The organism is Lactiplantibacillus plajomi (assembly GCF_005405405.1).
GTDB classification, from domain to species: Bacteria; Bacillota; Bacilli; order Lactobacillales; family Lactobacillaceae; genus Lactiplantibacillus; species Lactiplantibacillus plajomi.
Genome location: NZ_BJDZ01000021.1, coordinates 1 through 49,447 on the forward strand (window position 1 = coordinate 1; position 49,447 = coordinate 49,447).

Below are 49,447 nucleotides of genomic sequence, written 5' to 3' on the forward strand. Positions count from 1 at the left end.
CAGTTTTAAAAATCAAAAGCGTAAGCAAATAGGACGAGAAACCAAAATTCGGTTTCTCGTCCTATTTGCTTATACAGAGGCTAGTTATGTCACAGCCCCTTTTTCGTTTGGTTATTGACCTTAGTACTGGGTGCCACCGGTAGTAGTGGTTCCCTGGGTCGTGGTATTGTCAGTGGTAGTTCCCTGAGTCGTAGTGCCAGTGGTTTCCTGGGTAGTGTCGCCCTGAGTAGTGGTACCGGTCGTTCCCTGGGTCGTATCACCCTGCGTGGTTGTACTGGTCGTTCCGTTAGTTGTACCAGTTGTGTCCTGCGTTGTCTGGGTCGTTGTCGAGGAGGCCGAGCTGGTGTCCGAACTACTGCTGTTGCCAGAAGTAATGGAAACCGTTTCGGCAAAGTCGGCTTCAGATAAATTGTCCGTTGACAACTGGAGCTGCGCACGAAGAATCTTCGATAACTTATAGCGGTTCTTAGCGGGGGCGACTTGATAGGAAAGCCCGTCAATCATGGCGTCGTCACCCTTCAGCGTGTAAGTCTTAGCGTGGTGGGTCGCGTTCTTGTACTTAGTATCCAGTGCGACCATGTCGTCCCAAGTTAAGTCGGTCCGCATGTTCTTGGATAGTTGCTTCGTGATTTTTTGAATATTGGCTAGTGAGCCGAGGGAATTAGCCTGACTGACCATCGCCATGATCACTTGGCGTTGCCGCTTTTGCCGACCGTAATCCCCGTTAGGATCATCGTAGCGCATCCGCGAATAATCTAACGCGGCCGCACCGTTCAACTTGATTTTTTTACCCTTCTTGACGTTAGCGTGACCGTACTTAAAGGTCATCTTCGGGGTAACGGTGACGCCGCCCATCGCGTTGATAATTTGTTTGAGCCCACCCATGTTGATTAGGGCGTAGAAGTCGACCGGAACGTTCAATAGCTTTTCCACCGATTTAACGGCGGTGCTAGCGCCACCAATCGTGTAGGCCGCGTTGATTTTTTGCGACTGACCGTTGATCATGACCTGGGTATCACGCGGGATACTGGTCAGCGTCATGCTTTCCTTTTTCGGGTTGATCGTCGCGACGATCATCGTATCGGTACGGGCGGAGAAGGTTTTTCCCCGACCTAGAGCACCGGTATCGGTCCCGAGTAGTAAAATCGTGAACGGTTTGTTTTTCTTCAAAATGGCGTCGACGTTACGGGACTTCGCCGTACCGGTCGCCTGGTAGGCCCCGCTCATGGTGTTCTTAGCGGCATTCCAAGTCTTTGTGCCCCAGTAAACTCCGAAAACGAGTAGGACGCCGAGTGCTAGAAGTAGGCCGACTAACCAGGGCCGTCGTTTACGCGGTTTGAGGTGGGGATTTGGTTGGTGTCGCTGGCGGTAACGGCGCTCGCGCGGCCCCATTTCATGATTGTTATTATTTTCTGACATATCGATTCCTCGTTATTTCGTATTTGAATTAATTCTATTCTATGACGAAAAGCAAACATTTCGTTCTAAAACGGGCTGACTTAATAAGATTTTAAAAATCCCAAGCGGTCAGTCGCGTTTGTAAACTTACACAATTATAGAACACTATAATTAAAATAATTGCGGACGTCAAACGTTTCCATACGGAGATTGGGTGTAAGCCGGCAAAAAACAGTGGTATACTTGAAGAATTCTCATTGAATTATTATTTTTGGCAGAAAGGAGCGCTATTAGTGCAAGTCTTAACGACGTTTACCCACAGTATTCAAGGAGTCATGACGATTATCGTAATGATTGCGGTTGGGTACTTATTAGCGCGTTGGGGATGGTTTAGCGAAGACGCCACCAAGATGATTGCGCGCTTAGTCACGCAAATTGCGTTACCGGCCTACATGATTGCAACGATCACCCAGCGGTTTACCGCCCACAAATTGTTGGCCACCTTACCGGGACTGCGCTTTCCCGTTTTAAACATGGCCATCTTATTTGGGCTGTCCTTCGGGGTGATGCGTGCGCTGAATATCAAGAAGGGCCACCGCGGGCTATTTTCGTCGATGTTTTTAAATTCGAACACCGTCTTTATTGGACTGCCCGTTAACCAGGCGTTATTCGGGAACAGTGCCTTACCCTACGTGTTAGTTTATTACATGGCCAACACCACGATTTTTTGGACGCTTGGGGTTTACCTGATTCAGCGGGACGGTGAGGGCAGTGCTTCGTTCAACTTGAAGCAAACGCTCCAGAAGATTTTTTCACCGCCACTGTTGGGCTTTATGATTGGGGTTCTGCTCGTTCTCTGGGATATCAAGTTACCGAAGTTTTTAATGTCTGACTTTACATACATTGGCGGACTGACGGTACCGTTGTCGATGATTTTCATCGGGATTTCAATGGCGAAGGCCGGCTTGAGCAGCATGCGCTTTGACCGCGATAGTATCGGGATTTTACTCGGACGCTTCATCTTTGCCCCGGTCCTGATGACGTTGATGCTGATGCCGATGTCGATTCCGCTGGAAATGAAACAAGTCTTTATTTTACAATCCGCCATGCCGGTCATGACCAACGCCCCGGTCGTCTCGAAACTATACGGAGCGGATGCCGACTATGCCGCGGTCATGGTCACCGAAACGACCCTCTTAAGTTTGATCGTTATCCCGATTTTAATGGTCGTTGTTCAGTCCAATATTATTAACTAGTTTGAAAAGCCCTTGAAAAGGGTGCTATACTGGACAGCGTGTTTCATTAATTATTTTATAAGAGGGAAGCGAACGTTTCGTGAAGAAAGCATATCTTTACGTGGCAATTTCCACGTTGATGTTTAGTTCCATGGAAATTGCCTTAAAGATGGCCGGTAGCGCCTTTAATCCCATTCAACTGAACTTGATTCGATTTTTCATCGGGGCGGTAATCCTATTACCGTTCGCTTTGAACGCGCTCAAAAAGTCTGGTCGTAAACTAGTTGCCGCGGACTGGCGGCTGTTTGCCCTGACCGGATTAATCTGTGTCATTATTAGTATGTCATTATATCAATTGGCAATTACGGTGGATAAAGCCTCCACGGTTGCCGTGCTCTTTAGTTGTAACCCGGTGTTTGCATTGATCTTTTCATACCTGATCCTGCACGAACGCCTGGGTCGCGCCAACCTGATCTCCGTGGTGATCTCGGTGATCGGGCTGCTGATCATTGTCAACCCGGCGCACCTGACCAATGGCCTGGGGCTGATCTTAGCCATTAGTTCGGCGGTGACGTTTGGACTTTACAGTATCGTTTCGCGGTACGGGTCGGTTAAGCGGGGACTGAACGGGTTAACGATGACCTGTTTCACGTTCTTTGCCGGCTCATTTGAATTATTAGCCATTGCCTGGCTCAGCAAAATTCCGGCAGTGGCGCATGGTTTGACTAGCATCGGTATGCGCCAATTCGCCGCGATTCCGATTTTGACCAACGTTAACCTGACCTATTTTTGGTTATTGTTCTTTATCGGTGTCTGCGTAACGGGTGGCGGCTTTGCCTTCTACTTCTTGGCAATGGAAAAAGCCGACGTCTCAACGGCTTCACTGGTATTCTTTATTAAACCGGGGCTGGCACCGATCTTAGCTGCCCTGATTATTCACGAACGTATTTTACCAACGACCATTATCGGGATCGTCGTGATTCTGATTGGGTCGGTCGTGACCTTCGTGGGCAACCGGTTCCGCGAACGCGACAGCGCGATGGGAACAAAAGAACAAGTGGATACGGCGGCCGATTCAACGACCGTGGCGCAGTCGTCACGCACCGTTTCCGATGAGCAAGGCTAATTACAGTCATTTTTTCAGCAACCGGATACTCCGGATCAGGCTGAACGTAAAGGGTTTGATCCTCAATAAGCGGGTCAAACCCTTTTGATTAGTCCGGACTTTGAAATTTGACTTAAATCGATTATGATTAAAGGTAATTTAAATGGCAGGTGGAGAGAATGACAGAACTGGTATTGGTACGACACGGTGAAAGTACGGCAAATCGCGATAACACGTATACGGGTTGGAGCGATGTGCCGCTAACGGCCGTTGGTATTCAACAGGCGCACCACGCGGGGCAACGGTTGCGCGCGACCGGTATTCAATTTAGTGCCGTCCACACATCGGTGTTAAAGCGGGCCATTGTTACGGCGAACATTATGATGGCTGAGATTGATCAACTATGGTTACCGGAATATAAAACTTGGCGTTTGAATGAACGGCATTACGGTGCGCTACGGGGGCAAAATAAAGATGCTACCCGGCGCGAATACGGTAAGGCGCAAGTCAAAAAATGGCGCCGAAGTTTTTACACGGTACCGCCGTTACTCACGCCCGCCGAGCTGGATCACGACCGCCGTTACATGAAGTACGGGCCGAACATTGAACCGCGCGGCGAAAGCCTTAAAATGGCGTATGACCGGATCATGCCGTACTGGGTCGAAACGATTGCCCCGGCCCTGTTAGCCGGACATAATCAGTTGGTCGTCGCCCACGGGAGTACGTTACGGGCGATGATCAAGTATTTAGAACGCATCAGTGATACTGGCATCGACGGTGTCGAGGTGGCTAACGGCGTCCCGATTTGTTACCACTTGGATGAGCAGTTGCGGGTCGTTGGCAAGGAAGAATTTTAAGCGCGCCGTCGGTATCATGGGGGCGTTAGAACCTAAAAATCAGTGGTGATTACGGATGACGATTTATCCTGGTGACCTCGTCTTTATCGGCGTGGCCCTCGTGATGGTGGTGGTGGTTTGGATGGCAACCGCGTACTTAGTTTAGACGGAGATAACAGAAAAGGACTGACCTTAACCATGACGGTGAAGGTCAGTCCCTTTTTTAATGACTTACTTAAGCTAAGGCACCCATTGGATCCCAAGGTGCTAAGACGGTTGGTTCTTCGGCTTGCGCCTTTTTGAGCTCGTCCGGTAAGAATTGCTTGTTAACGACAACTTGGTAACAGTATTCGTCCATCCAAGCATCACTCATGACGAAGAAGCCCTTCGTACCGACTTTGTCACCCCAGCTATTTTCGACTTTCCACTTAGTTGGTTTGCCGTTGACCAGGTCGACCCCGGTCAGAACCATGGCGTGGGTCATCAGACTTTGACCATAATCGAGGCGTTCGGCTTTCGACATTGAAAGGTCCACGTCAAAGAGTTCGTCCTGGTTATAAACGTCGGTAGCCATGACCCCTTTTTGACGGTCGGAAGACTTACCTACGTCACAACCGAACCAGACACTCTGGCCCGCTTGGAGTTGCTTGATAGCCAGTTGTTTGAAGTCGGCCATTGTGACGTTCAAATGCTTAACTTGACGACCGCCGAGCACGTTACCGAGCATTTCAATCGTGTAAGTGTGGTTGTACGGCTTGTCGTCGGTAGGTGCGTTGATGATTGAAACGTAGTCGTCTAGGTTCCAGCCAACGTACTTTTCAAAGAAACTTTGGGGCGTTAATCCTTGATCGATGTGGTAATTTTTATCATCGTCGCGGTATTCCCAATCGAACTTAGTGACTGGTTCGCCGAACGCGTAAGCTAACATCCGGTAAACTTCGTTCAACATTTTTTCTTTACGGACGGCAATCGCATCGGTACTAGTCCCCGCAGCGACTAATTCCCGTAATTCCACGGCATCTTTTCTGAGCTTTAAGTTCAAGGTCGCGTTGATTTCAGCGGACTTAGAACTGTTATAAGTTTCGGGCATGACGCTCTTCGGCACGATCCCGTATTTTTGAATCAGGGCCACTAACATGTCCCATTGACCACCGTCTTGTTGCGGAGTGGTCATTAACCAAGCTACTTTTCGACTACTGGTTGGTTGATCAGCAGTTGCTAAGACGTTTTCGTAGAAGTAGTTGGCCTTTTCGAACTTATCCCAGAAGAAGGTGTAGTTTTGTGACAGTTCGAAGTGCTTTAAGTTGAACTTAGCGGCTAAACTGTGCCGCATGGTGTTGAGGGCCGCAAACATCCAGCAACGACCACTTTGTTTTTGGTTCGCCACGTCACCGGTGTCCAAATCGATGGAGAAGACCGGGGTCGTTTGGCTCATGGCTTGGATATCTTGGCTGCTGGCTAAGATACCGTTCTTGGTAACGCTGCGTTCGATGACTTTCGCATCGGCGCGTTGATCTAAATCGGCTTGAAAATTAGCGATTTGATCCATACTAATTGCTTTACTCAAAAAATCACGCTCCTTTAATCTTATTTTAATTGTAGCGGTTTATCGCGGGGGCGACAAGCCATTCGTTTAAGTTAACGTTATGGACGAGTTTCGATGACTTCGGGACCGTCGGCGTGGCCAACGATGACCGTGTTGACCATGTCGAGGAACAGCCCGTGTTCAACAACCCCGACCATGTGAATCAAGTCTTCGGCGAGTGCGTGTGGGTCGGTGATTGGGTCAACGTGCAAATCAATTAAGATGTTATTAGAGTCGGTCCGTACGAAGTCACCGTTAACTTTGCGAAATTCCGGATTGTAGCCACGGGCTTGCATCTTTTCGAAAACGTGCTGACTACCGTAAGGAATGACTTCAACGGGCAAACCAAAGGCGCCGAGTTGCTTAACCATTTTGCTCTCATCAACGATCCACATCACCTTGTCGGAGTTGATGGCAACGATCTTTTCAAAGAGCAGGGCTGCCCCGCCCCCCTTAACGCCTTGGTAGTCGGCTGAAATTTCGTCGGCGCCGTCGATAGTTAAGTCCAAGTGATCGACTTCATCGACCGACTTCATTGGGATACCGAGGCTTTTAGCCTGGGCGGCGGTCCGGTCGGAAGTTGAAACGCCAACGATGTTCAAGTGTTCATTCTTGACCCGTTCGCCCAGGGCATCGACCATGAATTTAACGGTCGAACCGGTCCCCAGGCCGACTTGCATGCCGTCCTTGATATATTCCACGGCCTTTTGACCGACAAGTTGCTTTAATTGATCCTGCGCATTCATTAGATGATTTCTCCTTAGTATTAAGACTGAGTGGCTAAGACGTCCCCGGCTTCGGGATGACGGTCAAAGTAGGCTTTGGCGTACGTGCAGAGCGGCTGAATTTGCTTGTCTTCCGCCCGCGCGGCGTCGATCACCGCTTGGGTCAGCTGGCCGGCTAGGCCCTGGTGACCAAAGTCATCGCGGACAAAGGTGTGTTCGATCACCCAAGTTTGGCCATCATTAATGGCCGGGAAGGTAATTTCACCAGCAAGTTTTCCCTGCTCATCGTTAAAGAAAAAACGGTTTGGTTCACGTGTGAATTCCATTGATGTCACCACCTTGTAAAGGGTTTTATAACTAAAGCTAATTAAACCGGTAAATGCCCGTTTTGTCAACGATGCCGCGGTCAAAAGTATGGTAAAATTGGTCGTAATAATCAGCAAGAAAGTGGGAATAAAAATGGCACGAGGATTTGAAATTGTTAGCGAATACGCTGACCAGGGGTTGCACTTACCGTACCGGACGACTAAGCAGGCGGCCGGCTATGATTTTGAGGCCGCAACCGACTTTACGTTACCATCAATTTGGAAGGGCAATTTTTTGAAAGTGTTGTGGCAACTACACCACGGCCAGTCAAGTTCGGAGACTGATTTGGACGCGGCGGCCAAGGTCTTGAAACCGTGGTTGGTGCCGACTGGTATTAAAGCTTATATGAACGATGGCGAATACTTATTGATGGCGAACCGTTCCAGTAACCCGTTAAAACGCAATTTGATCTTACCAAACGGGATCGGTGTGATCGACGCGGATTATTATAATAACGACAAAAACGAGGGGGCTATTTACGCCCAGCTGATCAACATGGGGATTCGCGACGTGCACATCAAGAAGGGCGAACGGATTGCCCAGGGGATTTTTAGCACTTACTTGACGGCCACCGACGAAGCGACCGTCACCACGACCCGGACCGGCGGCTTTGGCTCGACCAATCGATAAAAAAACGTTAAGCCAGTGTGATTTCACGGCTTTACGCGTTAATAATGGTAAAATAGGTTATGTATATGAAATGGTTAACAAGCACCACTAACTGGTGCGGATGGGAGGCTTAACTGAGTGGCAAAAGTAAAAACGCAATTTGTTTGTTCCAACTGTGGGTACTCAACGCCGCGCTACCTGGGGCGTTGTCCTAATTGCGGTGAGTGGAATACGCTCACCGAAGAACACTTTGATAAGAAACCCGACCGTAAGTCACGGGTCAGCTTTGCGGGTAAGTCCGCGAAACCCCAGCGATTAAAAGAGGTCTCCCTGACGAAGACACCGCGGGTCAAGACGAAGCTCCGTGAATTTAACCGTGTGCTAGGCGGCGGGGTCGTTCCCGGCTCGCTGGTCTTGATCGGTGGTGACCCCGGGATCGGGAAGTCAACTTTGTTGCTACAAGTTTCCGGACAACTCGCGGAAACCGGCGGCTCAGTCCTGTACGTGACCGGGGAGGAAAGCGCCTCGCAGGTTAAGATGCGGGCGGACCGCTTGGCCGTGGATAGTGAGGACTTTTACCTCTATCCTGAAACCGACATGACTAATATTCGGTCGACTATTGAAACAATGAAACCGCAGTTCGTCGTGATTGATTCGGTCCAAACGATGCAGGAGCCGGACGTTGAATCGGCCATTGGTTCGGTCTCACAAATTCGTGAAATCACGGCCGAATTACTTCAAATCGCCAAGACTAACGGCATCACGATCTTTATCGTCGGTCACGTCACCAAGGGCGGGGCGATTGCCGGTCCGAAGATTTTGGAGCACATGGTTGATACGGTGTTGTATTTTGAAGGCGACTTGCACCACACTTACCGGATTTTGCGGGCCGTTAAGAACCGCTTTGGCTCGACGAACGAACTGGGCATCTTTGAGATGCGCACGGGGGGGCTGTACGAAGTGGCTAACCCGTCGGAAATTTTTTTGGAAGAACGTTTAAAGGACGCGACCGGTTCGGCCATCGTGGTATCGATGGAAGGCACCCGGCCAATCCTGGTCGAAGTGCAGGCGTTGGTGACACCGACCGTCTTCGGTAACGCCAAGCGTACGGCGAGCGGCTTGGACCATAACCGGGTCTCCTTACTAATGGCCGTACTTGAAAAGCGGGCCAGCCTGATGTTACAAAATCAGGATGCCTACTTGAAAGCGGCCGGCGGGGTCAAGTTGAACGAACCGGCGATTGACTTGGCGATTGCGGTCAGCGTGGCGTCCAGCTATCGCGACCAACAGACCCGACCAACCGATTGTTTCGTTGGCGAAGTTGGTTTGACGGGCGAAATTCGGCGGGTCAATCGGATTGAGCAACGGATCGGTGAAGCGGCCAAGCTCGGCTTCAAGCGGATTTTTATTCCCAAGAATAATTTACAAGGCTGGGATATTCCGGATGGTATCGACGTTATCGGCGTAGCGACCTTAAAGGAAGCCTTGCAACTAGCCTTACAGCAACCAAATTAACTTTAGAAAGGGGTTGGCGCTATGAAAAAGTTAACGGTGCGACTCGTGTTTATCGTGGTCGGTGGGACGCTCGGTTTGACCTACTTGCCATTTTTATGGAACGCGCTGTGGTCGCAACCAAACGTTTTATTGAATAACTTACTGACGAACTTCCTATTAGGAGCGCTGGTACTCCTAATTATTTCGCTCTTCTTGGCGAACGCCACGGTTCGGTTAGTTGACCGGGTCGAGAAAAATTTATCCAAGCAAAATCCGATGACGCTGCTATTTGGGAGCATCGGTTTTATCATTGGGTTACTGATCGCGGTTCTGATTTCGCAATTATTCAATCGTAGTCCATTATTCTTAATGAACACGGTCGTCCCAATTATTTTGATGTTGTTCTTCGGCTATATCGGTGCCCGCGTCGGTACGACCCGAATCGACGAATGGCGGAAAGTCTTTAACTTCCGCCGTCGTGAGAAGGAAGCTGGTCCGGAAATCACGGACGCCCAACCGGATAAGAACTACCATCATTACAAGATTTTGGATACGAACATCTTAATCGACGGTCGGATTTATGACCTGGTCAAAACCGGTTTCTTGGAAGGTACCCTGCTCGTGCCGAACTTTGTTCTGTACGAATTGCAATACATTGCCGATTCGGCTGATAGTATCAAGCGGGTACGCGGCCGGCGCGGACTCGATATTTTGAACAAGCTACAAGACGAAAAAATCATCCCGGTTGAAATGTACGAGGGCGACTTTGAAGACATTCCGGAAGTCGACAGCAAGTTGATCCAATTGGCTAAGAAGGTCAACGGGGTGATCGTCACCAACGACTATAACTTGAATAAGGTGATTGAGTTCCAAAACGTGCAGGTCTTAAACATCAACCAGTTGGCGAAGTCGTTGAAGCCACGGGTCATTCCGGGTGAAGAAATGAGCGTCGTGGTCGTTAAGAACGGGAGTGAGCGTCAGCAGGGGGTTGGTTACCTGGATGACGGTACGATGGTCGTCGTCGAAGACGGAAAGTTCTACATTAACGAGAAGGTTGACGTAATCGTCACCAGTGCCTTGCAAACGGATGCCGGTCGGATGATTTTTGCCCGCCTAGCACACGCCAACCGGGGCTTGCCGGATGATACTGCGCCGGCCAAGGATGGTAAGCGCAAGGACAACCACAAGGATAACCACCAAGAGAACCGGAATAACCGCGGAAATGGGAACAACCATCGCGGTGGTAATAGCCATAACAAACGCCACTAGGATTTGTGCCGGCTTTCCTTGATAATTCAAGGCGAGCGCTTAAATTTTAAGGCTAAACATGGTAAACTGAATAAGCAAGTAGGCCGTGGGGACCGCGATTTTTGGTTGCGGGTCCGGCGGTCTAGTATCGTCACGTGAAGTGATAAAAAAACGAAAGAGGCGTTAATCACATTGGCAAAGAGCAAGATTCGTGTGCGTTACGCACCAAGTCCAACTGGCCATTTACACATTGGTAATGCCCGGACAGCATTATTTAACTATTTGTTTGCCCGGCATAATAAAGGGAAGTTTATTCTTCGAATCGAAGACACCGACTTAAAGCGCAACGTCGCTGACGGTGAAAAGAGTCAAATGGATAACCTGAAATGGTTAGGCATGGATTGGGATGAAGGTCCGGATATCGGTGGCGACTACGGTCCTTACCGGCAATCTGAACGGAAAGCCATCTATGACCCGCTGATTCAACAACTGATCGATGAAGGCAAGGCCTACGAGTCTTACATGACGGAAGACGAATTGAAGGCCCAGCGTGAAGCCCAAAAAGCCAACAAGGAAATGCCACATTACGTTTACGAATTTGCTGGTATGAGTGAAGAAGAAAAACAGGCGAAGATCGACGCTGCTAAGGCGGCCGGTATCCAACCCGTTATTCGTTTCCGCGTGCCTCAAGGTCAAACCTATGCTTGGGACGACATGGTTAAGGGCAAGGTTTCCTTTGAATCCAAGACGGTCGGCGGCGACTTCGTGATCAAGAAGCGTGACGGCATGCCGACTTATAACTTTGCCGTTGTCGTTGATGACCACATGATGCAAATTAGCCACGTTTTCCGTGGTGACGACCACGTGGCCAACACGCCTAAGCAATTAATGATTTACGAAGCGTTCGGCTGGCAACCACCGAAGTTCGGTCATATGAGTTTGATCATCAACACCGCTACGGGTAAGAAGTTAAGTAAGCGGGACGAAACGGTCTTACAATTTATCGAACAATACCGCGAACTGGGTTACTTACCAGAAGCGATGCTGAACTTTATCGTGCTACTGGGCTGGTCCCCGGTTGGTGAAAGCGAATTATTCACGCAACGCGAGTTTATCAAGATGTACGATGAAAAGCGGTTGAGCAAGTCGCCCGCAGCCTTTGACGGTAAGAAACTCGAATGGGTCAACAACCAGTACATCAAGAAGGCTGATGAAAACGAAGTCTTTGCGATGTCGATTCGTCAATTGATCAAGGCTGGTCGCTTACCTAAGCGTCCGGACATGAATCAGATCGAATGGACCCGGACCCTGGTATCACTTTACAAGAACCAAATGAGTTATACCGGTCAAATCGTTGACCTAGCCGACTTGTTCTTTAACGGTCCGGCCGACATTGACGACGAAGCCAAGGCTGAATTGGACAACGATACGGCGCCAGTTGTGTTGAAGGAATTCCGTCAACGCATTGAAGACATCGACGTCTTCGAAGCAACGGCCATTCAAAAGACCATCAAGTCGATTCAAAAGGATACGAAGATCAAGGGTCGTAAGCTGTACATGCCGATCCGGATCGCCGTTTCCCACGAAATGCACGGGCCGGAATTGCCAGAAACGATCGAATTACTAGGTCGTGAAACGACGATGAAGCACCTCGATGCGATGATCGCCGAAATTAGCAAGTAACTGTTTGATAATAAGAGTAAGTTCAAGCACGACTTCAGGGAGCGGTACCAACTGAAACGCCGTGTCGGCTTGGATTGAAAGTGCGATTATCACAAAAGCAGTCGGGTGGCCGTTATCCCATCATGAGGTCGGTTCAGCCGATAAAGCAAGAGTGGAAGCACGCGATCAACGTCTTTTGCACCACGGTATTACGTGGTGCGAAGGCGTTTTTTGTTATCCCGGCCGCCATAACCATGCCGCTAGGGTGAGAACATGTTAAACTAACAACAACGTACTTTGTTTCAGAAAGGAGTGTCACTGTATGCTAACTGTCTTTAATACATTGACCCGTCAAAAAGAACCGTTTAAACCGCTGACGCCGGGCGTCGTTAAGATGTACGTCTGTGGGCCGACCGTTTATAACTACATTCACATTGGTAACGCCCGCTCGGCGATTGCCTTCGATACGATTCGGCGCTACTTCGAGTACTTAGGTTACCAAGTGGACTACGTGTCTAACTTTACCGACGTCGATGACAAGTTGATCAAGCGGGCCGCCGAAGATCACACCACGGTGCCCAAAGTAGCCGACCGTTTCATCAAGGCGTTCATGGCGGATACGGCGGCGGTCAACATTGAACCCGCCACGGCGCACCCGCGCGCGTCCGAAAACATCCCCGAAATTATCGATTTCGTGAAAACGCTGATCGACAAGGGGTACGCTTACGAAGCTGCCGGGGACGTCTACTACCGCACCCGTAAATTTAAGAATTATGGTCAGTTATCCGATCAACGGATCGACGACCTCGAAGTTGGTGCGAGTCAGCACATTACTGACGAGGAAACTAAGCGTAAGGAAGACCCGATCGACTTTGCCCTGTGGAAAGCGGCCAAGCCCGGTGAAATTTCCTGGCCTTCACCGTGGGGAGCGGGCCGTCCGGGCTGGCACATCGAGTGCTCGGTCATGTCAACCAAGTATTTAGGCGACACCTTTGATATTCACGGCGGGGGTCAGGATTTGGAATTCCCGCACCACGAAAATGAAATTGCGCAGAGTGAAGCTAAAACCGGCAAAAAGTTTGCTAACTACTGGTTGCATAACGGTTTCGTGACGGTTGGTGACGACAACGAAAAGATGAGTAAGTCGCTCGGTAACTTCGTGACGGTTCATGATATTATTAAGCAAATCGATCCGCAGGTCCTGCGGTTCTTCATGGCCACGACCCAGTACCGGCGGCCAATTCAGTATACCCAGGGCAACCTGGACGAAGCCGCCAATAACTTGGAAAAGTTGCAAAACGCTTACCGCAACCTGGCGTTCCGCTTAGCGGATGCCCAGCCGGGTAGTGACGCACAAGTAGCGACGGAACTACAACGGTTACGGGATAACTTCGTGACGGCGATGAACGATGATTTTAACGTTCAGAACGGGATCGCGGCCGTGTACGAATTAGCTAAGTTAGCGAACGTCTACGCCGCTAACGACCACGTCCAGCAAGTCACCGTTACCCAGTTAAAAGCCACCTTGGCCGAGTTAGCCAGCGTCTTCGGCGTACGCTTAACTAGTGACGATGCGGATACGTTGGCTGACGCGGATATTCAAGCGTTGATCGACGACCGCGAAGCTGCCCGCAAAGCCAAGGACTTCGCCAAGGCTGACCAGATTCGCGATGATTTAAAGGCCCAGGGGATCATTTTAGAGGACACGCCCCAAGGGGTTCGGTTCAGAAAGGAATAATATGCAAGTTGATTACCAGCAATTAAACGGCATTGCGTTAGCCTACTTAGGCGACGCGGTTTACGAGCCGTTTATTCGCCAACACATGATTGAATTAGGTTATACGAAAGCGACTAAGTTACACCACCACGCGACCCACTACGTTTCGGCAAAGGCCCAGGCGGCGCTGATCGAGCGGATGCAGGCCGAAGACGTCTTGACGCCGAATGAATTAGACGTGTTTAAACGCGGGCGCAATGCTAAGAGCCACACGTCTGCTAAGCATACCGACGTGCTGACTTACCGGATTTCGACCGGCTTTGAAGCGGTGTTCGGCTACTTACAATTAACTAACCAGACCGACCGGATTGCGCAGTTGGCCCAGTGGTGTATTCAGGAAGTTGATGAAGGGAGGGTTTCAAGTGTCAAATGATGAACGGAACCAAGCGAGTGAAACTAACGATTTTGTAATTGGTCGCCACCCAGCGATGGCTGCCATTAAGAGTGATCAGCAGATCAACAAGGTGTTTATTCAGAGTGGCTTAAAGGCCGACGTTTTAAACGACATTGCTAAAATCGCAAAGAAACGCAACTTAATCGTTCAGTACGTGCCGAAGCAAAAGCTAGACCGGTTGACCGATAACGCGAACCATCAGGGGGTCGCCGTCGGGGTGGCCGCCTTTGAATACGCGTCGATCGACGACCTGTTTGCCGTTGCAAAGGCCAAGGACGAAGCACCGTTTTTCCTAATTCTCGATAACATCGAGGACCCCCACAACTTGGGGTCGATCATGCGGACGGCTGACGCGGCCGGGGTCCACGGGATCATTATTCCAAAGCGCCGGGCGGTGGGCCTAACGAGTACGGTTGCCAAGACCTCGACGGGCGCCATTGAACACGTCAAAGTGGCCCGGGTCACGAACCTGGTGCAGACGGTCAAGCAGTTACAGGAAGCCGGCTTGTGGATTTTCGGGACCGATATGAACGGCACCGATTACCGCGGCTGGGACGCTTCCGGTGCGGTTGGTTTGATCATTGGTAACGAGGGTAAGGGGATTTCGCCACTCCTGAAGAAAAACGTGGATGAGATGTTAACGATTCCGATGATCGGCCACGTTCAGAGTTTGAATGCGAGTGTCGCGGCCAGCCTATTGATCTATCAAGGCTTTACGTCGCGCCACCCACTTGGAAAATAGCGATGAAACAACAACTATTAATTGTAGATGCATATAATATGATTGGTAATTGGCCGGAATTAGCCCGCTTAAAACAAGCCGGGCGGTTGCCGGAAGCTCGCGATGAACTGATCAACGTGCTGACCGAGTATAAAAAAATTACGGGTCTCAATATTAGTCTGATTTTTGATGCGATGTACGTGCCCGGTAATTCGAAAAGTTACCGGCAGGCCGACCTGGAAATCGTCTGGACCAGTAAGGACCAGACCGCGGACAGCTACATTGAGAAGTACGCGTCGGAAAAGCAATCGCGGGTCGTTCAGGTGACGGTTGCCACTAGCGACCAGGCGGAACAGTGGGTGATTTTCTCGGAAGGCGCCCTGCGCGTTCCGGCCCTGGAACTGCGGAAGTGGGTCCACACGGCTTTGAAGGAAGTCCGCCACACGGCTCGCCGTACCCAGGATTTAGGGGCGGTCCGTAAGTCTCCCTGGAACGACCAGCAATTGTCGGAGCTTAACCAGTTGCGCGAGCACCTGGAACGTGATCACGTGAAGCACCGCCATAAATAGAATTATGCAGTTCCAGTTATCCGTCATAATAATATGACGGCATAAGGTAAATAGTGGCAGCAATTCAGCCCGTTAATCAGAACGGTTGTTCGCTTGAATCGGCCGCGGCCCCCCTGTATATTTGGTTTACAGATTCATGGGGGTGCGGTTTCTGGAAATTACAGAAACGAGGAAAGCCATTTGAACGAACAGCAATTAATTGCGTTAGCAGCACAGGGTGACGATTACAGTATTCTTAAGTTAGCTGATCAATATTTGCCAGTGGTTTTAAAGTTAAGGCGCCAGTATTTTATTCGTAATTTTGATGAGGATGATTGGTTACAGGAAGCCCGGATTGCAATTCACCGGGCGGCCAAGCAGTACGATCCGCAGCAACCGTGTAGCTTTGGTGCGTTTTACCGCCTATTACTCAGCAACCAGGTGATTGACCTGATTCGTAAGACGCGGGCGAAGAAGCGCCAACCGGAGCAGGAGTTACTTTCGTTGGATGCTAGTGAAATGGCGGGGCTTAGTGAAGTTTTAGTCACGACGGTTTCGGCCGCCGACGTCGTGTTTGTTCACGAACGGTTAAACGAATTCAGGACGGTGTGTTCCCACTTTGAAGGGCAGGTTTTTTCGGCCCTGTTAGGTGGCATGACGCCCCAAAGCATTGCGCAGATGTTGCAAGTCGAGTTAGCACCGGTGACCAACGCCACGGATCGCTGCCGGCGCAAGTTACGCCGGTTGTTGACGAGCCCCGGTTGAAATTGACATTCGAAAAATTCCATGCTACTGTTAAACCTGATTATTATGGAGGTTTTTGACATGGCTCAAAAAAAAGTGGCATTGGCTTGTACCGTTTGCGGCTCCCGTAACTATACGATCGATGCCAATCCAAACCGGACAGACCGTTTAGAAGTTAAAAAATTTTGTAAATATTGTGGTAAACACACACTTCATCGCGAAACGCGGTAGGGGGGCAAAATATGCGCTTGTTTAGATTTTTTGGTGACGTTGGTCGTGAAATGAAGAAGGTTACTTGGCCGACTTGGCGGGAAAATCGTCGTGATTCTTGGACGGTTATTTCAACCTCGCTATTCTTCGTTGCGTTCTTCGCGCTGTTTGATTGGTTGATTCAATTGTTATTACAAACACTGACTTCATTACATTAATGGTTTTTTAGCCGTTAATTTGGTATAATGTGTTTATTGAGAGAAAACTTCGTGTAGACGAGGTTTTTTTATTTTACCCATATTAAGTTTAAAGGAGTTAAACATGGTCGAATCTGTAGAAAAAAAGTGGTATGTCTTACATACCTACGCTGGTTATGAAAATAAGGTTAGTTCCAACTTGGAATCCCGGGTCCAATCGATGGGCATGGAAGACAACATTTTCCGCGTGGTCGTTCCTGAAGAAGAATCCCACGAAGTTAAGAACGGGAAAGACAAAGTTGAAATGAAGAAGGTTTTCCCCGGCTACGTCCTCGTTGAAATGGTGATGACCGATCAAGCTTGGTACATCGTACGGAATACGCCCGGCGTTACCGGTTTCTTGGGTTCCCATGGTCAAGGGAGTAAGCCAACCCCGTTGTTACCAGAAGAAGCGGAACAAATCCTGCACCAATTAAGGATGAGTGCTCGCCATACCGAACTGAACGTCGAAGTTGGCGAACAAGTAACCATCATCGACGGTGCTTTCTCCGGCTTGTCAGGTGAAATTACCGATATCGATAACGAAAAGATGAAGTTGAAGGTCAACATTAACATGTTCGGCCGCGAAACCAGTACGGAATTAGATTTCGACCAGGTTGACGAAATTAAGTAGCTCAATTTGAAGTAAGCTGGTGACGCAATTTGGCAGAACTGATTCTAATCATTATTAGCTTAGTCATTTTGGGGCTGGTCGGCCGCCTTGCGGGCAAGTACGTCCAGTACGGTCGTCCGCAGCACTTGGCACACCAAGTCAAAGCGAACGGGGCGGATGACAGTGCGGTGACCCTGTTCATTCCGGGGTACGCCGGCAACCGCTTTTCGTTTGGCGGCATGTTGCACCGGTTCGTGACGGACGGGGTGGCCAATAAGTCGTTGGTGGTGGTTGTGGATCGCCACAACCACCCGCACGTCACCGGTGAGCTGGATGCGTACCGTCCGATGGTGCAATTGATTTTTGCGCGTCCGCGCGCCTCGGTTCGGCAACAAGCGGCCGGCGTCCTTGCAGTGGTCAAGTACTTGATTGCCCACGAACACGTCCAGACCATTAACTTGGTGGCCCACTCGATGGGGGGCGTGGTGTTATTCCAGTATTTAACGACCGCGGCTAAGCTGGTCAATTTACCGGAAGTCCGCAAGGTCGTGACGATTGGGGCACCGTTTAATGATAGTCAGGTCGGGCAGGATACGTACCCGATCGAAAACCACCCGTTGACGAAAACCGGTCCGGCTAAGACCACCCCGGTTTATAATTATTTTTTGCGGACGCTTCAGCGGTTGCCCAACACGATTTCGTATTTAAACATTGCGGGCAACATTGGCGATTCACCTCAGAGTGACGGTAGCGTCGCCCTAAGTAGTGCGTTGTCGTTACGGTTCTTACTACACGCCACCATTAATCGTTACCAAGAGGTGGTGGTACACGGTAGGAACGCCCGCCATTCGCGGTTGCACGAGAACGATGAGGTCGACCGCCAAATTAGGCAGTTTCTTTACTCGGATTCAAAAAAGTAGTTGCTGTCAAAAATCAGATATGCTACAATGACGTTTGTGCGTCACGTATGCACGTTCACGTGGGAGGAGCAAAAACTCAGCTCCATTTACCACATCACGGACTAAGGAGGAATGTCTCGTGGCTAAAAAAGTAGCTAACGTTGTTAAATTACAAATTCCTGCGGGCAAAGCAACACCTGCTCCGCCAGTTGGCCCAGCTTTAGGTCAAGCAGGGATCAATATCATGGGATTCACAAAGGACTTCAATGCTCGTACTGCTGATCAAGCAGGTATGATCATCCCCGTTGTGATCACGGTGTACGAAGATCGTTCATTCGACTTCATCACCAAGACCCCACCTGCTGCCGTTCTTTTGAAGAAAGCTGCTGGTGTTGAAAGTGGTTCCGGCGAACCTAACACGAAGAAGGTTGCAACTGTAACCAAGGATCAAGTTAAGCAAATCGCCGAAACTAAAATGCAAGATCTAAACGCAGCTGACGTAGAAGCAGCTATGCGCATGATCGAAGGTACTGCTCGTAGTATGGGATTCACTGTCGAAGGCTAATTCACTACTAATCGAGTACGTCGGACACTTCATCAAAATGAATGTGTCAAGTGGGAGGAAATCTCCGTTTGAACCACATTTGCAAGGAGGAAAACACTTAGATGGCAAAGAAAAGTAAACAATACCAAGAAGCCGCTAAGCTCGTTGATCGTGACAAAGCTTACGATGTAACGGAAGCGGTAGACTTGGTTAAAAAGATGGATTTCGCAAAATTTGACGCAACCGTTGAAGTTGCATTCAAATTAAACGTTGATACAAAGCAAGCCGACCAACAACTTCGTGGCGCGGTTGTCCTTCCTAACGGGACCGGTAAAGATCAAACGGTTATCGTTTTTGCTAAGGGTGACAAGGCGAAGGAAGCGCAAGAAGCCGGTGCCGACTTTGTTGGCGAAGCTGACCTTGTTGAAAAAATTCAAGATGGTTGGTTGGACTTCGACGTTGCAATCGCAACCCCAGACATGATGGCCCAAGTTGGTCGTTTAGGTCGGGTACTTGGTCCTAAGGGCTTAATGCCTAACCCTAAGACTGGTACGGTTACGATGGACGTTGCTAAAGCCGTTAGCGACTCAAAAGCTGGTAAGGTGACTTACCGGACTGACCGTGACGGTAACGTGCACGTTCCAGTCGGCAAAGTTTCATTTGATACGGACAAGTTAGTTGGTAACTTCAAGACTATTCAAGATACCATCGTTAAGTCTCGTCCGGCATCAGTTCGTGGGACTTTCATCCAAAACTTGGTTGTAACGTCAACCTTTACCCCAGCGGTACGTGTTGATTTATCATCATTTTAAGGATAATTTTTTAAAACAATTGACCCCGTAGGTAATCTGTGATAGATTACTAGAGGTTAAGTTATATCTCTACCTAAGACTCAGGCGGCCAGTTTGGCCTTAATTAATTACCTGCCGAGGACATTGTTTTTTCTCTATGTCTTGGTGGACATAGGGATTTTTTTATAAATCCCTGAACCAAAATTCTGGGAGGTGAATCTGTTGAGTAAAGAAACGATTGCTGTTAAAGCAAAAGAAGTCGAAGAAGTTGCAGAACAATTAAAGAACTCCGTTTCAGCGATTGTCGTTGATTATCGTGGTTTGACAGTTGAAGAAGTGACTGACTTACGTAAGCAATTACGTGATGCTGGTGTTAAGATGCGCGTTATCAAGAACAAGATCATGGTACGTGCAGCTGAAAAAGCTGGTTACGACGACTTAAAGCCTGTTTTTGCCGGTCCTACTGCCGTTGCCTTCTCTGAAGAAGACCCAGTTGCTCCTGCTAAGATCTTGGCTAACTTCGCGAAGACCGCCGATGCCCTTGAACTTAAGGGTGGGATGATCGAAGGTAAAGTTGCTAGTCTTGAAACTGTTCAAGAATACGCTACGATGCCATCACGTGAAGAATTGTTGGCTACGATTGCTAACTTGTTACAAGCACCTGTTCGTAACGTTGCATACGCTGTTAAGGCGGTTGCTGAAAAAGGCGACGAAGACGCAGCTTAGGCTGTCGGTGTAAAAAATAAACTAATATAATTTCATATAAAATGGAGGAACAAAAAATGGCTTTTGATAAAGATGCTATTATCGACTCATTAAAAGAAGCTTCAATTTCAGATTTAAACGACTTAGTTAAGGCTATCGAAGACGAATTCGATGTCTCAGCTTCAGCTCCAGTTGCTGTTGCCGGTGCTGCTGGTGGCGACGCTGCCGCTGCTAAGGATTCATACGATGTTGAATTAACTGAATCCGGTGACCAAAAGGTTAAGGCTATCAAGGCCGTTCGTGACATCACTGGTCTTGGCTTGAAAGACGCTAAGGGTCTTGTTGACAACGTACCTTCAGTTGTTAAGGAAGGCGTTTCAGAAGACGAAGCCAACGATATCAAGGCTAAGCTTGAAGAAGTTGGTGGTGTCGTTACCCTTAAGTAATTTTATTACTTATCGGAACGTCACAAAAAAACGCACTCACTACGGTGGGTGCGTTTTTTTGCGTTCAATGATTAGTGTTGGACCCGACTGGTTCCGGATTGGTAGTTCAACCGCATGCCGGCCTGGACGTTAAAAATGTAAACGTTGAAGCTGACCGCGTTGTCACCGATTGACTGCGCCCGCATTTGGACTCCGCGAGCGAGCAGTTCGTTGCCCTTGAAAATTGGGGTGACCTGGTAACGAACGTAGTGGCGACTGCTTTCCTTGAGGTAGTCGGCAACTTGGTTTTCGTAAGTGACCATTTCGGGATCGTTGAGTGAGCGGGTCCCGGTCATTAGGTTTTTGAGGTTATTATTCTGGCCGGTTAGTTGAAAACCGATTAGGTGGCTCCGGTTATAGAGCCAACCCGAGGCAATTCGCTTGTTGTGCCAACCGGTAGGCTCAACGTTTAGTGGTTCGCGTTCGTCGGTTGGCATGAGGGACTTGTTGAGGAGGGCGTTAGCGGCGGTAGCACGGTTTAAGCCGTCCAAGTTGCCGTACGTTTGCCAGGCCCCACGCTGCGTACTCAGTTCGGCTTTACTAAAAGCGGGCCGGTTTTGATTAATCGTAATCGTCTGTTGGCCACCATAAGCTTTATTGGCTAACGCAGCGTTACTTGGATTCTGACCGCTAGCCACGGTCGCGGCCTTAGTGGTTTTAGTGGCGCCAGCCTTTTGATTACTGGTCCGCTGGGTTTCGACCCGCTGCTGGCGTTTCGATAAGCTGGTTGCGTCGGCTTTTAGTTGCTTGCTGGAACTGGCGTTGGCGGAAATTAAGGCGGTCAGCTTTTGGTCGTTACTTTCGGTCAACCGGTGGACCTTGGTCTTGGTGACGGTTTTGGTAGCTGGTTTGCTAGTTTCCGTTTCCTGACTGCAAGCACTTAGAAAACTGCCCGTAATTAGTAGTAGCACGGTTAGGGTTGCTAGTGAGTGCCAGTGGTGCTGACGACCGTGCCAGATTAGACTGATAAGTAAGGTGATGATTAGCCCCATTAAGATGATGTTCATTCTGATTGTTCCCCCTGATTAGCGTAGTGAGTGGCGGTAACCCGCAGCCTGAGCTTCGGCTTCCGTACTAAATTGAATGACGTTTTTACCCGACATCCGGTAGTTACGGTCGCTTGGCAAGTGGTAGATCTTGGAACGGGTATTGCCGATGATCTTGCCAGTTTGCGCCGTATTAGTGTTGCCAGAAAAGTGGTTGGCAGAAGATTTCGCCGTGCTGGCCTGACTGGCCGCCGTGCGACTTGATTGGGCTGCCGATTGGGAAGCGGCCTTTGCTGCTTGGGACGCTGATTTCGCGGCTGCCTTGGATTGCGAGACTGCCAGCGCCTTTGCGGACGACTGTGAGGCTGCTAAGGCCTCTGATTGCGAACTGGCCTGTTTAGCCGCCGTGGCGATGGTCGCTTTGGTTTTGCTGAGTTGCTTAGCCGACGCCGCGTTGGCGCGACTAACCGCACGGGCGGACGCCCACGCGGCTTTGTTGGCCTTAGTGCGCTTGGTGACGACGTGGGTCTTGACTTTAGGCGTTGCCGCTTCGTTGGTCGGTGCGGCGCAGCCCGCAAGTAAGAAAACGTTAAGTATGAGTGCGATAAGCTTGGTTCCCCGGGACATATTAATATCCTCCTTTATATTTATAATAAAATTATACAAGTTCGGGGATGGTTGGTAAATTTATTTTTACAATTAATTTAATATTCAGTCAGCGCGGATGACGGATACGGAGGAACACTTTATTAAAGCTTCTAATTTATTAAGCTCGGCCTAGCGAAGTGATTATGGTTCGGTTAAAAGCCCCGTGAATAGTTGTATAAATCCCCTAAGATTGCGATAATGGGAACAATTAAACTAATGGGGGAATTTTTGTGAAGGCAACGTTACAGAGAATGGGTGCGGTACTGGGCAAACGCATGGGACTGATTAAGGCGCTGTTTGTGTTTTCCGTCCTGTTATTTGTGATTACCGAAGTTGGTAAAATTGCCAAAGAAGTGAGTGGGGAACAACTCGCAACGGCGTTAGCTTCACAGAGTTGGTGGCACGTGACGATCCTCGTCATTATCGGGATCATTGCGGTCACACCGATGCTGACTTACGACGTGATGATCACGAAGTTTTTACCGGGCCATTACTCGCTGGGCTACATTCTAAAAGCCGGCTGGATCACCAACACGTTTACGAACATTGGTGGCTTTGGCGGTGTTTTAGGCGCTTCCTTGCGGGCGAACTTCTATAATAAATCGGCAACTAAGAAACAAATTTTGTTTGCCATTTCTAAAATCGCACTGTTCTTAGTCTCGGGACTATCGTTGTACTGTATGATCTCGTTAGTCCTAGTTTACGTTTTCGGCATCGGGGGCGTGTACGGCAGTTATTGGATCTGGCTCGTCGGTGGCGCGGCCTACTTCCCAGCCATTTTTATCTTTACGCGGCTCAACGATTCTGAATTTTTCGACGGGCTGACACTGGCTAACGTGGTGCGCTTATTAAGCGGATCGTTTGGCGAGTGGACCGGCTGCGTGCTGTTCTTCTTATTAATTGGGAACTTTATGGGGTTACCGATTGACTTTGCGGCGGTCGTCCCGTTGTTTGTGATTGCCTCGGTCGTTGGTGAAATTTCGATGGTCCCGGGTGGTATCGGGTCGTTTGACGTCTTTATGATTTTTGGCCTTAGTGCGGTAGGCGTGTCGCGCCCGGACGCGGTTGCCTGGCTACTATTCTACCGGCTGTTTTACTACATTATTCCGTTTGCAATTGGGCTGGTGCTCTTTGTTCACGATACCGGCCACCGTTTCAACGCGCACCTAGAAGGTCTGCCGAAGACGATCGTTCAACGGTTTGCACAGCTAGCGATGACCGGCTTTCTCTACATTTCGGGAATCTTGATGTTACTGATGTCGACCGTCCCGAACTTTGCGTATAATAACCGATTATTCTTGCAAGTCTACCCGTACACCTTTTTCTTCATTAACCAAGCGGGGAGTATCGTGATGGCCTTTCTGCTGATCGGGGTCGCGTTGGGAACGGCTGGTCGGGTTAAGAAGGCGTTCTGGCCAACGGTGGTCGTGTTGTTGATTGCCATTTTGAATACCATTCGGTGGTTAGTGGTTTATAACGCCATTTCTACCAAGTTTATCGTTTTCCTCGTCGTGATTTTATTGTTGGTCGGCTTGTCGAAGAAGGCCTATTACCGTGAACACATGGCTTTTTCGTGGGGCCAAATGCTGTGGGTCGGTAGTGCGTATGTAGTCACCTTTATTTTATACACGGTCGTGGGGGTCTATAACGCACCGCAAATTCATCACCGCCATTCGGTACCCACGGCGCTATTCTTCCCGTCACAAAAGTTGTGGCTATTCGGCGTCGTTGGCCTGGTGTTAGCGGCCCTGATCCTATTTTGGATTTACCGTTACTTTGCGGGGGGCCACAATGCCCGCATCGGCCAAGCGATGGATCCGCAGCGGGTTAAAAACGTCATCACGACGTATGGCGGTAACGAAATTTCACACCTCGCTTATTTGAACGATAAGTTGGCGTACTACTACCAGGTCGACGGCCAGGACCAACTGATTTTCTTATACCAACGCAAGGCCGATAAACTGATTATTATGGGCGAACCGTTTGGGAATCAAGCTGTTTTACAGGCCGGTTTGGAACAACTAATGGATGATGCGGACAGCGACGGCTGCTCACTCGTCTTTTATGAAATTAGCGAGTCGTTAACGATGCGGTTACACGAAATGGGCTTTGACTTCATTAAGACTGGTGAGGAAGGTCACGTGAAACTGGCCGACTTTAGTCTGGCGGGGAAACGACTGCGCGGGGAACGGGCGCTGATGAACAAGTTTAAGCGTGACCAGTACCGTTTTGCCGTGTTACAACCCCCGTTTGCAGCTGACGTGATGGCACAGCTGAAGACCGTTTCCGATAGCTGGTTAGCGGGTGAGACGGAAAAGGGCTTTTCACTGGGCTTCTTCGATGAAGCCTACCTGAATCAGGCACCAATCGCCGTCGTTTATAGTCCGGACGACGAAATCGTGGCGTTTGCCAACGTTATGCCCCAGGGTAACGACCAGAGTACTTCGATCGACTTAATGCGCTCTAGCCACGCGGCACCGTCCGGGATCATGGACACGGTTTTCGTGCACCTCTTTGAACAGGCCCGTGACGACGGCTACGTCGATTTCAATATGGGCATGGCGCCGCTGTCCGGGGTAGGTGTGTCCCGCTACAGCTTTATTGAAGAAAAGGTTGCCCACCTGATTTACGAGTATGGCTACCAACTGTACGGGTTCCAGGGGTTGCGTTCCTATAAGGAGAAGTACGTCACCGAATGGCAACCGAAGTACATTGCTTACCGGAAACGGAGTTCGTTGATTTTTACGATTTTACAATTACTACAAGTTGTGAATACGCGCCGGGGAACCAAGCACCGTGAGCGGTGGTCGTTCCTCGTTCCGAAACGCTTACAGGCGAAGTAAACCCACAAATTAACTGGTGACTAGGATTGACTAGTGACCAGTTTTTTTGTTTTTAGCGCATTGGGAAAGTTACGGTTAACGTTGGCACTGCTTGGGTGATCGGCTAAGGTTGTGATTCAGCGGTCAACTTTCAACTGATTTTACGTGGCCTAAGCCCCGAGTTGACAGCTAGTGTGGCGGCGTGTAACAGGCGCGTTGCTCGACAAAGCGGGTGTTTAACGGCATGCTAATCGTAGTGAAAGGAGCTGAAGTATGATGGATTTAGGGAGCCAATTAAAACGGCAGCGCGAGCAGCAGCACTTAACCCAGCAAGGTCTGGCTGACCAGTTGCACGTGACCCGCCAGACGGTTTCACGCTGGGAAAATGGCAATACTTATCCTAACTTAGACACGCTGGTTGAATTAAGTGAATGCTTAGCCATTTCTTTAGATAAATTATTAAAATCGGACCAACCGAAGACGGTCCCGGTCGTCCAGAAAATCAGTCGCGACGTTCGGTTAAAGCGCCGTTACCGGCGTTGGTTAATCGGTATCGGTGTGGGGGTGGCCGTGATTTTAGCCCTGCTGGCGACGTTTAGCTGGGGGCACCGCCAACAGGTCGCGATAATTGACCGGGTGAACCCGTTTTTACGAACCCAGCAAGGATACACCGTGTTGCCCGCCCACCAGACTAAGCTGACGGTTGACACCTTCGTTGCCGATGATCCGTTTGGTAGCGGCAGTTGGTTGCACGTGACGACCGGTCAACACGGGTCGACGAATCGCTGGGCACTGGTGCGGCATCGGGGTGCCTACGTCAGTGGGGTGCGGCTGGTTACGCAGCACCAGATTCCGTTGCCGATGCGCGAACAGGCGGGACGGGTGTATTTGAAATATAGCCCGCGGGCGGATGGTCCGCGGAGTAGCTGGCGGTTTTGGAATTAAGCTGGACGTAGCAAAAATAAGCGGCTGTGATTTTTATCACGGCCGCTTGGCGTTTCTGAACAATAATCGTCAAAACGTGCGCCCAAAGTCGGCTGACTTTGGGCGCACGTACTTATTTTAGTTGGTATACTTTGGTGGCAACACGTGTTTAAAGTTTTCAAAACCGGTAAAGATTTCGTCAATGCTGTGACCATCGATGAAGAGGTCCAAGTTTTCCCGCGGCGCGAAACCACAGGCGGTACTTTTCTTGATCATGGCGACCATGTCGTCGTAAAAGCCGTCGATATTATAGAGGGCGATCGGCTTTTGGTGAATGTCCATCTGACTCCAGGACAGCATCTGTAAGAATTCTTCGAAGGTCCCGAAACCGCCGGGTAACACGACGAAGGCGTCGGCTAAGTGGAGCATTTTTTCCTTGCGCTCGTTCATCGTTTTGGTTTCAACGAAAGTCGTGACGGTTTTGAGTGCCAGCCCGCGTTCCACTAAGAAACGGGGGATAATCCCGATCACCCGGCCGTGGTGGGCCATCGTACTTGTCGCGATTTTGCCCATTAAACCGTGGTCACCCCCACCGTAGACTAACTGGTAGTCGTGTTCGGCCAAGTATTGTCCCAGCGCTTCGGTCGCGGTCGCAAACTTTGGATCGAGTCCCGAATTCGAACCACAAAAGACACAAACGTTATGAATTGCCATAATAAGTTCCTCCTAAATAAAAGTGCGCCTCATCATCAATGAGCCGCACGGTAATGCTAATGACCTAGTCGCGGTCGCGATCGTCATCGGGTTCGCCGATGTTGTAATCGGAATCCTGCATCGCTTCGACTTGACCTAACCGGTAGCCGTTCCCAACTTGTGAGAAGAAGTCGTGGTTGGAAGTCCCAGTAGAAATCCCGTTCATGACGACCGGGTTCACGTCTTCCGCGGTGTCTGGGAAGAGCGCGTCTTGTCCCAAGTTCATCAAGGCCTTGTTCGCGTTATAACGACTGAAAGTCAGTACTTCGTCGGACCAGCCAACTTGGTCGTAAACCAGGTGGACGTAGTTTTCTTCGTTTTCGTAAAGCTTGTAGAGGAAGTCGAACATCCAGTCCTTGAATTCAGCTTGTTGCTTCTCGGAACGTTGCTTGAACCCTAATTGGAACTTGTAACCAATGTAAGTGCCGTGGACACTTTCGTCCCGCAAAATCAATTTGATGATTTCGGCAACGTTTGGTAACTGGTTATGTCCCAAGTAATAAAGTGGGGTGTAAAAACCAGAGTAGAACAAGAAGGTTTCAAGGAAGACGTTGGCCACCTTTTGCTTTAACGGGTCCTCGTCAATGTTGTCGTAGATTTTGTAGATCCACTGCGCCTTGGCTTGCAAGTATTCTTCACTGTCGCTCCAGTCGAAGATTTCGTTGATTTCGTCGGGCGTGTTCAGCGTTTCAAAAATCGTGGAGTAGCTCTTTGCGTGGACCGACTCCATGAATTGGATGTTGTTTAATACGGCCGTTTCGTGCGACGTTAAGACGTGCCGCCGCAGGGCTTGTAAGCCGTCCTGCGATTGAAGCGTGTCCAGTAACGTTAAGCCACCGAAAACGTGGCCGACGACCCAGCGGTGATCGTCATCTAAGTTACGCCAGTCCGCCATGTCGTTTGAAACGGGAATCCGGGTATCTAACCAGAATTGTTCGGTTAACTTTTCCCAAGTGCTCTTATCAATTGCGTCTGAAACTTGATCCCAGTTGATGGCCTTATAGTTGCCATTACTGAGTAATTTTTGGTAATATGCCAAGTCTGTTGCCATTCGTTAATGTCCTCCTGCTTTCGGTTCCCGTCAGTTCTAAATTACGCAGCTTTCACATTCGTTAACGCCAACTTCGCCATCGTCATCCGTAAAGGTCCGGATGTAGTAAATCGACTTGATACCTTTACGGTACGCGTAGTTACGAAGAATATTTAAGTCCCGCGTGGTCATCTTATTAGTGCGACCGTCTTTCCATTCGTATAAGCCGGCTGGAATCGTTGAACGCATGAAGAGCGTTAAACTCATGCCTTGATCGACGTGTTGTTGTGCGGCCGCGTAAACGTCGATCACTTTCCGCATGTCGGTATCGTAAGCTGACTTATAATACTCAATTGTATCATTAGATAGGTAAGGAGCGGGATAATAGATCTTACCGATTTTCTTTTCCTGACGTTCTTCGACCCGGTTGATGATGGGGTGCAGGCTGGCCGTCGTGTCGTTGATGTAAGAAATCGAGCCGTTCGGTGCGACCGCCATCCGGTTTTGGTGGTAAAGGCCGTCCTTCATTACGGCCGCTTTCAACGCTTCCCAGTCGGCCTTAGTTGGGATAAAGATGCCCTTGAAGAGCGCAGCCGTCTTTTCGTACTTCGGTTGCCAGTCTTGGTGGGTGTACTTATCAAAGTAGGAGCCGTCCGCGTACTTGGACTTTTCGAAGTTGACGAAGGTCGTTTGCCGTTCGCGGGCGATTTCGTTGGAAGCTTTCAACGTCCAGTAGTTCAGCAGTAGGAAGTAGATGTTGGTGAAATCAACGGCTTCCTTACTCCCATAAGCCATGTGGTTTTTCGCAAAGAAGGCGTGCAGCCCCATGGCACCCAGGCCAATCGTGTGGGCTTGTTGATTACCCTTTTGAATAGAAGGGACCACGTCAACGTTGGAATGGTCGGTCACAAAGGTCAGTGCCCGTACCATGCTTTCAACCGAGTGACCGAAGTCCGGTGACTGCATCAAATTAACGATGTTGGTCGAACCCAGGTTACAGCTAATGTCGGTACCCATTTTTTCGTACTGTTGCTGGTCGTTGATCAGTGACGGCGTTTGAACCTGCATCACTTCGGAACACAGGTTACTCATGACGATCTTACCGTCAATCGGGTTGTCCCGGTTGGCCGTGTCCACGTTGACCACGTAAGGGTAGCCGGATTCCTGCTGTAATTTACTAATTTCGTTTTCCAGGTCGCGGGCCTTGATCTTGGTCTTACGGATGTTCGGGTTGTTGACCATGTTGTCATATTCCTTGGTAATGTCCACGTAGGAGAACGGCACGCCGTACTCGCGTTCAACGCCGTACGGGCTGAAGAGGTACATATCAGCGTCGGCCTTGATCAAGTCGTAGAACTTATCAGGAACGGTCACCCCTAGAGACAAGGTCTTTAAGCGAATCTTTTCATCAGCGTTTTCCTTCTTGGCGGAAAGAAAGGCGATGATGTCCGGATGGAAGACGCTCAGGTAAACCACGCCGGCCCCCTGGCGCTGACCTAACTGGTTGGAGTAGGAGAAACTGTCTTCCAATAATTTCATCACCGGTACGACCCCACTGGCCGCGCCGTCGATGTGTTTGATTGGGTCGCCGGCCCCACGTAAGTTGCTGAGGTTAATGCCGACCCCGCCACCGATTCGGGAGAGTTGCAAAGCGGAGTTGATCGTCCGCCCAATCGAGTTCATATCGTCGGTCGATTGGATCAGGAAACAGGAAATCAGTTCACCACGGCGAGCCCGACCGGCGTTTAAGAAACTAGGCGTTGCGGGTTGGTAACGTTGGTGGATAATTTCGTCAGCTAAGGACATGGCCAACTTTTCGTCACCGTCCGCAAAGTAGAGCGCGTTCATGGCCACGCGGTCGATAAAGTTTTCCAAGTAGTAATCGCCATCATCGGTTTTGAGGGCGTACTGGGCGTAAAATTTGTAGGCGGCCATGAAGGTCTTAAAATGAAAGTTTTGACTTTTTAAGTAGTCGTATAATTTCTCAATGAAACTGAAGTCGTACTTATTGATGGCGTCCATTTCCAAGTAGTCGTGGCGTTCTAAGTAATCAAAGCGGTCCTTGAGACTGTCAAAGGACTTGGTGTTAGGCTTGACGTTTTGGTCAAGGAACGCGGCCAGGGCTTCCTGATCCTTGTTTAACGGAATCTGGTTATTGACCGGAATATTGATTTCGTTATTCAAATCATAATAGGTAACGTCTTTTAAATCTTTTAAGCTCATGAGTAACCTCTTTCTATAACAGTGTGAGTTGCGGTGGCTAACGTAGACGACCCACAATCAGTAAAAATATTGATTGTGGGTCGTTATGAAGAACTCAATTTAGGCAACTATGTAACCACGCAAAAAAGCGCAGTGAACTAGACAGCTAATTGCTTTAACGCATCGGGACGGAAACCGGTGATGCTGTCTTCGCCAGTGATTTCAACAACGGGAACCGCGTGAAAACCCTGGTTTTTTAAGTAGTCAACGTATTCTGGATTAGTGTTGATGTTCTTTTCTTCGAACGCCACGTTGTGCGCCGTTAAGAACTTTTTAGTCATTTTGCATTGCATGCAGTTGTTTTTAGTAAATACCGTTACTTTTTTCATGTTAATCACCCTTAATTCGTTTTCTCGATAAACACAGTATACAACATGTGGGGGAAAAAACAATCAAAAAACACAACATCTAGGGGCCTAAAATAGACCTAAACTACTAGATGTTGTGTTAATGCCGGTGTTTAACCATTGTAAAAAATTTTTTTAATTAGTTGTGGTTCGTTCCACGAATCAGTTATCATAGACGTAGACCAAAAATCGAGGAAAACATTTATGACTAACTATTATTATACACACAATCCGGACGTTGTGCATGACGAAAAACAATGGAATTTTGAAATCTTTGCTCACCAGTTCCGTTTTACGACTGATAACGGCGTGTTCTCTAAGCGGACCGTGGATTACGGGTCCCGAACACTGCTGGCGGCCTTTGATTCCGCGGGATTGCCGGCGGGACCGATTTTAGACTTGGGAACCGGCTACGGCCCGATCGGCTTGGCGTTGGCCTATCAATTACCAAAACGACAAGTCGACATGGTCGACGTTAACGAACTGGCGTTGAGCTTGGCGCGGAAAAATGCTGCCCTCAATCAAATTGAGAACGTGCGCATCTTTACGTCCGACGGTTACGACGCGGTGACCGCGACTAACTACGCTGCGATTGTCACTAACCCACCAGTACGTGCTGGAAAGCGCGTGGTCGATGCGATGCTGAGCGGTGCGGAAGCGCACCTGATGGTTGGGGGTACCCTGACGGTGGTCTTGCAAAAAAAGCAGGGCGCACCGTCGGCTAAGAAGTTAATGCAAGCGACCTTCGGTAATTGTGAGATCATAAAGAAGGATAAGGGCTACTATATTTTACAAAGTACCAAGGAGGGATAGTTTGACTGAGAAAACGGCGGAAGACTGGATGAAAGAGGCGCTCCACGAAGCACGGATGGCTTACCTGATCGGCGAGGTGCCAATCGGGGCGGTGATTGTGCATGACGGTGAGATCATCGGTCGGGGGCACAACTTGCGCGAACACGGTCAGGATGCGACCCTGCACGCGGAAATGATGGCGATTCAGGAGGCTTGCGAGGCCCTGCATAGTTGGCGGTTGGAAGGTTGTCAGCTCTACGTCACGCTGGAACCGTGCTTAATGTGTAGCGGGGCGATTATTAACGCCCGGATTCCGGAAGTCTTTTACGGTGCCCGTGATCCCAAGGCCGGCGCGGTTCGAAGCCTATACGAAGTGTTGGAAGATTCACGGCTGAATCACCGGGTCACGGTTCACGAGCGGGTCCTGGCCCGCCCGGCGGGTGAAATGCTGGAAAATTTCTTTCGGGATATTCGTAAACGCCAAAAAGCGGCGAAACGGGCCCGTAAGCAGGCGGCCGAAAAAAATTAAACCGGTGGCTGGTAATTAATTCCTAAATCGTGTATTATAGTACTTGCCGCAAGGCCTTAAGGCAAGGGTGGATTTACGAATCGTGTCAGGTCCGGAAGGAAGCAGCACTAAGTTTGCTTCATCTTGTGCCTTAAGTTTTTATGAAATGTAACAGCTCTTAGCCGTTTGGTTGAGAGCTTTTTATTTAAAATCAAACGTTCTAAAAGGATTGTACTTAGAAAGGAAGAGTCGCATGTATCGGGCATTATACCGGGTTTGGCGCCCCCAACGGTTCGACGAGATCGTTGGTCAACAGATGATTACCCAAACGTTAAAAAATGCCATCGTCACGCATCAAACGAGTCACGCGTACTTGTTTACCGGGCCACGGGGAACCGGGAAGACTTCCGCAGCTAAGATCTTTGCGAAGGCCATCAACTGTCACCACTTGGTTGATGGTGAGCCTTGTAATCAGTGTGACACTTGTCAGGCCATCACGAAGGGCCAATTGAACGACGTGATTGAAATTGACGCGGCTTCCAATAACGGGGTCGAAGAAATTCGCGATATTCGCGATAAGGCTAAGTACGCGCCGACTGAGGCCGATTACAAAGTTTACATTATCGACGAAGTCCACATGCTATCAACCGGCGCCTTCAACGCGTTACTTAAAACGCTGGAAGAACCACCGGCCAACGTCATCTTTATTTTAGCTACGACCGAACCGCATAAAATTCCGTTGACGATCATTTCGCGGACGCAGCGGTTCGACTTTCGGCGGATTACGGCTAAGGACAGTTATGAGCGGATGGTCTACATCTTGCAACAAAAGGACGTCAGCTACGATGAAAAGGCGTTACGGGTGATTGCCCAAGCAGCTGAAGGTGGGATGCGTGACGCCCTTAGTATCTTGGACCAAGTGATTTCATTCGGTGATAACGAAGTGACGCTAGACGATGCGTTGATGGTCACGGGTAGTGTGACTAAAAAGCTGATTGCGGATTATATGGAAGAAGTCACTGGTCACGTGACCAAACCAGCGCTGGAAACGATGCGGCAAATCTTACAAGAAGGTAAAGACGCTAACCGTTTTATCGAAGATTTGATCAGTTATACGCGCGACGTGTTACTCTATCAGCAGGCCCCCGAGATGGTCGATAGCGTTGCAATGGGTGAAGACGACCAACGTTTCAAAGAATTCGCGTCGTCGATCGATGCTGAAGTGCTTTACCAGATGATCAAAACGTTGAACGACATTCAGCAACAAATGCGCTTTACGACCCACCCCGACGTTTATTTGGAAGTGCTGACCGTTAAGCTCGCTCAGTTGGACGGCCAGTCGCAAGCCCAGGCGAAAACGGCCCAGGTTGCGCCGGATGACCCGACCGTACAAAAGCTCGCTCAGCAAGTGCAACAGCTGCAAAGCGAGTTAACGACGTTGAAACAACAAGGCGGGGCGCGACCAGCACCAACTAAGCCGAAGGCGGCACCGCGTAACGGACCGGTTGTGAAAAAGGTCAACGTGAGCCAGATCTACCCCATTTTGGATAGCGCGAAGAAGAACGATTTATTGAAGATTCGCGACGTCTGGGGTGACCTAATGAATATTTTAAGTGTCACCCAACGGGCGTTGATGCACGTTGCCCAGCCGGTTGCGGCCAGTGACGATGGGTTAGTCGTGGCCTTTGATTACGCGATAATTTACCAAAAGGCGACTGATGATCAGACCTTGATCGACGCCCTCAGTAACGGGCTCGACCGGCTGATGGGCCAGTCGCCGAAAATCGTTTGCGTGCCGAAAGACCAGTGGCCGCAAATTCGGCGGGACTACTTGGCGACCCACCAACCCGGTGGCGCACCAGCCAAGGAACAGCCGGAAAAGGCGGCCCCGGTCGTTGACCAAGCTAAAAACATGTTTGGTGACCTCGTCGAAGTTAAACCAGATTAAACGAACAAGCAGTACTTAATATTGAAAGGAAGTAATGACAAATGATGCGTGGTATGGGAAATATGCAAAGTATGATGAAACAAATGAAAAAGATGCAGGCACAAATGGCGGCCGAACAAGAAGCTTTAAACGCCCAACAGTTTGAAGGGGTCGCACCGGACGAAATGGTCAAAGTCACGTTTAGCGGGGACAAGAAGATGCAAGACATCACCATTGACCCGAAAGCGGTTGATCCGGACGACGTTGATATGTTGCAGGACCTGGTGTTAGCCGCCGTTAACGACGCGTTGACTAAGGTTGATGACCAGACGCAAAGTACGATGGGCAAGTATACCAAGGGCTTAAAGTAACCACTGAAGTGAGGTAATGATATGCAGTATCCAGAACCAATTGCTAAGTTGATCGATAGTTATATGAAACTCCCCGGCATTGGTGGTAAGACTGCGACCCGGTTAGCTTTCTACACGATTGACATGGACGGCGATGACGTCACGGAATTCGCTAAAGCGTTGATTGCGGCGAAACGCGACCTTCATTTTTGTAGTATTTGTGGCAACATTACCGAAAATGATCCTTGCGATATTTGTCGGGATAAGTCCCGTGATCAGAGCACCGTCCTGGTGGTCGAAGAGGCCAAGGACGTGATGGCTATGGAAAAAATCAAGGAATATAACGGCTTATACCACGTGCTCCACGGGGTGCTGTCCCCAATCGACGGTAAGGGCCCCGAAGATATTAACATTGCTAGCCTGTTAAAGCGGCTACAGCAAAATGACGGTATTCACGAAGTCATTATTGCGACTAACGCCACCCCCGAAGGTGAAGCAACCGCCATGTACATCTCGCGGCTGGTCAAGCCAGCGGGGATCAAGGTGACCCGCTTAGCCCACGGGTTATCGGTCGGTAGTGATATTCAGTACGCGGATGAAATGACCCTCTTTAAAGCGGTCGAGGGTCGCCAAGAGATGTAAGTGGAGGGATCACGATGTTTGGCAAACGAGGGAAACGGATTAAACACCCCAAGGACGTCTTTGATCAGCGCCTGTTAGACACGCTCAACGCGGCGAAAGTCGATTGGGACCGGGCTAAGGCGAATCAGGAAGCCATTTACGATGCGAACACGAGTGAACTAGTGACCCGGACGGCCCTGGCGCGTGCCAAGTATTTATATTTATACCGCGAGGCACGGCGGCGGCAGGTTCACGGCCAGACGATTCAGCGGTCCGTGATCGATAAGTAAAATGGGGTTATCAAAATCGTTGCCGGTGACGGCAGCGATTTTTTTGAAATGAAATATCGGCAGGTTGATGAGGTTCAAAACCACAACGGATAGTGGCTGCTAACTTAAAATAGAAGGTGCGCCTACCGCTCCTAGTGGTGGCGGCATTAGACATGCACCCCACAATCAAGTACAATTATTAAGAACACGAAAAAAGTCAAATTAGGTGGGATTGGGAACGTTGACAGGAAAATTAATTACATTTGAAGGGCCGGACGGTGCCGGCAAGACGTCAGCCTTAAACGCCATTGTGGCGGCCATTCAGCCACGGCTGGGGGAGCGGCTAGTCGTTACGCGCGAACCTGGGGGCAACCACATTTCTGAAGCCATCCGGACGATTATTTTGGACCGGCAAAACACGATGATGGACGACCGTACCGAAGCGCTACTTTACGCGGCGGCGCGGCGGCAACACATCGTTCAAGAAATTTTGCCCGCACTGCGGGCCGACCAACTAGTGTTGTGTGATCGCTATTTAGATAGCTCAATTGCTTATCAGGGTGCTGGTCGTGGCATTGGCGAACGGGCCGTGTACGATATGAACCAGTTCGCTACCGAAGGCCTGACGCCCGACTTAACGTTGTATTTCGACGTTGACGCCGAGGTCGGCTTACAACGGATTCAGACCCACCGTCAGGATGAAATCAACCGTTTGGATGTGGAAGCGCTGAGCTTTCATCACCGCGTTCAGGCGGCCTACTTAAAACTATTAGCCGACCATCCGGACCGCATTAAACGGGTGGATGCCAGCCAGACGCCACAGCGGGTGGTCGAAACTGCGCTAGAAATTTTAACGACCGCGTTACCAACGTACTTGGGTACGGAAGGGGAATCGAAACGATGAAATTAATTATTGCCATTGTTCAGGATAAGGATAGTAATCGCCTTAGTAGTCAGTTCATTGATGCCAACGTTCGCGCGACCCGGTTATCGACAACCGGGGGCTTCTTACGCTCAGGTAACACGACTTTTATGATCGGAATTGAGGACGAACGGGTGGACACGGTCTTGGAAATGATTAAAGAAACCAGCCACGCACGGAATCAGTTCATGACCCCGCCGGTCAACTTGGACGTCACGATGGATAACGCCGCCACTTACCCGGTCGAAGTACAGGTTGGCGGGGCGACGGTCTTCGTATTACCAATCGATCAGTTTCATCAATTTTAAAAGGTAAGGGTGGTTTAAATGGCAACAACGGATGCCCTGGCGGCAACGTTGGCAACGAAACAGCCGCGGCTTTTAGCCGCGTTTCAACACATCATTGCACAAAATCACCTGGCACACGCCTACCTATTTACCGGCATGGACGGGGCGGGACAGCCCGAACTAGCCCGGTGGATTGCCCAACGGCTATTCTGCCTGCACGTTGTGGACGGTCAGCCGGATGGGACCTGTGAGGAGTGCGTCCGCATTGCGAACGGCTCCCACCCGGACATCGTGACGGTCGCGCCGACCGGTCAAAGTATTCACGTTGACCAAGTTCGCTACTTAAAGGCCGAGTTTTCAAAAAGTGCCGTTGAAGGGAATCGTAAGATCTTTATCATTGAAGACGCGGAAAAGATGACGGCGTCGGCAGCCAACGGGTTATTGAAGTTCATCGAGGAACCCAGTGGCAACGTGACCGCATTTTTACTCACGGCGAATAAGCAGTTGATGTTACCGACCATCATTTCGCGGACCCAGGTGATTGACTTCCCGCCGTTGAATACGGCGGCGTTACGTAAAAACTTTGAAGCGGCCGGGATAACACCACCAATGGCGCAACTGCTCCCCAGCCTGACCAACAGCGTGACGGAAGCCCAGCAATTATTGGCGGCGGACTGGCTACCCCAAGCAGTTGCCGCGTTGTGGCGCTGGTTCGAGCAGGTCGTGAATGGTGAACCGCGGAGCTTCGTTGCGGTGCAGGTCCACTTGGTGGGGCTAGCAAAGGATGCGCAACAACAAACGGTCATGTTGGACCTAATTGCGGCGCTGTTTCAAGACTTGTTGCAGTTACATTTTCAAGTTGAATCGGCAACGGCACTGACGTTTGTGCAGTATCAGCAGGCGTTAACGACGCTGACACAGCAGTTGAGCGCCCGTCAATTGGTTGATGCCACCGAGTTGGCGTTGACCGCGAAGCAGCAACTTGGACGAAATATTAGTTTTCAGAACGTTTTAGAAGGCCTGACCTTAGCGTTATGGCCGATTTTTACGAACGCTTAATAGATAAAGACGAGGGTGAGTGCGTGGATAAGCGTGATTTATATGATAGTTTCGGCGGGATGGAGCAGCAAATGCAACAAATGCTGGATAAAATGGCAAAACTGCGCGCAGATATGACGACCGTCCTGGAAAAAAATGCCGAATTAGTAATTGAGAATGAACATTTGCGGGAACGCATGGTTGAAATCGAAAACGAACTACCGAAAAAGCCGGTAGGAACCACCACGCTCTCCAAGTCGCGACAGAATTTGGAAAAATTATACGATGAAGGGTTCCACGTTTGCAATCAGTTTTATGGTAAGCGGCGTAATGATGATGAATCGTGCGTCTTTTGCCTAGACGTGATCTATGGCGAACGCGAGCGGCCTTAATTAGGAGGCGGTCACGGTTGGATACACAGCAAAGCTTTGCCGACCACGCGGGTGTGGGGACGCTCTACTTAGTCCCGACCCCGATTGGCAATTTACAAGATATGACGTACCGGGCGGTTGCCACCTTAAAAGCGGTGGACCTGATTGCCGCCGAAGATACGCGCAACACGCAAAAGTTACTGAACCACTTTGAAGTTGCGACCAAGCAAATTAGCTTTCATGAACATAATACCCAGGAACGCATTCCACAACTGGTTGCAAAGTTGCAAGCCGGGGAAAGTTTGGCGCAGGTCAGTGACGCCGGCATGCCGTCAATCAGTGACCCGGGGAAGGAATTGGTGGCAGCGTGTGTCGCCCAGCAAATTCCGGTTGTTCCGTTACCGGGTGCCAATGCTGGGCTGACCGCGTTGATTGCTTCGGGACTAGTGCCCCAGCCATTTTACTTTTACGGCTTCTTACCGCGGAAAAAGCATGATCAAAAAGCGGCGTTGGCCGCGCTCGCACAACGGACTGAAACGGTGATTTTATACGAGTCCCCGTTTCGGGTCGCCAAGACGCTGAGTGCCTTGGCAACGGTGTGTGAAGGTAGTCGGCAGATCGTGGCCTGTCGCGAGTTAACCAAGCGTTACGAGGAATTTGCCCGCGGGACGTTAGACGAGCTGGTGGCCTGGTCACAAGACCACCAGTTAAAGGGGGAATTCGTGTTACTGATCAGTGGTAACCCGAATGAACCCGTTACTGATAGTCATGACGAATTGGCCGAGTTACCAATCAAGGCGCAGGTTGAAGCACTAATTACCGCCGGTGCTAAACCAAACGCCGCAATTAAAACGATTGCGAAACGACGGGATTTAGCCCGCCAAGACGTTTATAATCAGTTTCACGACTTAAAACAAGGCGAGGAGAATTAATTAATGGCGAGTTTAGGCGCAACGGCAAGTATTTATAGTGAAGATCACCGGATTACCTATTACGAATGTGACCGGACCGGACGGGCAACCCTGGCAACTCTGATCGATATTGCGATTTTAGCCTCAGAAGACCAGAGTGACGCGTTAGGATTGACAACCGAGTTTGTTCAAAGTCACGGGGTCGGCTGGGTCGTGACCCAGTACGCAATTGATATTACGCGTATGCCCCGCCAAGATGAAACGGTGACGATTGCCGTGCGTGGTAGTGCGTATAATCCGTACTTCGCCTTTCGGGAGTTCTGGATCAGTGATGCGGCCGGCAAGCAGTTGGCCTACATCACTAGTATTTGGGTCACGATGAGTCAATCAACGCGTAAAATTGTTAAAATTTTGCCGGCGTTGGTGGCACCGTACCATTCGGAACAAACCAAGCGAATTCCGCGGTTACCGCGACCAATCAGCTTTGAACCGACGACGACGACCATCAGTAAACCGTACCAGGTTCGTTTCTTCGACATTGACCCGAACCGCCACGTCAATAATGCCCATTATTTTGACTGGTTGTTAGATACGCTTCCGGCTGATTTTTTGTTGCAGCACGATCTATTACACGTCGACGTGCGCTACGAAAATGAGGTCCAGTACGGGCACACCGTTGAAGCTAAAGCCAATATTCTGGCAACTGACCAACCGGATCAGGTCAAGACGAGCCACCTAATTCAGGTGGGCGATGAAAAGTGTTGCGAGGTCACAATTTTGTGGCGGACGTTAGCGGAACCCATTCAATAGTGATAAAACTAGCCCAGTTTGGCTTCGTGCAAACTGGGCTTTTTGATTGGCTAGGTCGATGTAAATTGGCCTTTCAAAGTTGGCAACTTTGCACTCTAAACCGGCGTGACTATGCTATTATTAAAGCAACTACGTAGGGAGGGTACACTATGTCAATTCTTGTTTTAGGGGGAGCCGGCTACATTGGTTCTCACATGGTCGATCGACTGATCAATAAAGGCGAAGACGTGGTCGTCATCGATAATTTGGTCACTGGTCACCGGGCAGCGGTTAATTCGGCCGCTAAGTTTTATGAAGGGGACGTTCGGGACGCGACCTTTTTGAGCCACGTCTTTGACGAGGAACCCATTGAAGCGGTCGTACACTTTGCGGCCTTTTCCGTGGTACCCGAATCAATGGCGAAACCGTTGAAGTATTTTGATAATAATACTGGTGGCATGATTACGTTGCTAGAAACGATGAAGGCCCACGACGTTAAACGAATCGTCTTCTCATCGACGGCAGCCACTTACGGGACGCCGGAACGGATTCCAATTAAGGAAACTGATCCGCAGATTCCAATCAACCCGTACGGTGCCAGCAAGTTAATGATGGAACAAATTATGCACTGGGCGGACGTTGCCTACGGAATCAAATTCGTGGCGTTACGCTACTTTAACGTTGCCGGTGCCAAACCGGATGGTAGTATTGGGGAAGACCACGGTCCGGAAACCCACTTGGTCCCGATTATTTTACAAGTTGCCCAAGGAAAACGCGACGAGTTGAAGATTTTTGGGGACGATTATAATACTCCGGATGGAACCAACGTCCGCGATTACGTCCACGTGTTAGATTTAGCCGATGCCCATATTTTAGCGCTGAAGTACTTGGCAGCGGGGCACGATAGCGACGCCTTTAACTTAGGCTCGTCGACCGGCTTTTCCAACAAGCAAATGCTGGCGGCGGCCCGTGAAGTGACGGGTAAGCCAATTCCAGCAACAATGGCGCCTCGTCGACCGGGTGATCCGGATTCCCTAGTTGCGGCGAGTGATAAAGCCCGCAAAGTGCTAGGCTGGCAGCCCCAGTATGACGACGTCAATGAGATTATCAAGACGGCCTGGGCTTGGACGCAAAAGCATCCGAACGGGTACGCCGACCGTTAGTGGCGAGCAGACTACAAGTTAATTAAATCAGAGCCGGGTGACGATCAAATCACCCGGCCTTTTTGTCGCCAAAAAGGGCGCCCCGAAACCACTTTCGGGGCGCCATTAGTTAAGTCTTAGTGTTGCAATGCTTGGTAGTCGCTGATAATTGCGAGTAACCGTTTAATGTCGGTCGTATTGATGTCACCAATCGTGCCAATCCGGAAACTTGGAATGGCGGACACCTTACCAGGGTAAATAACAAATCCGCGTTCCTTGATGAATTGGTAAAAGTCATCAAAGTCGAAATGTTCGGACGGGTACTTGAATGACGTGATGATTGGTCCTTGAATAGCAGGGTCAATCACTAAGTCGAAACCTAAGCCCTGCATCCCGTTACTCAGCAATTCCTGATTGGCAGCGTAGCGTTGGTAACGTGGTAGGACGCCACCTTCAGCTTTCATTTCAATCAGTGCTTGAGCAAAGGCGTGAACGACGTGGGTCGGGGAGGTGAAGCGCCACTTTCCCGGTTGTGCCGTCATGGCTTGCCACTGAGCAAATAGGTCTAGGCTCAGTGAGCGCGCGTTTCCTTCGGTCGTTGCCAAGGTTGCTTTTTTAGCAATGATAAAGGCAAACCCTGGTACCCCTTGAACGCACTTGTTAGCACTACTAATGAGGTAGTCACAGCCAAGGTCGTCAATACTGATTGGAACCCCACCCAGGCTAGACATAGCATCAATCATAGTAATGATACCGCGCTCACGCATTAATGGAATCAGTGCTTCGATTGGGTTGAGCAAGCCAGTGGTGGTTTCGCTATGAACCGTCACGAAGTGGGTGATTTCCGGATGTTCGTCCAGGGCAGCCGCAACGACCTGAGGATCAACGGCTTGGTCCTCGTCAAAAACGACGTCAACGTGCTGAATGTCGTAATAATCAGCAATTTCAGTTAAGCGGCGACCATACGCACCGTTAACGGCAATCAGGAGTACGGCCCCGGAACGCGGTACGGCCGTTCCAATCGTGGCTTCAACCCCGTAAGTGCCGCTCCCTTGCATCAAGACGGTCGTGTAGTTGTCTGGATTGGCCTGAGCCAGTTCCAGAATTTGTTCACGGATTGTTTCAGTCACTTGCCGGTAGTCGCTATCCCAAGTACAGTAATCAATTTGCATGGCTTCCTTGACCGTTGGGGTGGTGCTTAACGGTCCGGGCGTTAATAACAAGTAAGGTTGTTTCATGGTGATCTCCTTCGTCCTAATGGTCGGTAACGGGTTGGTTAATACTGTCGATCAGAGCTGGTAATTCAACCATTGATTCGATAATGTAGTCCGCACCGACGCTTTCATACTGACCCGCAACTTTGGCACGTAACGCCGCTTGTTGCACGTCGCTAAGGGTGGCAAAGGCATCTTGTGAAAGTCCCATTAAATTGCTGCCGTCAACGACGCCGACGGTAATGGCATCCGCGTTTTGACCTTCTAAAATATCGTTGACGGAATCGCCGACCTTCATTACGGTCGTTGGGTCGGTAATTTCCAACTGGTCGCTAGCAAGTTCCAACATGGCTGGTGCTGGGCGGCCAATTCCGTTAGTTTGCGCTGAGGTGATGTTAACGGTTGGACGGTATCCTTGCTTAGCGGCAATCGGTAATACGAGGGCCAACATTTCCGCGTCGTAGCCGGTGGTGGTCCCGTAGGCAATGTTGTGTTCCGTTAAGTAGGTCACGACGTCAGTCATCCCAGGCTTTAGTTCGCCAAATTCAGCAATGGAAGCGAGTAAAATTGATTTAAAATCATGGTAGATCCGTTCGCAATCATCGTTAGAAGGCAGAACTTGGAACCGGGCCTGCCAGTCGTTTTGGACGGCGGGTAAGTTAATGATTTTATGAATATGGGTGTACTTATCGAGCCCCATATCTTGACGAATTTCGGCTTCGGTAATGTCGATACCGACGTTACTGAAGGCTTTTTGGAAAGCAACGATTGGTGCGCGACTCCCGTAGTCGATGGTTGTACCGGCCCAATCAAAAATAACGGCTTGAATGCTCATAGTGAAGCTCCTTTGAATACGAAAGATTAATTATGCTTTAAATAGTGGCCCCGTAGTTTCATCGAAATCAATTCTAGTACGATGGCGACACCGAGTAGTAGGTAAACAATTAAGCCGACTTCGTGGAAATTGAAGTAGAAGTTACCGGCCATAAATAAGAAGTAACCAATGTCATCGGCACCCGCCGCCGCACCGACTGCAACGGCATTGGCAAAGTTGATTTCGAAGCGGATAAACGTCCAACTAAGGAGGGCCGGCACGATTGATGGCAGAATCGCCTGGAACACAATCGGCCAGAACCCAACGCCACTGGCCTTTAAGGCTTCAATCGTATCTTGAGAAGTTTCTTCGATACTTTCTGAGTAAGCTTTGACCAGGTAGGCGACACTGTGGAAAGTTAACCCGACCACGGCTGCACTGGCACCGATTCCCATCACAACGGAGTAGATCAACACCCAAAGAATCGTTGGAATTGCCCGGATGAACGCCATAACGGCCTTAATGCCGGTTGCCAACCAACTAGGGGCTAAGTTCCGGGCGGCACCGACGGCGATGAAGAAGGCCACGACGGCACCGAGCAAAGTGGTGAGTAACGCCAAGGAAACGCTGGTTACGAGGGCCTGTAATAACTGACCCCAAGAATCCTGACCAACGCTCGGATGCAGGAACATGGCGTTCAGGTTAACGCCTAAACTATGAAAAGCATCGGCTAAGTTTAGGTTGCTGCTGTTAAGGGTTGCGAGTGAATAAATACTAATGATGGCCAGCACCGCTAAGACGGTCCGCAAGATCTTTCTGGGTTTAGTGACCAACGAGATGTGCTTAGACTTAGGTGCTGACGGTTGTAAAGCGTTCGGGTTTGGTTGACTATTTTCAATCATGCAATGGCCCTCCGAATTTGAGTAGACGTTAACTCGAGTAAAATGACTAAGATGGCAATCAACAAGACAATCAGACCGGCGGCGTCATAGCGGAAACTCTTAAAATAAGTATCAAAGAGGAACCCAACGCCGGTCCCAGTTAACAGACCAACTAAGGTTGCGTCACGCAAGTTGTTTTCAATCATGTAAAGGACCCAGCTGGTTAAGGTACTGGCTGCTTCGGGGAGGACCCCACAAAAGACACATTGAAAATAGTTTGCCCCGACTGCTTGTAAAGCTTGAATCTTTTCCGCGTCTAAGTCTTCAATCGTTTCGGTAAAGGCCCGGGTCAGGTAGCCTAAGGTCATGAAGAACAAGGCCAAGAAACCGGTAAAGTCACTCTGCTTGAACGAGAACAACAGGATCATGGCCCAAGCAACGACTGGAATGTTCCGTAAGAGCGACGCGCCGAAGCGGATAACGAGACTGACTGACCGGTGTGGCGTCGTTGTTTTGGCACCGAGAATGGCTGCCATCAGCGCGAAAATACTGGCCACGATGGTGGAAGAAATTGAAACGAGCAAGGTCCGCCACAACTGATAAAGGATGGGTCCTAAGTAAGAAATTGAACGTTCCGTTGGAATAAAGTTATGAAACAACCAAATTAATCCGGCGGGAATCTTTACAATTGAATTCCAAGTTTGGAATTTAACCAAGAGCATTGACCCCACGTAGATTCCGATGAGAATCAGTAAAACGATCAGCATCCGTAACCGGCGTTGCCGGTAAAATTGTTGGGGGGATTGGTAGTTAGTTTTCATTAGCAGTCACCACCGCACCTGGCTGATCAGCTTGACGATAAATTTTTTGTAAAACGCCGTCGTTAACTTCGTCGGTCGGACCTTCGAAAACAATGGCACCACTGTTAATACCAACGATGTGGTCGGCATATTCAAGCGCAATGTCCACTTGGTGCAAGTTGATTAAAATAATCAATTGCTTTTCGCGGGCGAGTTTTCGTAAAATATCCATTACGATTTTAGTTGACTTAGGGTCGAGGGATGCGATCGGTTCGTCACATAAAATCATTTTTGGATGTTGCATGAGGGCCCGAGCAATCCCGACCCGTTGCTGTTGACCACCACTAAGTTGGTCACAGCGTTGGTAGGCGTATTCTTTGAGACCGACTTCGTCTAAAAGGGCGAGGGCTTCGCTTTTTTCGTCATCGCTATATAGCCCGAGCATGCCAGCAACGGTCGACTTAGCGCCTAAACGGCCGTGAAGCACGTTTTCTAAGGCCGTCAACGGGTTAATCAAGTTATAGTTTTGAAAGATCATCCCGATGTGGTGACGAATTTTGCGTAATTCACCCTTGTTAGCTTGACGAATATCCTGGTCGTCCAACAAAATTTGACCGCTGTCATCGCGAATTAATTGATTGATACTCCGTAGAATCGTTGTCTTTCCGGCACCCGAAGGCCCAATGATGGCCGTGACTTCACCTGGTTGTGCCGTGAAGTTGACCGCTTTGAGCGAGTGCTTATTTGAACCGTAAGTTTTATCTAGTTGAATGACCTTGAGCATAGCAGTTCCTTTCCTGGATACCTAAATGGAAATCGGTTTAGTAACCAACTAACTTATGAGTTGGTGCGTACCACTTGTCGGTAACCTTTAATAATTTAGTTTTTTCAGTCTTCTTAGGGAACATGGAAGTCTTCTTAGACCCTGGTTTTGAGAAGATTTGTTCGTTGTCGGCGAATTCTTGAGAAGTAAATTCTTTAGCAATCTTGGTTTGGTCATCCTTGCTCAACGTCTTAGTGTTGAAGACCCAAGGACCTTGTTGAACCGGCATCATGGCGATGTTAACTACTGACTTACCCTTCAAGCTGTTGAACGGTGCTTCGGCGTCATCTTTAACGGTAAAGGTTGAGCCAACCTTGTCCCATGACCCCTTAGTTGCTTTCAGGTAAGGCATTAAGTCGGCGTCATCAAAGGCAGCCACGTCCGCGTCACCCTTGATCAAGTTAACGGCTGAACCTTGATGGGAGCCACCGTAAAGGACTTTGCTGAAGAATTGACCACTTTGCGTTAACTTATCCTTGTCACCATCTTTAATACTGAATTCACGGGTGATTTCAGCGGTTGGCACTAAGAAACCGGAAGTTGAACTGTTTGAAACGTAAGACATCTTCTTACCCTTGACGTTCTTGATGCTATATTTACCATTTTCTTGATACTTATCAGCATCTTTTTGTTGTACCATTAAGTAAGAGTTGTAAGTGGCTTTCTTAAGGGTTCCTTCACCATCAGATTGAGCGGCAAACGGTACAACGTCCTTGCTCAGCTTATGAGCTTGGATATAACCGTTGGCACCCATGTAGGCCAGTTGCGCCTTGCCGGAAGCAATTGCTTGGATGGCCACGTTATAATCGGTAGTTGTTTGTAACTTAACCGTTTTACCAGTGGCTTTTTCGATAGATTTCTTTAAAGCATCGCGGGAAGTTGCGAAGCTCTTAGCGGATTCGTTCGGGTAGAACACGACGGTGATGGCTTTGCCATCCTTACCGGCGCTGCTACCTTTACTGCTAGAGTTAGTGCTGGTACCGCTGGCACAGCCGGCGAGACCTAACCCTAATACTGAAACAAATGAAAGACCTAAGAGAGACTTACTGAGCTTTGACATAATTTTTCATTACCTCCAAGTAATTTAGTTACTTGTGTAGCATAACAAGGGAATGTAAATGTGCTAAAAAGGATTAGTGAAGTCTATGTATAAGTTATGTAAATCTAGTTTACGAATCAGATGGCGTGATTAAATTGGTAAGGGCTTTAACGGCCACTTTTCATGAGTTTTCGGTGGTTATCCGCCTGGATTGGTCGGTTGCCGCTTGAAAGCTTTCAAAGTCGCTAAATTATGATAAGATATGTGAAGTAATTCAAAATGAGGAGTCTGTAAAAATTATGAAGTTGTTGGCTATCGATACTTCCAACCGTCCGTTGAGTGTCGCCGTTTTAGAAGATACTAAAATTTTGGCCACGACGACAACCAACGTCGGTCGTAACCATAGTAGTACCTTGTTACCAATTATTGAGCAGTCACTGGCACAGGCGGGGATTGCACCGGAAGCGTTGGACCGCATCGTGGTTGCCGCGGGTCCGGGATCGTATACCGGGTTACGCATCGGGGTGACGACGGCCAAAACGTTGGCGTTTACGCTGGATAAAGCGTTGGTCGGTGTTTCTAGTTTGGCCGCGTTAGCCGCCAACGTCTTAACGGAAGGCCAGTTGGTGGCACCGTTATTTGATGCCCGCCGTGAAAACGTCTTTACCGGGCTATATCGGATTGAGAATCAACGGCCGGTCAACGTCGTTGCGGATCAGCACGTTAGTTTGACCGATTGGCACCAAGTACTAGCAGCTTACCAGGAACCCATCGTGTTTATCGGAGCCGATGTGGCGACTTATGAAGAAAAGTTGAAAGCTAGCTTTGGTAAACGGTTCGTCCGGGCCGCTCCCCAGCTAGACTTACCACGGGCTGAAGCCATCGGGTTGCTCGGTCAAACAATGGCGCCGGTAGCGCAAATTCACGCGTTCGTACCAAATTACTTACGGTTGACGCAAGCCGAACGGGATTGGCAAGCTAAACACCCAGAAGAGGATCATGCACCCTATGTTGAAAAGATTTAAGCAGTACTTTCAGAAAATAACAACGAATCACGATCAACACCGTAAGAAGGTGCTGACGATCGATGACCACTTGGTCGAGGTCGAAAATACACGCTATTTCTTATCGCAGGCGTTGATTACGGACGTGCCGGAGATGTTGGCGATTGAACGCGCGGTTTACGCCGGCCAGACGCCCTGGGATCAAAATGCGTTTAAGACGGAGCTGCGCCGTCAAAGTGGGCGGTTCTACATTGTGATGCGCCACGAAGACCAATTAGTTGGCTTTTGCGGCTGTGCATTCGATGACCGTCGCCGTGACGCCCACATTACTAATATTGCGGTTCATCCCGATTCACAAAACCGTGGACTGGGTCGTTTTATGATGCAAACGATGATTGACCGGGCTAAGCGGTTGCGGTATCAGACCGTGACGTTGGAAGTCCGGTACAGTAACGTGACCGCGCAGCAATTGTACCGTGATATTGGCTTTGAGAAGACCGGAATTAAAAAGCGGTACTACTTTGGTGACCATGAAGACGCCATTGATATGACGTACCGGATAAGTGAAAATGGCGACTGAGCCTCGAATAGTTTCCGGTGCGGTCTTTTCTGCTGAAGAATTAGGTAAGCTTTGTTACCAACTTGCCACTGTCGCTTACCCGAACGGTGCGCCTTGGCGACAGGCGACCTTTATTGCAGACGTTGATATGCCGCAAGCGCACTACGATGTGATCTTGGTACGTGAACGACCGGTCGGCTTTATCAGTCACACGGTGGTGCTAGATGAAGCGGAGGTTACTAACGTTGCGGTTCACCCGGATTTTCAGCACCAGGGCCTAGCAGGCCGACTGCTCAACGGCTGTTTTGAACAGTTGTCACCGGGCGACCAGCTCTTTTTAGAGGTTCGGTCGAGCAACGTTGCTGCTCAGCACTTATATTTAAAATGCGGGTTTGAACGTATCGCGACCCGCAAAAATTATTATCATAGTCCGCTTGAAGACGCACTAATTATGCGCAAAATTATTAATTAAAGGATGGTCACTGGTGGAGAAACAGAATTTGATTTTAGCTTTTGAATCGAGTTGTGATGAAACGAGTGTCGCGGTCGTTCGTAACGGCGACGAAATCTTGTCGAACGTGATTGCAACTCAGATCAACAGTCACAAACGGTTTGGCGGTGTCGTACCGGAAGTCGCTAGTCGACACCACATTGAACAAATTACGATTTGCATCGAAGCGGCGCTTAACGAAGCCAACGTGACTTACGATGACTTGGACGCCGTAGCGGTAACGTACGGTCCCGGACTGGTTGGCGCGTTATTGGTCGGTGTGAACGCGGCCAAAACGGTGGCGTTTGCGCACCACTTACCGCTAATTCCGGTAAACCACATGGCGGGGCACATTTACGCGGCACGCTTTGTTAAGCCGTTTGAATTTCCGTTGATGGCGCTACTGGTTTCGGGTGGCCACACCGAATTGGTTTACATGCAGGCGGACGGCCAGTTCGAAATTATTGGTGAAACGCGTGATGACGCGGCCGGTGAAGCGTACGATAAAATTGGTCGGGTGCTAGGCGTTCCGTACCCAGCCGGCAAGGTAATCGATGAAATGGCTCATCAAGGGCAGGATACCTTTAATTTTCCGCGTGCCATGATTGATGAAGATAACTACGATTTTAGTTTTAGCGGGTTAAAGAGTGCCTTTATTAACACCGTCCACCACGCGGATCAAATTGGGGCGACCCTGGATAAAAATGACCTGGCAGCCAGCTTTCAGGCTAGCGTTGTCGACGTCTTGGTCAGCAAGACGTTGCGGGTCCTGAAACAGTACCCGGTCAAGCAGTTGGTCCTGGCCGGTGGGGTTGCAGCTAATCAGGGATTACGTGAACGGCTACAGCTAGAATTACCGAAACACTTTCCGGACGCCGAATTATTGTTAGCACCGCTGAAACTTTGTGGTGATAACGGTGCGATGATCGGTGCCGCCGGCTATATTCAGTACCAGCACCAGCAATTTGGGGATGCGAGCCTTAACGCGGATCCAAGCCTTGAATTTGATTGGATGCCGAACATGCCCCATTAAATTAAAAAATTCCGCTTAGAATGTTATTTTCTAAGCGGAATTTTTTAGGCTCTATGATATTTGAGGCTGTGACATAAGTCTCTAAAAACAAAGCAGGTCTGGAAAAATCTTCGGATTTTTCCAGACCTGCTTTTGATATAATAGAAAATAAAAAAAGAGCA

The 49,447-nt window shown here is 49.5% G+C and carries 55 protein-coding genes, 1 other RNA gene and 1 other annotated feature; of the genes, 40 read left to right on the plus strand and 16 right to left on the minus strand.

Translation table 11 applies throughout. The annotated features are described in order from the left end of the window. Positions 1-120: 120 nt before the first annotated feature. Complete coding sequence (locus FFM82_RS09170) at positions 121-1,419, minus strand: LCP family protein (RefSeq protein ID WP_137645538.1); 1,299 nt, start codon at positions 1,417-1,419, stop codon at positions 121-123. A gap of 272 nt (positions 1,420-1,691) precedes the next feature. Here FFM82_RS09170 and FFM82_RS09175 point away from each other — a divergent pair, with 272 nt between their 5' ends. The 3 genes from FFM82_RS09175 to FFM82_RS09185 all read left to right on the plus strand — a co-directional run bounded on the left by FFM82_RS09175 (position 1,692) and on the right by FFM82_RS09185 (position 4,595). After that, positions 1,692-2,654 (plus strand): AEC family transporter, encoded by a 963-nt coding sequence (locus tag FFM82_RS09175; protein ID WP_137645539.1) that lies wholly within the window; start codon positions 1,692-1,694, stop codon positions 2,652-2,654. 79 nt (positions 2,655-2,733) lie between these two features. Continuing rightward, the gene (locus tag FFM82_RS09180; RefSeq protein WP_137645540.1) at positions 2,734-3,759 is read left to right on the plus strand and encodes a DMT family transporter; all 1,026 of its coding nucleotides are present in this window, start codon (positions 2,734-2,736) and stop codon (positions 3,757-3,759) included. A 158-nt stretch (positions 3,760-3,917) separates the two neighbouring features. Then, entirely contained in the window at positions 3,918-4,595 is a 678-nt protein-coding gene (locus tag FFM82_RS09185; RefSeq protein ID WP_137645541.1) for a 2,3-bisphosphoglycerate-dependent phosphoglycerate mutase, read from the plus strand. 214 nt (positions 4,596-4,809) lie between these two features. Here the strand turns inward: FFM82_RS09185 and FFM82_RS09190 are convergent, their stop codons facing one another. The 3 genes from FFM82_RS09190 to FFM82_RS09200 all read right to left on the minus strand — a co-directional run bounded on the left by FFM82_RS09190 (position 4,810) and on the right by FFM82_RS09200 (position 7,327). Then, the gene (locus tag FFM82_RS09190) at positions 4,810-6,141 is read right to left on the minus strand and encodes a C1 family peptidase (RefSeq protein ID WP_137645542.1); all 1,332 of its coding nucleotides are present in this window, start codon (positions 6,139-6,141) and stop codon (positions 4,810-4,812) included. 77 nt (positions 6,142-6,218) lie between these two features. Then, positions 6,219-6,905: a ribose-5-phosphate isomerase RpiA gene (rpiA, locus tag FFM82_RS09195; RefSeq protein WP_137645543.1), complete on the minus strand. Its 687-nt coding sequence runs from the start codon at positions 6,903-6,905 to the stop codon at positions 6,219-6,221. 20 nt (positions 6,906-6,925) lie between these two features. Next, on the minus strand, positions 6,926-7,327 hold the full coding sequence (locus FFM82_RS09200) for a GNAT family N-acetyltransferase (RefSeq protein WP_371852249.1): 402 nt from the start codon (positions 7,325-7,327) through the stop codon (positions 6,926-6,928). 16 nt (positions 7,328-7,343) lie between these two features. Here FFM82_RS09200 and FFM82_RS09205 point away from each other — a divergent pair, with 16 nt between their 5' ends. The 17 genes from FFM82_RS09205 (at position 7,344) to rplL (ending at position 20,891) form a co-directional block, all read left to right on the plus strand. Next, entirely contained in the window at positions 7,344-7,880 is a 537-nt protein-coding gene (locus tag FFM82_RS09205; RefSeq protein ID WP_137645544.1) for a dCTP deaminase/dUTPase family protein, read from the plus strand. Positions 7,881-7,997: 117 nt separating this feature from the next. After that, positions 7,998-9,374, plus strand: a complete 1,377-nt coding sequence (radA, locus tag FFM82_RS09210) for a DNA repair protein RadA (protein ID WP_137645545.1) — start codon at positions 7,998-8,000, stop codon at positions 9,372-9,374. A 21-nt stretch (positions 9,375-9,395) separates the two neighbouring features. Beyond that, on the plus strand, positions 9,396-10,622 hold the full coding sequence (locus FFM82_RS09215) for a PIN/TRAM domain-containing protein (RefSeq protein WP_137645546.1): 1,227 nt from the start codon (positions 9,396-9,398) through the stop codon (positions 10,620-10,622). Positions 10,623-10,793: 171 nt separating this feature from the next. Continuing rightward, positions 10,794-12,284: a glutamate--tRNA ligase gene (gene gltX, locus FFM82_RS09220; protein WP_137645547.1), complete on the plus strand. Its 1,491-nt coding sequence runs from the start codon at positions 10,794-10,796 to the stop codon at positions 12,282-12,284. Between the two features lie 301 nt (positions 12,285-12,585). Further along, positions 12,586-14,001, plus strand: a complete 1,416-nt coding sequence (gene cysS / locus FFM82_RS09225) for a cysteine--tRNA ligase (RefSeq protein ID WP_137645548.1) — start codon at positions 12,586-12,588, stop codon at positions 13,999-14,001. A 1-nt stretch (position 14,002) separates the two neighbouring features. Continuing rightward, a complete protein-coding gene (locus FFM82_RS09230) occupies positions 14,003-14,413 on the plus strand; it encodes a Mini-ribonuclease 3 (RefSeq protein ID WP_137645549.1) in 411 nt (136 codons plus the stop codon). Further along, positions 14,385-15,176: a 23S rRNA (guanosine(2251)-2'-O)-methyltransferase RlmB gene (gene rlmB / locus FFM82_RS09235; protein ID WP_170178267.1), complete on the plus strand. Its 792-nt coding sequence runs from the start codon at positions 14,385-14,387 to the stop codon at positions 15,174-15,176. The genes FFM82_RS09230 and rlmB overlap by 29 nt, the downstream gene beginning before the upstream one ends. A 2-nt stretch (positions 15,177-15,178) precedes the next feature. Then, a complete protein-coding gene (locus FFM82_RS09240; RefSeq protein ID WP_137645551.1) occupies positions 15,179-15,724 on the plus strand; it encodes a YacP-like NYN domain-containing protein in 546 nt (181 codons plus the stop codon). 180 nt (positions 15,725-15,904) lie between these two features. Next, positions 15,905-16,468 (plus strand): sigma-70 family RNA polymerase sigma factor, encoded by a 564-nt coding sequence (locus tag FFM82_RS09245; RefSeq protein ID WP_137645552.1) that lies wholly within the window; start codon positions 15,905-15,907, stop codon positions 16,466-16,468. Positions 16,469-16,528: 60 nt separating this feature from the next. Continuing rightward, the gene (gene rpmG, locus FFM82_RS09250) at positions 16,529-16,678 is read left to right on the plus strand and encodes a 50S ribosomal protein L33 (protein WP_003637768.1); all 150 of its coding nucleotides are present in this window, start codon (positions 16,529-16,531) and stop codon (positions 16,676-16,678) included. A gap of 11 nt (positions 16,679-16,689) precedes the next feature. Then, positions 16,690-16,875 (plus strand): preprotein translocase subunit SecE, encoded by a 186-nt coding sequence (secE, locus tag FFM82_RS09255; protein ID WP_137645553.1) that lies wholly within the window; start codon positions 16,690-16,692, stop codon positions 16,873-16,875. 103 nt (positions 16,876-16,978) lie between these two features. After that, the gene (gene nusG / locus FFM82_RS09260; protein WP_137645554.1) at positions 16,979-17,527 is read left to right on the plus strand and encodes a transcription termination/antitermination protein NusG; all 549 of its coding nucleotides are present in this window, start codon (positions 16,979-16,981) and stop codon (positions 17,525-17,527) included. Between the two features lie 29 nt (positions 17,528-17,556). Then, the gene (locus FFM82_RS09265; protein ID WP_137645555.1) at positions 17,557-18,426 is read left to right on the plus strand and encodes an alpha/beta hydrolase; all 870 of its coding nucleotides are present in this window, start codon (positions 17,557-17,559) and stop codon (positions 18,424-18,426) included. A 118-nt stretch (positions 18,427-18,544) separates the two neighbouring features. Further along, the gene (gene rplK / locus FFM82_RS09270) at positions 18,545-18,970 is read left to right on the plus strand and encodes a 50S ribosomal protein L11 (RefSeq protein ID WP_003640942.1); all 426 of its coding nucleotides are present in this window, start codon (positions 18,545-18,547) and stop codon (positions 18,968-18,970) included. A 101-nt stretch (positions 18,971-19,071) separates the two neighbouring features. Next, positions 19,072-19,761, plus strand: coding sequence for a 50S ribosomal protein L1 (rplA, locus tag FFM82_RS09275; protein WP_137645556.1), 690 nt, complete (start codon positions 19,072-19,074; stop codon positions 19,759-19,761). A gap of 54 nt (positions 19,762-19,815) precedes the next feature. Beyond that, positions 19,816-19,933, plus strand: a sequence feature (ribosomal protein L10 leader region). 29 nt (positions 19,934-19,962) lie between these two features. After that, positions 19,963-20,466, plus strand: coding sequence for a 50S ribosomal protein L10 (rplJ, locus tag FFM82_RS09280; protein ID WP_137645557.1), 504 nt, complete (start codon positions 19,963-19,965; stop codon positions 20,464-20,466). Between the two features lie 56 nt (positions 20,467-20,522). After that, complete coding sequence (gene rplL, locus FFM82_RS09285) at positions 20,523-20,891, plus strand: 50S ribosomal protein L7/L12 (protein WP_125070607.1); 369 nt, start codon at positions 20,523-20,525, stop codon at positions 20,889-20,891. 71 nt (positions 20,892-20,962) lie between these two features. On the opposite strand, the gene FFM82_RS09290 is transcribed toward rplL, so the two are convergent. Both FFM82_RS09290 and FFM82_RS09295 read right to left on the minus strand, forming a co-directional pair. Further along, entirely contained in the window at positions 20,963-21,922 is a 960-nt protein-coding gene (locus FFM82_RS09290; protein WP_137645588.1) for a DNA/RNA non-specific endonuclease, read from the minus strand. 33 nt (positions 21,923-21,955) lie between these two features. Then, a complete protein-coding gene (locus FFM82_RS09295; protein WP_137645558.1) occupies positions 21,956-22,543 on the minus strand; it encodes a sunset domain-containing protein in 588 nt (195 codons plus the stop codon). A gap of 251 nt (positions 22,544-22,794) precedes the next feature. Here FFM82_RS09295 and mprF point away from each other — a divergent pair, with 251 nt between their 5' ends. Next, positions 22,795-25,407 (plus strand): bifunctional lysylphosphatidylglycerol flippase/synthetase MprF, encoded by a 2,613-nt coding sequence (mprF, locus tag FFM82_RS09300; protein ID WP_137645559.1) that lies wholly within the window; start codon positions 22,795-22,797, stop codon positions 25,405-25,407. Positions 25,408-25,659: 252 nt separating this feature from the next. Then, complete coding sequence (locus tag FFM82_RS09305) at positions 25,660-26,331, plus strand: helix-turn-helix domain-containing protein (protein WP_225425672.1); 672 nt, start codon at positions 25,660-25,662, stop codon at positions 26,329-26,331. 117 nt (positions 26,332-26,448) lie between these two features. Here FFM82_RS09305 and FFM82_RS09310 read toward each other — a convergent pair whose 3' ends face one another. From FFM82_RS09310 to FFM82_RS09325, 4 genes are all read right to left on the minus strand, one after another. Further along, a complete protein-coding gene (locus FFM82_RS09310; RefSeq protein ID WP_137645560.1) occupies positions 26,449-27,024 on the minus strand; it encodes an LOG family protein in 576 nt (191 codons plus the stop codon). A gap of 64 nt (positions 27,025-27,088) precedes the next feature. Continuing rightward, positions 27,089-28,114: a class 1b ribonucleoside-diphosphate reductase subunit beta gene (gene nrdF / locus FFM82_RS09315; protein WP_137645561.1), complete on the minus strand. Its 1,026-nt coding sequence runs from the start codon at positions 28,112-28,114 to the stop codon at positions 27,089-27,091. A 36-nt stretch (positions 28,115-28,150) separates the two neighbouring features. Then, positions 28,151-30,316 (minus strand): class 1b ribonucleoside-diphosphate reductase subunit alpha, encoded by a 2,166-nt coding sequence (gene nrdE, locus FFM82_RS09320; protein ID WP_137645562.1) that lies wholly within the window; start codon positions 30,314-30,316, stop codon positions 28,151-28,153. A gap of 137 nt (positions 30,317-30,453) precedes the next feature. Next, on the minus strand, positions 30,454-30,684 hold the full coding sequence (locus tag FFM82_RS09325) for a redoxin NrdH (protein WP_137645563.1): 231 nt from the start codon (positions 30,682-30,684) through the stop codon (positions 30,454-30,456). 222 nt (positions 30,685-30,906) lie between these two features. Between FFM82_RS09325 and FFM82_RS09330 the strand changes: the two genes are divergently transcribed. The 14 genes from FFM82_RS09330 (at position 30,907) to galE (ending at position 40,650) form a co-directional block, all read left to right on the plus strand. Next, positions 30,907-31,515: a class I SAM-dependent methyltransferase gene (locus FFM82_RS09330; RefSeq protein ID WP_137645564.1), complete on the plus strand. Its 609-nt coding sequence runs from the start codon at positions 30,907-30,909 to the stop codon at positions 31,513-31,515. A gap of 1 nt (position 31,516) precedes the next feature. Then, on the plus strand, positions 31,517-32,023 hold the full coding sequence (tadA, locus tag FFM82_RS09335; RefSeq protein WP_137645565.1) for a tRNA adenosine(34) deaminase TadA: 507 nt from the start codon (positions 31,517-31,519) through the stop codon (positions 32,021-32,023). A 53-nt stretch (positions 32,024-32,076) separates the two neighbouring features. Then, positions 32,077-32,163, plus strand: an RNA gene (gene ffs, locus FFM82_RS09340) — signal recognition particle sRNA small type. Positions 32,164-32,255: 92 nt separating this feature from the next. After that, complete coding sequence (gene dnaX / locus FFM82_RS09345; RefSeq protein WP_137645566.1) at positions 32,256-33,950, plus strand: DNA polymerase III subunit gamma/tau; 1,695 nt, start codon at positions 32,256-32,258, stop codon at positions 33,948-33,950. A 41-nt stretch (positions 33,951-33,991) separates the two neighbouring features. After that, complete coding sequence (locus FFM82_RS09350) at positions 33,992-34,300, plus strand: YbaB/EbfC family nucleoid-associated protein (protein WP_137645567.1); 309 nt, start codon at positions 33,992-33,994, stop codon at positions 34,298-34,300. 21 nt (positions 34,301-34,321) lie between these two features. Beyond that, entirely contained in the window at positions 34,322-34,921 is a 600-nt protein-coding gene (gene recR / locus FFM82_RS09355; protein ID WP_137645568.1) for a recombination mediator RecR, read from the plus strand. Positions 34,922-34,935: 14 nt separating this feature from the next. Continuing rightward, positions 34,936-35,190, plus strand: a complete 255-nt coding sequence (locus tag FFM82_RS09360) for a YaaL family protein (RefSeq protein ID WP_137645569.1) — start codon at positions 34,936-34,938, stop codon at positions 35,188-35,190. A gap of 220 nt (positions 35,191-35,410) precedes the next feature. Continuing rightward, entirely contained in the window at positions 35,411-36,073 is a 663-nt protein-coding gene (tmk, locus tag FFM82_RS09365; protein ID WP_174795694.1) for a dTMP kinase, read from the plus strand. Next, positions 36,070-36,399: a cyclic di-AMP receptor DarA gene (gene darA, locus FFM82_RS09370; RefSeq protein ID WP_137645571.1), complete on the plus strand. Its 330-nt coding sequence runs from the start codon at positions 36,070-36,072 to the stop codon at positions 36,397-36,399. The genes tmk and darA overlap by 4 nt, the downstream gene beginning before the upstream one ends. A gap of 18 nt (positions 36,400-36,417) precedes the next feature. After that, complete coding sequence (gene holB / locus FFM82_RS09375) at positions 36,418-37,437, plus strand: DNA polymerase III subunit delta' (protein ID WP_137645572.1); 1,020 nt, start codon at positions 36,418-36,420, stop codon at positions 37,435-37,437. A gap of 23 nt (positions 37,438-37,460) precedes the next feature. Next, the gene (locus tag FFM82_RS09380; protein ID WP_137645573.1) at positions 37,461-37,808 is read left to right on the plus strand and encodes a DNA replication initiation control protein YabA; all 348 of its coding nucleotides are present in this window, start codon (positions 37,461-37,463) and stop codon (positions 37,806-37,808) included. A 17-nt stretch (positions 37,809-37,825) separates the two neighbouring features. Next, positions 37,826-38,719 (plus strand): 16S rRNA (cytidine(1402)-2'-O)-methyltransferase, encoded by an 894-nt coding sequence (gene rsmI / locus FFM82_RS09385; RefSeq protein ID WP_137645574.1) that lies wholly within the window; start codon positions 37,826-37,828, stop codon positions 38,717-38,719. 3 nt (positions 38,720-38,722) lie between these two features. Beyond that, positions 38,723-39,508: an acyl-[acyl-carrier-protein] thioesterase gene (locus FFM82_RS09390; RefSeq protein ID WP_137645575.1), complete on the plus strand. Its 786-nt coding sequence runs from the start codon at positions 38,723-38,725 to the stop codon at positions 39,506-39,508. A 149-nt stretch (positions 39,509-39,657) separates the two neighbouring features. Beyond that, complete coding sequence (galE, locus tag FFM82_RS09395) at positions 39,658-40,650, plus strand: UDP-glucose 4-epimerase GalE (RefSeq protein WP_137645576.1); 993 nt, start codon at positions 39,658-39,660, stop codon at positions 40,648-40,650. Between the two features lie 116 nt (positions 40,651-40,766). On the opposite strand, the gene phnW is transcribed toward galE, so the two are convergent. From phnW to FFM82_RS09425, 6 genes are read right to left on the minus strand one after another with little or no spacing between them, the layout of a single operon-like run. Beyond that, positions 40,767-41,867, minus strand: coding sequence for a 2-aminoethylphosphonate--pyruvate transaminase (gene phnW, locus FFM82_RS09400; protein WP_137645577.1), 1,101 nt, complete (start codon positions 41,865-41,867; stop codon positions 40,767-40,769). A gap of 16 nt (positions 41,868-41,883) precedes the next feature. Next, the gene (gene phnX, locus FFM82_RS09405) at positions 41,884-42,678 is read right to left on the minus strand and encodes a phosphonoacetaldehyde hydrolase (protein ID WP_137645578.1); all 795 of its coding nucleotides are present in this window, start codon (positions 42,676-42,678) and stop codon (positions 41,884-41,886) included. Positions 42,679-42,704: 26 nt separating this feature from the next. Then, positions 42,705-43,559 (minus strand): PhnE/PtxC family ABC transporter permease, encoded by an 855-nt coding sequence (locus FFM82_RS09410; RefSeq protein ID WP_137645579.1) that lies wholly within the window; start codon positions 43,557-43,559, stop codon positions 42,705-42,707. Then, positions 43,556-44,359 carry a phosphonate ABC transporter, permease protein PhnE gene (gene phnE, locus FFM82_RS09415; protein ID WP_137645580.1) on the minus strand — a complete coding sequence of 268 codons (804 nt, stop codon included), beginning with the start codon at positions 44,357-44,359 and terminating at the stop codon, positions 43,556-43,558. The genes FFM82_RS09410 and phnE overlap by 4 nt, the downstream gene beginning before the upstream one ends. Beyond that, complete coding sequence (phnC, locus tag FFM82_RS09420) at positions 44,349-45,122, minus strand: phosphonate ABC transporter ATP-binding protein (protein WP_137645581.1); 774 nt, start codon at positions 45,120-45,122, stop codon at positions 44,349-44,351. The genes phnE and phnC overlap by 11 nt, the downstream gene beginning before the upstream one ends. Before the next feature lie 37 nt (positions 45,123-45,159). Then, positions 45,160-46,221 (minus strand): phosphate/phosphite/phosphonate ABC transporter substrate-binding protein, encoded by a 1,062-nt coding sequence (locus FFM82_RS09425; protein ID WP_137645582.1) that lies wholly within the window; start codon positions 46,219-46,221, stop codon positions 45,160-45,162. Between the two features lie 278 nt (positions 46,222-46,499). Between FFM82_RS09425 and tsaB the strand changes: the two genes are divergently transcribed. Genes tsaB through tsaD form a run of 4 tightly spaced genes read left to right on the plus strand, consistent with a single transcriptional unit; the run spans position 46,500 to position 49,286 of the window. Beyond that, entirely contained in the window at positions 46,500-47,225 is a 726-nt protein-coding gene (gene tsaB / locus FFM82_RS09430; protein WP_137645583.1) for a tRNA (adenosine(37)-N6)-threonylcarbamoyltransferase complex dimerization subunit type 1 TsaB, read from the plus strand. Further along, positions 47,209-47,784 carry a ribosomal protein S18-alanine N-acetyltransferase gene (gene rimI / locus FFM82_RS09435; RefSeq protein ID WP_137645584.1) on the plus strand — a complete coding sequence of 192 codons (576 nt, stop codon included), beginning with the start codon at positions 47,209-47,211 and terminating at the stop codon, positions 47,782-47,784. Before tsaB ends, rimI (FFM82_RS09435) begins: the two co-directional genes overlap by 17 nt. Continuing rightward, positions 47,774-48,235: a ribosomal protein S18-alanine N-acetyltransferase gene (gene rimI, locus FFM82_RS09440; RefSeq protein WP_137645585.1), complete on the plus strand. Its 462-nt coding sequence runs from the start codon at positions 47,774-47,776 to the stop codon at positions 48,233-48,235. The genes rimI (FFM82_RS09435) and rimI (FFM82_RS09440) overlap by 11 nt, the downstream gene beginning before the upstream one ends. Before the next feature lie 10 nt (positions 48,236-48,245). Then, a complete protein-coding gene (gene tsaD / locus FFM82_RS09445; protein ID WP_137645586.1) occupies positions 48,246-49,286 on the plus strand; it encodes a tRNA (adenosine(37)-N6)-threonylcarbamoyltransferase complex transferase subunit TsaD in 1,041 nt (346 codons plus the stop codon). The last annotated feature ends 161 nt before the right edge of the window (positions 49,287-49,447 follow it).

Excerpts from the sequence above, each read along its gene's own strand:
- FFM82_RS09170 (WP_137645538.1), bottom strand. The coding sequence starts at position 1,419 with ATGTCAGAAAATAATAACAATCATGAAATGGGGCCGCGCGAGCGCCGT.
- FFM82_RS09185 (WP_137645541.1), top strand. The coding sequence starts at position 3,918 with ATGACAGAACTGGTATTGGTACGACACGGTGAAAGTACGGCAAATCGC.
- rpiA (WP_137645543.1), bottom strand. The coding sequence starts at position 6,905 with ATGAATGCGCAGGATCAATTAAAGCAACTTGTCGGTCAAAAGGCCGTG.
- FFM82_RS09205 (WP_137645544.1), top strand. The coding sequence starts at position 7,344 with ATGGCACGAGGATTTGAAATTGTTAGCGAATACGCTGACCAGGGGTTG.
- FFM82_RS09215 (WP_137645546.1), top strand. The coding sequence starts at position 9,396 with ATGAAAAAGTTAACGGTGCGACTCGTGTTTATCGTGGTCGGTGGGACG.
- cysS (WP_137645548.1), top strand. The coding sequence starts at position 12,586 with ATGCTAACTGTCTTTAATACATTGACCCGTCAAAAAGAACCGTTTAAA.
- FFM82_RS09230 (WP_137645549.1), top strand. The coding sequence starts at position 14,003 with ATGCAAGTTGATTACCAGCAATTAAACGGCATTGCGTTAGCCTACTTA.
- rlmB (WP_170178267.1), top strand. The coding sequence starts at position 14,385 with ATGAAGGGAGGGTTTCAAGTGTCAAATGATGAACGGAACCAAGCGAGT.
- FFM82_RS09240 (WP_137645551.1), top strand. The coding sequence starts at position 15,179 with ATGAAACAACAACTATTAATTGTAGATGCATATAATATGATTGGTAAT.
- rpmG (WP_003637768.1), top strand. The coding sequence starts at position 16,529 with ATGGCTCAAAAAAAAGTGGCATTGGCTTGTACCGTTTGCGGCTCCCGT.
- secE (WP_137645553.1), top strand. The coding sequence starts at position 16,690 with ATGCGCTTGTTTAGATTTTTTGGTGACGTTGGTCGTGAAATGAAGAAG.
- nusG (WP_137645554.1), top strand. The coding sequence starts at position 16,979 with ATGGTCGAATCTGTAGAAAAAAAGTGGTATGTCTTACATACCTACGCT.
- rplA (WP_137645556.1), top strand. The coding sequence starts at position 19,072 with ATGGCAAAGAAAAGTAAACAATACCAAGAAGCCGCTAAGCTCGTTGAT.
- rplL (WP_125070607.1), top strand. The coding sequence starts at position 20,523 with ATGGCTTTTGATAAAGATGCTATTATCGACTCATTAAAAGAAGCTTCA.
- FFM82_RS09290 (WP_137645588.1), bottom strand. The coding sequence starts at position 21,922 with ATGGGGCTAATCATCACCTTACTTATCAGTCTAATCTGGCACGGTCGT.
- FFM82_RS09295 (WP_137645558.1), bottom strand. The coding sequence starts at position 22,543 with ATGTCCCGGGGAACCAAGCTTATCGCACTCATACTTAACGTTTTCTTA.
- FFM82_RS09305 (WP_225425672.1), top strand. The coding sequence starts at position 25,660 with ATGATGGATTTAGGGAGCCAATTAAAACGGCAGCGCGAGCAGCAGCAC.
- FFM82_RS09310 (WP_137645560.1), bottom strand. The coding sequence starts at position 27,024 with ATGGCAATTCATAACGTTTGTGTCTTTTGTGGTTCGAATTCGGGACTC.
- nrdF (WP_137645561.1), bottom strand. The coding sequence starts at position 28,114 with ATGGCAACAGACTTGGCATATTACCAAAAATTACTCAGTAATGGCAAC.
- nrdE (WP_137645562.1), bottom strand. The coding sequence starts at position 30,316 with ATGAGCTTAAAAGATTTAAAAGACGTTACCTATTATGATTTGAATAAC.
- FFM82_RS09325 (WP_137645563.1), bottom strand. The coding sequence starts at position 30,684 with ATGAAAAAAGTAACGGTATTTACTAAAAACAACTGCATGCAATGCAAA.
- FFM82_RS09330 (WP_137645564.1), top strand. The coding sequence starts at position 30,907 with ATGACTAACTATTATTATACACACAATCCGGACGTTGTGCATGACGAA.
- dnaX (WP_137645566.1), top strand. The coding sequence starts at position 32,256 with ATGTATCGGGCATTATACCGGGTTTGGCGCCCCCAACGGTTCGACGAG.
- FFM82_RS09350 (WP_137645567.1), top strand. The coding sequence starts at position 33,992 with ATGATGCGTGGTATGGGAAATATGCAAAGTATGATGAAACAAATGAAA.
- recR (WP_137645568.1), top strand. The coding sequence starts at position 34,322 with ATGCAGTATCCAGAACCAATTGCTAAGTTGATCGATAGTTATATGAAA.
- FFM82_RS09360 (WP_137645569.1), top strand. The coding sequence starts at position 34,936 with ATGTTTGGCAAACGAGGGAAACGGATTAAACACCCCAAGGACGTCTTT.
- darA (WP_137645571.1), top strand. The coding sequence starts at position 36,070 with ATGAAATTAATTATTGCCATTGTTCAGGATAAGGATAGTAATCGCCTT.
- holB (WP_137645572.1), top strand. The coding sequence starts at position 36,418 with ATGGCAACAACGGATGCCCTGGCGGCAACGTTGGCAACGAAACAGCCG.
- FFM82_RS09390 (WP_137645575.1), top strand. The coding sequence starts at position 38,723 with ATGGCGAGTTTAGGCGCAACGGCAAGTATTTATAGTGAAGATCACCGG.
- galE (WP_137645576.1), top strand. The coding sequence starts at position 39,658 with ATGTCAATTCTTGTTTTAGGGGGAGCCGGCTACATTGGTTCTCACATG.
- phnW (WP_137645577.1), bottom strand. The coding sequence starts at position 41,867 with ATGAAACAACCTTACTTGTTATTAACGCCCGGACCGTTAAGCACCACC.
- phnX (WP_137645578.1), bottom strand. The coding sequence starts at position 42,678 with ATGAGCATTCAAGCCGTTATTTTTGATTGGGCCGGTACAACCATCGAC.
- FFM82_RS09410 (WP_137645579.1), bottom strand. The coding sequence starts at position 43,559 with ATGATTGAAAATAGTCAACCAAACCCGAACGCTTTACAACCGTCAGCA.
- phnE (WP_137645580.1), bottom strand. The coding sequence starts at position 44,359 with ATGAAAACTAACTACCAATCCCCCCAACAATTTTACCGGCAACGCCGG.
- phnC (WP_137645581.1), bottom strand. The coding sequence starts at position 45,122 with ATGCTCAAGGTCATTCAACTAGATAAAACTTACGGTTCAAATAAGCAC.
- FFM82_RS09425 (WP_137645582.1), bottom strand. The coding sequence starts at position 46,221 with ATGTCAAAGCTCAGTAAGTCTCTCTTAGGTCTTTCATTTGTTTCAGTA.
- tsaB (WP_137645583.1), top strand. The coding sequence starts at position 46,500 with ATGAAGTTGTTGGCTATCGATACTTCCAACCGTCCGTTGAGTGTCGCC.
- rimI (WP_137645584.1), top strand. The coding sequence starts at position 47,209 with ATGTTGAAAAGATTTAAGCAGTACTTTCAGAAAATAACAACGAATCAC.
- rimI (WP_137645585.1), top strand. The coding sequence starts at position 47,774 with ATGGCGACTGAGCCTCGAATAGTTTCCGGTGCGGTCTTTTCTGCTGAA.